The sequence below is a fragment of the Aeromicrobium piscarium genome, assembly GCF_007421815.1.
GTDB classification, from domain to species: domain Bacteria; phylum Actinomycetota; class Actinomycetes; order Propionibacteriales; family Nocardioidaceae; genus Aeromicrobium; species Aeromicrobium piscarium.
The window spans coordinates 288943-344344 of sequence record NZ_VLNT01000001.1; the positions used below are offsets into that span (position 1 = coordinate 288943).

Below are 55402 nucleotides of genomic sequence, written 5' to 3' on the forward strand. Positions count from 1 at the left end.
TTGCCCGGCGCGACGTGTCCGGATCCGACCAGTCGCAACGGGCCCACGCGCTCGGCGTCGGTGCCGCGGACGCCGTCGGAGTAGTCGTTCGCGTAGTTGACACCGATCTGCAGGGCCAGGCTCACGCCCAGCGCCAGGAGCGCCTTCCACCACACGAAGCCGTCGGCGTGGACCGCGACTCCGGTACCGGCGAGGACCGGCGCGACGGCTGCGGGCAGCGTCCGGGGACGCGCGCCTTCGATCCACAACTGGACGGTGCTAGGGGAGGAACTCACCCGCCAGAGTCTGCCACTGTGCGGGCCAGCCGTCGCCAGGTATCCCGTGCCTGGCGGCGGTAGCTCATCAACGGCACCTCGAGCGTGGAGGTAGGCGGTCGACGTCACGTCGGGTTCGTGAGGTTGAGGGACGTACCGCTGGAAGCCGCGAAAGGTTGCTGGGCTACCGCTGCTGGGTGGGTTCTAGGCTGGGTCGGGATGAACGCCTCCCTGCGCCCCGTGTCCGGCCCGGCCCGTGAGCTCTATCCGCTCTTGGCCGAGTGGGTGCGCGATGGCGGCGACTCGATCGTGGTGCGGACCTCCGGGAGCACCGGAACCCCGAAGGACGTGACGCTCTCACATGCGGCGGTCGTCGCTTCGGCCCGTGCCAGTCTGGAGCGCTTGGGCGGCCCGGGTCAGTGGATCAGCGCATTGCCGCCGACCGCCGTGGGCGGACTGCAGGTGCTCGTCCGCTCGATCCTCGCCGGCCAGGAACCGGTGATCGCCGAGGACCACGCGTCGATACCGCTCGCGATCGAGGCCATGACCGCCGGACGACGCTACGCCTCGTTCGTGCCTACCCAGCTGTTCCGTCTGCTCGCCTCCGATGAGGCGGCGGCGCTCGCCGGCCTCGATGCGGTCCTGCTCGGAGGTGCCGCCGCGCCGGCCGATCTGGTACGGCGCGCGGACACCCTCGGCATCCGCATCGTGCGCACCTACGGCATGAGCGAGACGGCCGGTGGGTGCGTCTACGACGGCGTCCCGCTCGAAGGGGTCCGGATGCGGATCTCCGCCGATGGCCGTGTCGAGCTCGCCGGGCCGATGCTCTTCGACGGCTACGGCGACGCGAGGCGCGTCGGTGAGTGGTTCACCACCGCCGACCTCGGTGAGATCACCGACGGCCGCCTGCGGATCATCGGTAGAGCCGATGAGATCGTCGTGTCCGGTGGTGTCAACGTGCCGCTCCCCGCGGTCACCGAGGCAGTGCGAGGCGTTTCCGGTGTCGTGGATGTCGCCGTGACCGGGGTCCCCGATGACGAGTGGGGCACGAAGGTCGTCGCGGTCGTGGTGGGGTCGGCGGGGCTTCAGGAGCTGCGCGATGCCGTCGAGGCGGCCGGGCATCCACGGTCCTGGGCGCCGCGTGAGCGCGTGATCGCCGAAGCCCTGCCGCTGCTGCCCGGGGGCAAGCTCGACCGGCTGGCCGTGAAGGAGATCGCCGCCCGAGGCGCTTGACCGGGAGAGTATCGTAGGAAGGTCGGCCTTGCGCCGGCTTCTTTCGTCTCCCATCCAGTTGAACGGGGTTCCTCGATGTCCGCGCCCGCCTCCCAGGCCGCCCCCAAGCTCGCCCGCGAGCACCTGATCCTCATCGGCGTGCTGCTGGTCGCGAGCTTCGTGGTGATCCTCAATGAGACCGTCATGAGCGTCGCCCTGCCGGTCCTGCAGGAGGATCTCGGGGTTGAGCCGAGCGTCGGGCAGTGGCTGACGACGGCCTTCCTGCTGACGATGGGCGTCATCATCCCGCTCACCGGATTCCTCATCGAGCGGATCGGCACTCGGACGCTGTTCATCACCGCGATGGGACTGTTCACCGTCGGCACCGTGGTCGCCTTCTTCGCGCCGGGATTCGCGGTGCTGCTGATGGCGCGGGTGATCCAGGCCTCCGGCACCGCGATCATGATGCCGTTGCTGATGACGACGATCCTCACGATCGTCCCGGTCGAGCGCCGTGGCGTGATGATGGGCAACATCACCATCGTCATCTCCGTCGCGCCCGCGCTCGGTCCCACGGTGTCGGGCGTGATCCTTGATCACTTCGGCTGGCGCTGGATCTTCGGCCTGGTGGCACCGATCGCCGTGCTCGCGCTCGTGCTCGGTGCCCGCTATGTCGTGGAGGTCGGTGAGCGCTCGGACAAGCGGGTCGACCTGCTCTCGATCCCGCTCGCGATCGTCGGTTTCGGCGGCGTCGTCTACGGGCTCTCGGCACTCGGCAAGTCCTCCGGCGGCGGACCCGTGCCTGTGTGGCTCGCGCTGACCGTCGGCGTCATCGCGGTGATCGCCTTCGTCGTGCGGCAGATCGCGGTCTCTCGCGAGAACCGCGCCCTTCTCGATCTGCGCGTCTTCGGCTCCAGCCAGTTCACCATCGCGATGATCGCGATGACCGTGGGCTTCGCGACCCTCATGGGCGCCATCATCCTGGTGCCGTACTTCGCGCAGCAGTCCCTCGGCCTCAGTGCCGCGCAGACGGGCCTGCTCACGTTGCCCGGCGGCATCCTGATGGGCCTGGCGGGTCCGATCGTCGGACGTCTCTACGACGCCTACGGACCGCGACCGCTCACCCTGCCCGGCACGATCCTGGTCGCCATCGGCATCTGGATGTTGACGACGGTCGGCGTCGACACCCCGATGTGGTGGCTGATGGTCTCCCAGATCGCGATCAACGTCGGTCTGGCCGCCACCTTCACGCCGGTCATGACCAGCGGACTGGGATCTGTGCCGGCTCCGCTCTACTCGCACGGGTCGGCGACGCTGGGCACGTTCCAGCAGGTCGCCGGCGCGGCGGGAGCCGCGATGCTGGTCTCGATCATGTCGGTCGTGGCGACCGGCGGAGGTTCGGGCGGCCTGGAGGATCCCCAGGCGGTCGCCGACGGTGTCGTCGCGGCCTTCCGGGTGGCCGGTGCGCTGTCGCTGGTGCTGATCGTGGTGTGCCTCTTCGTCCGCCGTCCGGCCCCCCAGGACGCCGCGTCCTGAGGGGCCCGGCGGGCGCTCAGCTGGAGAGGGCCGCGGTGACCGCCTCGTGGATCGAGCCCGGCCCGCTCACCAGTTCCCACTGACGACCCGACGTGCGGTTGTCGTCGAGCACGGCGGCGAGCACAGCAGCCACGTCGGCGCGGGGGATCTCACCCCGCTCGACCTGCGGGCCCAGGAGCACGCGCCCGGTCGGCTCGTCATCGGTGAGGGCACCGGGTCGGATGATGGTCCAGCGCAACGAGCTCGCCCGCAGCGCGGCATCGGCGTCGCGCTTGGCCTGGACGTAGGCCTTCCAGACATCGCCGGAGTCCTCCGGCGGGTCCTCGTCGATGCCGATGGCCGAGACCTGGAGGAATCGATCGATGCCGACCTTCTGCGCGGCCTCGATCGACTTCAGCGACCCGCCCAGATCGACACTCTTCTTGCGCTCGATATTGCCGTCGGGGCCGCCGCCGGCGGCGAACACGACCGCCGCGCAGCCCTCGAAGGCCTCCGCGAAGTCATCGCTCTCGGCATTCTCGATGTCGAGCAGGCGCGTGCGCGCGCCCAGCGGGGTCAGGTCATCGGCCTGCTGCGGGTCGCGGATCAGCGCGACCGGCGTGTGCCCGGCATCGACGAGCAAGGGAATCAGGTGGCGGGAGATCTTTCCGTGACCTCCGACGATCGCAATGGCAGCCATGTCTATCACCGTAGCGGGAACTCGCTATGGTCGTCGGGTGCAGTTTCGGACCTTCACGATCACCATGCCGACGACCTTTCGCGGAGTGAACCGCCGCGAGGGGATGGTCGTGCGCGGTGAGGTCGGCTGGGCGGAGTTCAGTCCGTTCCTCGACTACAGCGCCGTGGAATGCGTCCCCTGGTACCAGGCGGCGCTCGACTCGGCCAATCGTCCCTGGCCCGATCGGGTCCGCGACCGGGTGCCCGTCAACATCACCGTGCCGGCCGTCGACCCCGACCACGCGGCCCGCATCGTGCTCGGCAGCACCTGCCGGACCGCTAAGGTCAAGGTCGCCGAAGGGGGCCAGTGCCTGGCCGACGACATCGCCCGGGTGGAGGCGGTGCGCGACGCGCTGCCACTCGGCGGCCACCTGCGCATCGACGCCAACGGCGGCTGGGAGGTGGGCGAAGCAGTCAAGGCGATCCGCAAGCTCGACAAGGCGGCGCGCGGACTCGAGTACGTCGAGCAACCCTGCGCCACCGCCAAGGAGCTCGCCGAGGTGCGCAAGAAGGTCGAGGTCCCGATCGCCGCGGACGAGTCGATCCGCCGATCCGGCGACCCGTTCCGCGTCCGCGACCTGGAGGCCGCGGATATCGCCGTCCTGAAGGTGCAGCCACTCGGCGGCATCCACGCCTGTTATCGGATCGCCGAGCAGATCGACATGCCCGTCGTGGTGTCCAGCGCCGTCGAGACCTCCATTGGACTGGCGGCGGGGATCGCGCTTGCGGCCGCGCTACCGGACCTGCCTTTCGCCTGCGGTCTCGCCACGACCTCGCTGCTGGCCGGTGACGTCGTGACGGAACCGTTGCACCCGGTCGACGGCTGCCTGCCGGTCATCCGACCCGAACTCGACGAGCGAGCCTTTGCCCGCGTCGCCGCGCCCGAGGACATCGACGAACGATGGCAGCTGCGTCTCGAGGCCGTGCGCGAGGAGCTCGAGGAATGACATCGCCGCGAGCGGTCGACATCGCGCGTGATCTCGTGGACGAGTTGCTCGCCCGCGGCACGACGGAGGCCGTTCTGGCTCCCGGCTCACGTTCGGGGCCTCTCGCGCTGGCGCTGCACGCTGCCGATGAGCAGGGCCTCCTTCGGCTGCACGTGCGCGTCGACGAGCGCGAGGCCGGGTTCCTCGCGCTCGGGCTGGCGAAGGCGACTGGACTCCCGGTACCGGTGGTCACGACCTCGGGAACGGCGGTCGCCAATCTGCACCCGGCGTTACTGGAGGCGCTCCACGCGTGTGCGCCCGTCCTCGCGGTGACAGCCGATCGCCCCGGCCGTCTGCGAGGCACTGGAGCCAATCAGACCACCGACCAGCGTCGGATCTTCCCTCATATCCGGTTCGTCGAGGGAGTCGCCGAACTGGCCGCTGGCTGGGGCGAGGACGGACCCTGCCACCTCAACCTCGAGCTCGACCAACCGCTCATCGAGCCGATGCAATGGCGGTTCACCCCCTTCCGCCGAAGTGTCGAGACACCCGTGCCGGCGGTCACGGTGGTGGACCCCGGGCCCCGGACGGTCGTCCTCGCCGGCGACGGGGCCGGCGACGGCGCAGCGCTTCTCGCCGAGAGCGGTGGCTGGCCGCTCCTGGCCGATCCCAGCTCCGGAGCGCGGCGTGGGGAATCGGCCATCGCGACGTATCGACTCCTGCTGGACCACTTCGCTCCGCGCATCGAGCGGGTGGTGTCCTTCGGGCACGCGACGCTCTCGCGATCCGTGACGGCTCTGCTGAGCCGCTCGGATGTGGACATCGTGCATGTCGGCGATCAGTCGACGTTCCCGGTCCCCGCGGGCGAGCGAGTGATCTTCGCCGAGTCCGTCGAGACGATCGGACGACCGGCCGATGACTGGCTGGACGCGTGGCAGGAGGCCGACAGGAGAGTCCGCGCCGGTCTCCCCTCCGCCGAGGTCTTCAAGATCGCCCAGGCGGCGTGGAGCGCGGCCGCCGACGGGCTGCTGTTCATCGGCTCCTCCAACCCGGTACGCGACCTGGACCTGGTCGGCGATCCAGCCCGGCCGCCCCGTCGGGTGCTCGCGAATCGCGGCCTGGCGGGTATCGATGGCGCCCTGTCCACCGCGATCGGCGCGGCGCTCGCGTGGCCGGACCGGAAGGCACTGGGGGTGGTCGGCGACCTCACCTTCCTGCACGGCAGCAACGGGTTATTGATCGGTCCGGCTGAGCCCCGCCCGGACCTGACGATCGTGGTGGTCTCTGACGACGGGGGCAGCATCTTCGCGACCCTCGAACAAGGCTCCGCGGACTACGCCGTCGCCTTCGAGCGTGTCTACGCCACCCCGACCGGCGCCCGTATCGCGGAGCTGTGCGCGGGGTACGGCATCGCCTACGAGCGTGTCAGCGCCGCCGCGCTGCCGGCCGCGCTGACAGAGGAGGCTCGCGGTATCCGTGTCCTGGAGGTGCCGGTGTCCCGGGAGGATCGCCGAGCACTCGCCGAGGCCTGCGTGCGCTCGGCGCGCGAAGCTCTGGACAGGATGACGCCCTGACGCCGAAGTAACGGCGGAGCGGTTAACGTCGGGGCATGGGTTCACCCGATATCGCGGTGGTCGGGGCCGGGATCGTCGGCCTCGCCGCCGCCCACGAGCTACGACGGCGCGGTGCGTCGGTCACGGTCTACGAGTCGGGGCAGCCGGGACACGGCCAGTCGGCCGGTTCCTCGCGCATCTTCCGGCATGCCCACGCCGACCCGCGCATGATCGACTATGCGGTGGAGTCGCGAAAGGCGTGGCGGCGCTGGGAGGACGAGTTCGGGGCGCCGTTGATCGCTGCGGACGGTGCTCTCGCGCTGGGCCCCGTTGCACCCTCGATGCTCGCCGCCTTGGCCGAGCGCGAGGGCATCGAGGCATCGGTCGCGGACGCGAGAATCCTCGAGGAACGGCTTCCCGTGCTCGCGGCCTACGAGGGTCCTGGTCTGGTGGACAGGTCCGGTGGATCCATCGACACCATCCGGGTGATCTCGTCGCTGACGTCCGCGGTGGGTGACGGTTTGGTGGGCGATGTGGTGTTGAGCGTGTGTCCGCTGGCCGGCGGAGGGGCGGAGGTGCGCACCGCGAACGGCTGCCGGAGCCACGATGCCGCCGTCGTGGCAGCAGGGCGGGGCACGCAGGCGCTGGCCCGCGGTGCGGGACTCTCGCTGCCGGTGGAGACCCGCGCTCACGTGCGGGTCTCGTTCGCGCCGCGCGCGCTCATCGGATCGCTCGCGACCCTTCAGGACACGAGCGGTGCCTTCGGGGAGGCGGGCGTCTATGCGGCCGCCTATCCGGATCGCTCGGCCTACGGCGTGGGTCTCGCCGAGGACGTGCCGACGGCCGAGGACGGCGCAATGCTGGCCCCGGACGGTCTCGCGGCGCATGTCGAGCGGGTGATCGCCTATGTGAAGCGGGCCCTTCCCGGCCTCGATCCTGATCCGGTCGGTTACGTGCACTGCTGGGCGACCCGGCTTCCCTGGGGGGACGACGGCGTCGCGGTCTGGACCGCCGGGGACATCGCGTTCCTCGCGGGACACAATCTGTTCAAGCACGCTCCCGCCCTCGGCCGGGAGCTGGCGGCTACCGTGCTGGATGGCGAGGTCCCGGCCCTGCTGCGACCTGAGGCGCGCTTCGGGCAGGCCTGATCGCGTGTCAATCGCCGGTGGTGTCTCTCCAGATGTGCCGGCTGAGGGCGGTGACGTCGCGGTCGAGGTGCTCGAACTTGGTGTCCATGGTGTCGAAGCGGGCGTTCATCTCGCTGTGTAGGCCGTCGATGCGGTGGTGGACACCGTCGATGCGGTGGTGGACACCGTCGATCCGGCCGTGGACACCGTCGAACCGGCCGATCATCTCGCCACGCAGGCCGTTGATGGACGCGGCGATGGTGCGGTTGATCTGGACGGTCATGAGGGTCATGGCACCGAGCATGATCGTGGTGAAGACGCCGATGAGGGTCCATACCTGGGGGTCGTTCACAGCGCTCATCTCCTCATTCTGACCGACACGTCGGCCTCGGCACCAGTACTGAGGCCGACACTAGGCAGGCCCGCCGACGAGGTGGAAGGGCTATGCGGCCGGCTGTGGATGAACTCGGCGACACCTGCCGGCTGTGGACGACCAGGGTCAGGCGAGCTCGATCACCGTATCGGTGACTCGCTGGGGGCACGGGAAACCTATCGTCCGCTTCTGGCTGGCGGCGGTTCCCGCCTCGGTACGCCGGGTGCCGTCGGTATGGATCAGCGCAATCTCGTAGTCCAGCGGCTCGTGCTCCGTGGCCACGATCGATAGCGCGATCGACCCCTCGCGATCGAGGCGGTGCGCCTGACATTTCGTGGGATCACCGCATTCGGCGTCGATGAAGGAGTCGCGTGCGACGCGATGCAGCTCCACCGACGCTGGCTCCTCACACCCCGGTGGGCAGAGGCGGAGACGAAATCTCCGTCACCTCGTCGAAGGTCCCAGCAGGGGCCTCGATGCGGACCTCGCCCGCATAGGCGATCGCCGCGCAGCACCCCGATAACACGCCCACCGTGACGGCGGCGACGATCTCCGCCGCCGCTCGTCGCCGGAGAACGGGAACCCGCATGGCTCCCACCCTGCCCGCGGGGCGAATGCGTTGTCCACAGGTGGCGCAACGGGCGATGGACAGGTCTCCCGGGTCCGCCGAAGCTGGTTGCGTGGGGTTCACGCGTGGGATACTGGCCAGGAGACGAGGAGAGCGCGATGTCGGTGGTGCTGCCCGCAGGTCCGGGGCCGTGGACGGTCGACGATCTACCGGAGTCGACGGTACCGGTGGAGCTGGTCGACGGGAAGTTCGTCGTGAATCCCGCTCCCGCTCCTCGCCATCAACTGGTGTCCGCGCGGCTGGTGGCTTTGCTCGACCGGCTGGGATTCGCCGGGCGGGTGGTCGCGGCGAGCGATGTGATCTTCGATCCGCACAACAGCCGCCAGCCCGATGTGCTGGTCGCCGCACCGGGTGTCGACCTGTGGGACGGGCCGGCCTTGACACCGCAGGAAATCGTCCTGGCCGTCGAGATCGTCTCCCCGAGCTCGGTCACGACCGATCGCGTCCTTAAGCCCGCTCAGTACGCCGCGGCCGGCATCGGGGGCTACTGGAGGATCGACATCGAGCCGCGACTGGTACTCACCGCCTACGTCCTCCAGCGGGGTGACGATGTCTATACGGAGACCGGCACGTGGACGCACGGGGAACGGGTGACCCTCGCCGAACCCCTCGACGTGACCTTCGAGCTGACCGAGCTGCGCCGCTGACCATCCCGACCGTGACACTGCTTGTGTCACGGATCACTCCCGTCTACGGTGAACCTCACCGCTTGACGAGTGAGGAGCCGTGATGGCAGAGGAGACCTTCGACTACATCGTCGTGGGGTCGGGGAGCGCCGGGGGTGTGCTCGCCGCGCGGCTCACCGAGGACCCGACGGTTCGCGTGCTGCTGCTCGAGGCGGGGCCCGAGGATGATGACGACATGATCCGGATCCCCGCCGGATTCTCGTCCCTGTTCAAGACGCGCTGGGACTGGAACTACTGGACGACTCCCCAAGAGCACCTGGCCGGGCGTCGCGCGGACTGGCCACGGATGAAGGCCCTCGGCGGATGCTCGTCGATGAACGCGATGATCTACATCCGCGGCAACCGCGCCGACTACGACGGCTGGCGCGACGACTTCGGTGCCGAGGGCTGGGGTTACGAGGACGTGCTGCCGTACTTCGTGCGCAGCGAGTCCAATGCCCGGCTGTCCGGTCCCTTCCACGGCACTAGCGGGCCGCTGCGGGTCGAGGACCGGCGCTTCACGCACGAGCTCAGCGAGGCCTTCGTCGAGTCGGCCGCGAGGGCGGGTCTCGCGCGCACCGAGGACTTCAACGGCCTGACGCAGGACGGAGCCGGCCAGTACCAGGTCACGCACCATCGGGGCCGCCGCTGGTCGGTCGCCGACGCCTACATCCGTCCCGCCCGGCCACGGCGGAACCTGACGATCCGCACCGAGGCCTTCGTGACGCGCATCCTGATCAACGGCGCGGGTCCGCGAGCCACCGGTGTCGAGTACGAGCGCCTCGGCGTCACCGAGCGGGTACGCGCTGAGGCCGAGGTGCTGCTGTGCGGCGGGGCGATCAACAGCCCCCAGGTGCTCATGCTCTCGGGCATCGGTCCGGGCGACCATCTGCGCGAGCACGATATCGAGGTCATCGTCGACTCACCCGGAGTCGGAGAGGGGCTGCAGGATCATCCGGTGGCGGGGACGCTCATCGAGACCCAGGACACGAGCGACCTCGCCGAGGCGCAGACCCTCGGCAATCTCGCGCGCTGGCAGACCACACGCCGCGGACCGCTGGTCTCCAATGTGGGCGAGGCGGGAGCCTTCTTCGCCAGCCACGAGGGGCTGGAGCACCCCGATATCCAGATCCACCTCGCGCCGACCGGCTTCTATCACAACGGCATCCACGAGCCGGTCCGCCGCATGGTCACCGTCGCGCCGACCCTCGTCGACATCCACAGCCGTGGCCGGCTGCGGCTACGATCGGCAGATCCGCACTGGCATCCGGAGATCGATCCGGGCTACTTCACCGACCGCCGGGATCTCGACGCGATGGTCGGAGGGTTCCGGCGGGTCTTCGATATCGTCTGGCAGGGCCCGTTCGCGCGATACCTGCGGGCACCGGTCGAGCCCTCGACCACCGCCCCGTCCGATGACGATCTCATCGAGGTGATCGCCCGGCTCGGCCAGACGCTCTATCACCCGACGTCCACCTGTGCGATGGGCTCGGGCGGCGACAGTGTGGTCGACCCGCGGCTCCGGGTCAACGGAGTGGAGGGTCTGCGGGTGGTCGATGCCTCCGTCATGCCCCGCGTCGTGCGCGGCAACACCCATGCCCCCACCGTCATGATCGCCGAGAAGGCGGCCGACCTCATCAGGAGTGGCACATGAGCGAGCACACCAGCGAGGTCTTCGATTCGCTGAACCCCGCGACGGGTGACGTCGTCGGCACCTACCCGATCGATTCGGACGAGCAGGTGCGCGAGGCGGTCGCCCTTGCCCAGCACGCCGCGGCGTGGTGGGACGAGATCGGCTTCGCCGGCAGGCGCGAGCTGCTGCTGCAATGGCGCAGCGTGCTCACCCGCCGGATCCAGCAGATCGCCGACCTCGTCCACCGCGAGACCGGCAAGCCCCACGGCGACGCTCTACTCGAGGCAGGCCTCGCCGTCGACCACATCGACTGGGCGGCTAAGCACGCGCCGAAGGTGCTCGGACGCCAGAAGGTCGGCTCGGGACTGCTGATGGCCAATCAGGTCTCGACGGTCGAGTACAAACCGTTGGGGGTCATCGGTGTGATCGGTCCCTGGAACTATCCGGTGTTCACGCCCATGGGCTCGATCGCCTACGCCCTCGCGGCGGGCAATGCCGTGGTGTTCAAGCCCAGCGAGTACACCCCGGGCGTCGGGCGATGGCTCGTCGACACCTTCACAGAGGTGGCCCAGGGAGCACCCGTGCTGCAGCTCGTGACGGGCTTCGGAGAGACCGGCAACGCGCTGTGCCGATCGGGGGTGGACAAGCTCGCGTTCACCGGCTCGGCCGCCACGGGTCGCAAGGTGATGGCCGCATGCGCCGAGACCCTGACGCCGGTGGTGATCGAGGCCGGCGGTAAGGACGCTCTCATCGTCGACGAGGACGCCGACCTGTCCGCGGCGGCCGAGGCGGCCTTGTGGGGTGGCATGTCGAATGCCGGTCAGACCTGCATCGGCACCGAGCGCGTCTATGTCCATGAACGCGTCTTCGACCCCTTCATGGACGAGCTGCTGGATCGCGCACGGGCGGTGCGCCCGGGGTACGACGACGGAGGCCTGTACGGTCCGGCCACGATGCCCTCGCAGCTCGGCATCATCCGCGAGCACATCGAGGACGCGATCGCCCGCGGGGGCTCCGTGGTGCTCGGCGGTGACGATGCCGTCGGTGAGCGTTATGTGCAGCCCACCATCATCACCCACGTCCCCGAGGACTCCCTCGCCGTGACCCAGGAGACCTTCGGGCCGACGCTGGTGGTCAATCCCGTGACGTCGATGGACGAGGCGGTGGACCGCACCAATGCGACGGCCTACGGGCTCGCGGGCGCGGTCTTCGGTCGCAAGAACGCCGAGGGCATCGCGCGCCGCATCCGTTCGGGCATGACCTCGGTTAACTCGGTGATCTCCTTCGCCGCCGTTCCCACGCTCCCGTTCGGAGGTGTGGGGGAGTCGGGCTTCGGCCGTATCCACGGACCCGACGGGCTGCGCGAGTTCACCTACCCGAAGGCGGTCACGGTGCAGCGGATGAAGCCGCCGCTGGCGCTCACGACCTTCGACCGGGACCGCAAGACCGAGGGTCTGTTCGCGAAGCTGCTGACCGTGCTCTACGGCGGATCCTCGACCCTGCCCCGCCGCTGACCTTCTCCACAGGTTCCGCCATCGGCGAGGTTCTCCACAGGCCTTCCCGAGACCCTTGGCGAGGTCGGCCCGCAGCCGTTGACTGTGGGGCATGGGCGACGAGAGGACCTACCATGAGTGTCATGGCAGCCGAGATGATGAGCCTGCCGCGGGGGCGTCCGTTCACCCGCGACGACCTGGACGCGATGCCCGACGACGGGCATCGCTATGAGCTGCTCGACGGGGTGCTCGTCGTGAGTCCGGCGCCGCGATACGTTCACCAGCTCGCCGTGGGGGAGCTGCATCTGCTGCTGCATGCGGCCGTGCCGGAGGACGCGCAGGTGCTTTTCGCGCCCTTCGATGTCGTCCTGGCCGCCGATACGGTCCTGCAGCCCGATCTGCTCGTGGCCCCGCGAGACGCTTTCACCGAGCGGGACCTTCCGACGGCTCCGCTGCTGGCGATCGAGGTGCTGTCGCCGTCCACTCGGCGCTTCGATCTACTGCTGAAGAAGGAGCGCCTGGAGCGCGCGGGCTGCCAGCATTACTGGGTGGTGGACCCCGAGGAGCCCTCGATCACCGCCTGGAAGCTCGAGGACGGTGCTTACCATCAGATCGCGCGGGTGATCGGCGACGACCGCTTCGATGTCGCTGAGCCCTTCGCGATCGGCTTCGCCCCCGCCGACCTCGTGCCGTGAGGGCGCGCAGCTGATGCGGTCGCCCGTCCTATGCTGGAGGGCGTGTCTTTTCATCGTTACGTGGCAGTAGGGGACAGTTTCACCGAGGGGGTCGGGGATGCCGACCCGTCGCGGCCGAACGGCGTCCGCGGCTGGGCTGACCGGGTGGCCGAGGTGCTCGGTGCCCGCACCGAGGACTTCGGCTACGCCAATCTGGCCATCCGCGGCCGTAAGCTCGGCCCGATCGTGGCCGAGCAGGTCGATCTCGCGATCGAGCTCGCCCCGGATCTGGTGTCCATCTACGCGGGGGCCAACGACATCCTGCGCCCCAAGGTCGACATCGACGATCTCATGGGACTCTACGACACGGCCCTGGGCAAGCTGGCCTCAACCGGTGCCCGGCTCGTGCTGTTCACCGCCTTCGATCCGGCCGGATTCCCGATCTTCGGCTCGCTGCGAGGACGTTTCGCCATCTACAACGAGCTCGTCCGCGAACTGGCCGAGCAGCACGGGGCGACCCTGGTGGACTTCTGGCGCCTGCGTGACTACCGAGACGACCGCCTGTGGGATATCGACCGGATGCATATGTCCAGCGCGGGTCACCAGCGCATGGCGATGGCGGTCCTGGACGCGCTCGGCGTGCCGCACGACCTGGAGCCGCTGCCCCTCGTCGAGCATCCGCCGCTGTCACGTGCGGAGCGCCGCTCCGCGAATGTGGAGTGGGTACGCGAGTACGCCGGGCCCTGGGTCAAGCGCCGGGTCACCGGGACGTCGAGCGGCGATGCCCTCGATCCCAAGCACCCGGACTACGCCCGCCTCTGACGGCAGGCGGCGCGGCTCCTCACGCGGCGACCGCGAGTGGTACAGATTCGCCCCTGAAACCTAGGAGCCGGGGCGAATATCCACCACTCGCGGTCGAGATTGCACCACTCGTGAGGCCGGAGACGGACGACGGATCGATAGCCGACCGGTCGCCGATGCCCGATCGGGCTGACTCAGAGCGTGACGCTGTGGTCGGCGAAGGCCGTCATGGGATCGATCGGATCGCCACCACCGGGACGGACCTCGAGGTGGAGGTGCGGGCCGGTCACATTGCCGGTCGATCCGGTGTAGCCGATGACATCACCGGCGCGGACGGTCTGACCTGCCTCGACGGTGATCCGGCTCTGGTGGGCGTACCACATCTCCGTCTCGGTGCCGTCGTCGAGCACGATGACGGTCTTGTTGCCGTAGGCGCCCTCATAGCCCGCCGACTTCACGGTGCCGCTCGCGGCCGCGATGATCGTGGATCCGGAGGGACCGGCCAGATCGAGGCCGGTGTGGCTCCCGCTGGACCAGAGTCCGCTGGACTGGCCGAAACGCGCCGTCAGCCGGTAACCCGCGACCGGGACGACCCACTGGTTGGCGATCTGCTCGGAGTAGGACTCGACCGTGCGCTCTACGGCATCGCGCTGTTCGGCGATCACCGCGAGCTGCTCCTGCTGATCGGAACGCTGCTCTTCATAGCGCTGGCGATCGAAATTGCGGCTGATGTCCGTGCCGTTGGTGCTGCCGAGATCCGCTCCGCCGATATAGGACTGGCTGATCGTCTGGTACTGGCTCGCTGAGAGGGCACCCTGATCGGTGAGACCGCCGGCGGCCACCGTGCCGACGCCCGCGGACGCCACGGCGACGAGGCCGGCGATGGCGGGGGTCACACGAAGATTCAACGACCGCTTCGACTTCGGGGCGACTCGCTTGCCGCCGCGTGGGGTCTGCTGACTCCCAGTGCGGCGAGGCGCTGTCGGCTTCACACAATCTCCGTAACGTCGGCGAGCAAACTCCATCGAGGTTAGCGCATGAATGGTTGCCTCTTTCAACTTCTCAGACGAAGTGATAAATATTCGTCCGGCTCCAGGAGGGTCGACACCGGCATGGCAGGCTGGCGCCATGACCGCGAAACGGCTGCTCGTCGGGGCAGTGGGTGATGACGAGGACGCGATCGCGGCCGCCGCGCGCCGATGGCGGGATACGGGCGCCGAGGTGGTCTATCTCGGGGCGGGCGTTCAGGCGGAGGCCGTCGCCGCGGCCGCGATCGGTGAGGACGTCGCCGCCATCGTGGTGGACGCGATGGGAGCCGAGCCGGTGAGGGCGGCCCTCGCACGCGCCGGCGCCGAGGACATCGAGGTCCGGGTCTCGTCATGAGGTGCCCCGCAGTTCCGGGACGAAAGACGGCCCCGCCGCAGGACTGGGGTGCTCGGCCCGATAAAGTCGGCACGGCTCGAAGGGCGCCTGCCAGCTCCGCGTAGTAGCGCCACTGACTCGACGAAGGACGGTTGTCACCGTGGATTTGATGGAGTACCAGGCGAAGGAGCTCTTCGCCAAGCACGATGTGCCGGTCACGCTCGGCGCCGTGGTCACCACCGCCGACGAGGCCGAGGCCGCGGCGCAGGAGATCGGTGGCGCCGTCGTCGTCAAGGCGCAGGTCAAGGCCGGAGGCCGTGGCAAGGCCGGAGGCGTCAAGCTCGCCAAGACGCCTGCCGAGGCCCGCGAGCACGCGTCCAACATCCTTGGCATGGAGATCAAGGGACTCACGGTCAACCGGGTCCTGATCGTCCCCGCCGCCGAGATCGTCGAGGAGTACTATTTCTCCTTCCTGCTCGACCGCTCCAACCGCAGCTACCTGACGATCGCCAGCGTCGAGGGCGGTGTGGAGATCGAGGAGGTCGCCAAGACCAACCCCGACGCCGTCCGCCAGATCCCCGTCGACGCCAGCACCGGCGTGGACGAGCAGAAGGCCCGCGAGATCGTCGCGGACGCGCGCTTCCCGATCGAGCTCGTCGACCAGGCCGTCGGCACGATCCTCGCGCTCTGGAGGGTCTTCGTCGAAGAGGACGCCACGCTCGTCGAGGTCAACCCGCTCGCGCGGCTGGCCGGTGACAAGCTCGAGGCCCTCGACGGCAAGGTCTCGCTGGACGAGAACGCCGACTTCCGCCACCCCGACCACGCGCAGTTCGAGGACAAGGCCGCGGCCGACCCGCTCGAGGCGAAGGCCAAGGAGAAGGGCCTCAACTACGTCAAGCTCGACGGCGAGGTCGGCATCATCGGCAACGGCGCGGGTCTCGTCATGAGCACCCTCGACGTCGTCGCCTACGCCGGCGAGGCGCACGGCAACGTCAAGCCCGCCAACTTCCTCGACATCGGCGGCGGCGCCTCGGCCGAGGTCATGGCCAACGGCCTGGACGTCATCCTCGGTGACGAGCAGGTCAAGAGCGTGTTCGTCAACGTGTTCGGCGGCATCACCTCGTGCGACGCGGTGGCCAATGGCATCAAGGGCGCCCTCGAGCTGCTCGGGGACAACGCCACCAAGCCGCTCGTGGTGCGTCTGGACGGCAACAAGGTCGACGAAGGCCGCGCCATCCTCAACGAACTGAACCACCCGCTGGTGACCCAGGTCGACACCATGGACGGTGCCGCCGACAAGGCCGCCGAGCTCGCGAACGCGTAAGGATCAAGCAGACATGTCGATCTATCTGAATTCCGACTCCAAGGTCATCGTCCAGGGCATCACCGGCGGCGAGGGCACCAAGCACACCGCGCTGATGCTGAAGGCGGGCACCAATATCGTCGGCGGTGTCAACGCCCGCAAGGCCGGCACCACCGTCTCGCACGTGGACGCCGAGGGCAAGGACGTCGAGCTCCCCGTCTTCGGCTCCGTGGCCGAGGCCATGAAGGAGACCGGTGCCGATGTCTCGGTCGTCTTCGTGCCCCCGCCGTTCGCGAAGGACGCGGCCATGGAGGCCATCGACGCGGGCATCAGCCTGCTCGTGGTCATCACCGAGGGCATCCCGGTGCAGGACACCGCCGAGTTCTTCGCGCACTCGCAGGGCACCAAGACGCGCATCATCGGTCCGAACTGCCCCGGCATCATCACCCCGGGCGAGGCACTCGCAGGCATCACGCCGGCGACCATCGCCGGCAAGGGGCCGATCGGTCTGGTGTCCAAGTCGGGCACGCTGACCTACCAGATGATGTTCGAGCTGCGTGACTTCGGCTTCACCTCGGCCATCGGCATCGGCGGCGACCCGATCATCGGCACCACGCACATCGATGCCCTCGAGGCCTTCGAGGCCGACCCCGACACCAAGGCGATCGTCATGATCGGCGAGATCGGCGGCGACGCCGAGGAGCGGGCTGCCGAGTACATCAAGGCCAATGTCACCAAGCCGGTCGTCGGCTATGTCGCGGGCTTCACCGCCCCCGAGGGCAAGACGATGGGCCACGCTGGCGCGATCGTGTCCGGCTCGTCCGGCACGGCGGCGGCCAAGAAGGAGGCCCTGGAGGCCGCGGGCGTCAAGGTCGGCAAGACGCCGAGCGAGACGGCCGAGCTCATGCGAGAGATCTTGCAGAGCCTCTGACGCCATCTCACGACGAAGCCCCCGGGACCTGGTCCCGGGGGCTTCGTCGTGTCCACGGGACCGCGTCAGGCGGCCTTGCGGACGAGCTCGCGCAGCGTCCTCTCGACCTCGTCGGTCCACTCGACCACGGCGAAGGAGGTCGCCCACATCGCGCCGTCGTCCAGGTGCGCGTCCTCGTTGAAGCCGATCGATGTGTAACGGGTGTCGAACTTCGACGCCGGCTGCACGAAGGTCACCACCTTGCCGTCGCGGGCATAGGACGGGAACCCGTACCAGGTCTTGGGATCGAGCTGAGGGGCCTCCTCGGTCACGACGACGTGGAAGCGCTCGGCCACGAGCCGGTCGAGCCCCTCCAGAGCCGCGATGGCCTCCATGCAGGCATCGAACTCCTTCGCCTTCTTGGCCGCGCCCTTCACGCCCTTAGCGGCGCGCACCTCCTCGGCGCGTTGTTTCATGGCGGCGCGCTCGGTGGCGCTGAAACTGTCCTCGGACATGGATCTCCTCGTGGTGCTCGAGCGAACCGTGATGTTCGCTGATTCACCTTAGGACTGCGAGGAGGGGCGGTGCTTCTCGATTCGTGATCACTCGTCGGCGTAGGCGAGGCGCTGACCGGCCCGCTCCATGATCGCCCCGAAGTCCTCCGCGGTGAAGGTGTTGTCGCCCGACGGCGGGGCGAGCACCTGGGTGATCTCCGAGCCGCGGCGGACGACCCCCATGCGGTAATAGACGCGCTCGTCCTCACCGGTCTCGAAGCTCAGCCTCCAGCTGACCCCGACGAAGCCGCCGGTATCGATGTCCTCGCGTTCGTCGATCTGTGCCGAGAGCTCGCTGTCGCCGCATCCATCGACCGCGGCGGCGATGCCCTCCAGGGTCTGTTGTGCGGCGTCATCGGACTCCAGCCGCGCGCTGGTCTGCGCGACGGCGAACTCCGGCGGCAGATCGTCGGCATCGGGGATCGCGATGAGCCTGCTCGCGACCTCGGAGAACTGCTCGCCGCCGAAGTCGGTCTTGTCGCAGAGGGAGGCGGCCGGATTGAAGCCCTCCGGCTCCTGGGCCGGGCCGGCCGCCCACACGCGGTCGATCGAGCCCAGCGGCGGCATGTCCACCACGCTGAGGAAGGAGGGGTACTGGTCGGTGACGGGAGGCAGAGCCGGCTCGACGGTGATGTCATTGGTGCACTCGCCACCGGAATCGGCGCACACCCTGGCGATCGAGTCGTTCAGCGTACGGGCGAACTCGTCGACATCGGTCGGCTCGGTGCCGTTGACCTCGTGGATGAGCGTGCTGGTGACGGTGCCCGACTGCGCGAGGCCCACGCTGATGAACCGTGCGGGATCGCGATAGGACTGCAGGCGGAGGATCTTGAAGTCGCCGAAGGGGCGTTTGACGGTGTATGCGTCGATCAGCCGGGTCCGCGGATGGGCGCAGTTCGCGTACCAGTCGCGCAGTGTCGTATACGCCTCCTGCGAAGCCTCCTGGCTCCGGGACACTTCGATCGACTGCGCGACCCGCTCTCCGGCGGGACTCGTGCTGTACGCCCGCACGAACACCTTCAGGGGGTCGCTGTCGGCGAAACGGGTCGGCGGACAGGTCGAGTAGGGGGTCGTGTTCTCGGTGTTGGTCTCGGTGGCGTCGACCTTCCACTCCTGCTCGGGATTGAGACGCTCGACCTGATCGAGGGAGAGGAGATCGTCCTTGTCGATATTGTGCGCATCGAGGATGACATCGGGGCGCTCCGCGCCCATCTTCTCCCGATAGGGCAGGCCCTCCACCGTGGCCAGAGCATCCCCATTGGTGGCCACGAAACCACCGGCGAGCACCGCCAGGACCGAGGCGGCGACCAGGATCGCGGCACCGCGGCGCCCACCCTGCCGAGCCGCGCGGCGCAGCGCGTCCGGCTCGGGGAGCTCGAGCGTGTCGACGCTGTCACGGAGCGTCATGAGGCGGGACTCGAGCTGTTCCAGGGGCTGGGTGAGTGCGGCCTCCAGCCGGGTCAGCGCATTGCTCGCCAGCTCCATGCCGATGGCATCGTCGATCTGCATCTCGCGCGTGGCGTCGTCGAGATCGACGCCGGCGACCGTGAGCAGTGTCACGATGCGGCGTTCGTCGTAGTCGAGGTCGTGCAGCGCTCCGAGCAGCGCGGTGTCACCGCCGTCGTCGTGGCGCTTGCGCAGGGGGTGAACTCCGCGGGAGAAGGACGTCAGCTTGGCGGCCTGATCGCGGACATAGGCGACCGGATCGCGGCTGTCGCGCAGCCGTCCCCACGCACGCCAGGCTCGCTGGTAGGCGTCGACGCTCGCATCACGCGCCACCTGCCGGTCCCCGCACAGCGCATAGGTCGTCGCGACGACCCGCCGACGGGTGGCGCGGTAGAAGTTGTCGAACTCGTCGACACGCGTCATCGGTTCTCGACCTCCTGTGAGCATCCGTGACGGGTCCCGTGCGCGGGCTGGCCCCGTGCTCCGGCGACGCGCCGGGCGACGCGCCGTGCGCGGCCGGCCGTTCTCGAACCGCGGGGGAGCGGCTCGGCGTGGCAGGCTGCGACATCGCAACTTTACAGGTTGGATGGGCGGGTGCCTGACCGGATGCGTGCTGCCGACTCCTGGCGCCCCGCCCTCCTGACGGCGGCCGCCGCCGTCGCGATACCGGTGATCGCAGCGATCCTCGTGGTGGCGGCGGTGACCCAGGACGCCGGTTGGGCAACCCTCCGCGCGGGGGTGCGCGTCTGGCTCGTCGCGATCGGCGCGGGCCTGCATATCGGCGAGACGTCCATCAGCCTGGTGCCCCTCGGAGGGGTGCTGGCCGCCGGCGCGATCGCGGCCGCCGTGGCCGCGCGGCAGGCGCATCGAGACACACCCGATGCCGTCGTCTTCGGTGCCGTGGCCGGCGCCGGTGCCGGGGTCCTCGCCGCCACGCTCTCCGCCGCGACCTCGGTCGGGTCGATCGGCACCTCCTTCGTGCGAGCCGCCTTCGGTGCCTTCGTGGTGGTCGGAGTCTCGGCCGCGATCGCCGTGGCGATCCGGGTGCCCGGGTCGTTCCGCCTTCCCGCATGGTCGGCACCGATGCTCCCTGCGGTGCGAGCCGGAATCCGCGCCGGCGCACTGATCCTGGGCTACGCGGCCACGCTCGTCGCCGTGCTCGCTGCCTTCCAGGTCCGCCGTGCGGGGGATCTGTGGGCGGCGCTGGACCCAGGGATCGGAGGCGGAGTGGCCCTGGCCCTGGTGTCGTTGATGTCGCTGCCGACGATCGTGGCCTGGGCTTCCGCCGCGCTCATCGGACCGGGATTCGCGCTCGGCACCGACACGAGCGTCTCGATGACCGGTGTGGACGTCGCCGCGCTGCCGGCCTTCCCTCCGCTCGCGGTGATTCCCTCGCCCGGACCCTTCCCCGATCTCGTCGTCGTGCTCATGGTCGTCCCCGTCCTGCTGGCCGGATGCGCCGGATGGCGATGGGTGGCGGTACCCGCCGACACGTCACTGTGGACACGCGTGGCGCTCGGAGCGGGGGCCGGTGCCGTCGCCGGGGTGATCGTCGGCCTGGTGGCAGCGACCGGCCGCGGGGCGGTCGGCCCGGGCCTCCTGGCCGATGTGGGCCCTCCGATTCTCAGCACCGCGGGCATCGCCATCGTCTCGTGGGCGCTGGCCGGGGCGATCGGCGGTGCACTGGGCCACTATCGTGGTCTCCGTGCCGACCAGGAGTGACCGTCCCGCGCGCGTCGTCGTGCTCGTCTCAGGCAGCGGCACCAATCTCCAAGCGCTGCTCGACGCCGCCGCGGATCCCTCGTTCGGGGCCGAGATCGTCGCCGTGGGCGCCGACCGCGACGGCATCGAAGGTCTGCGCCGGGCCGAGCGTGCCTCGGTGCCGACCTTCATCGTGCGTCTCGCCGACCACCCGGACCGCCCGGCGTGGGATATCGCTCTCGCCGACGCCGTCGCCCAGCACGACCCCGATCTGGTGGTCCTGGCCGGGTTCATGAAGCTCACCGGCCCGGCCTTCCTCGGGCTCTATGCCGGTCGCACGCTCAACACCCATCCGGCGCTGTCACCGGCCTTCCCGGGCATGCACGGACCCCGCGACGCCCTCGAGTACGGCGTCAAGATCACCGGCGCGACGCTCTTCGTGGTCGACGAAGGTGTCGACACCGGCCCGATCGTCGCCCAGGTCGCCGTACCCGTCCTCGACGAGGACGACGAGGACGCGCTGCACGAGCGCATCAAGACCAGTGAACGGCGCATGCTCGTCGAGTGGGTCGGGCGCCTCGCGCGCGACGGCTACATCGTCGACGGACGCCGGATCGTCTCGCCTCCACCAACGTCAGTCCAGAACCAGGAGTAAGACCCTCATGACCGACTCGTCCCGTTCTCCCTTCCGCCGGGCCCTCGTCTCGGTGTACGACAAGACCGGTCTGACCGATCTCGCGCGTGATCTCGCCGCCGCTGGTGTGCAGATCGTCTCGACCGGCTCGACCGCGAAGACGATCGAGACCGCGGGTGTCGAGGTGACTCCGGTCGAGGAGCTCACCGGCTTCCCCGAATGCCTCGACGGCCGTGTCAAGACGCTGCATCCCCGGGTGCACGCGGGCATCCTCGCCGACCGCCGGCTCGAGCAGCATCGGGCTCAGCTCGAGGAGCTCGGCGTGGAGCCCTTCGACCTGGTCATCGTGAACCTCTATCCCTTCCGCGAGACCGTCGCCTCCGGCGCGAGCTTTGACGAGGTCGTCGAGCAGATCGACATCGGCGGACCCTCGATGGTCCGTGCGGCTGCCAAGAACCACCCGAGCGTCGCCGTCGTCGTGTCCCCGGATGCCTACGACGAGGTGCGCGAGGCGCTCGGCGCGGGCGGTTTCACCTTCGAGCAGCGCCGGCGCCTCGCGGCCCAGGCTTTCGCGCACACCGCCTCCTACGACGCCGCGGTGGCGTCCTGGTTCGCCTCCGTCTATGACGGCTCGGAGGACGGCTGGCCAGAGTTCGTCGCCGAGGCCTGGGACAAGCAGGCGGTGCTGCGCTACGGCGAGAACCCGCATCAGGAGGCCGCGCTCTACACCGACGGCAGTGGCGGCCTCGCTGGCGCCGAGCAGCTGCACGGCAAGGAGATGAGCTACAACAACTATGTCGACACCGATGCCGCGATCCGGGCTGCCTTCGATCACGGGCGTCCCGCGGTGGCGATCATCAAGCACGCCAACCCGTGCGGTATCGCGGTCGGTGAGGACATCGCCCAGGCCCACGCCCGCGCGCACGCCTGCGACCCGGTGTCGGCCTTCGGCGGCGTGATCGCTGCGAACCGCCCGGTATCGGTCGCGATGGCCGAGCAGGTCGCCGATGTGTTCACCGAAGTGATCGTCGCACCCGGCTACGAGGACGGCGCCGTCGAGATCCTGCAGCGCAAGAAGAACATCCGCATCCTGCGCGCCGACGATCTGGGCACGTATCCGCCGGCGGAGTTCCGCCAGGTCTCGGGCGGACTGCTGGTCCAGCGACGCGACCAGGTCGACGCGCCGGGAGACGACCCGACCGGATGGACGCTCGTCGCCGGAGACCCCGCCGACGAGGCCACCCTCGCCGACCTCGCCTTCGCCTGGACGGCCGTGCGGGCGGTCAAGTCCAATGCGATCCTGCTGGCCAAGGACGGCGGATCGGTCGGCGTGGGCATGGGCCAGGTCAACCGCGTCGACTCGTGCCGGCTCGCGGTCGAACGCGCCGGCACCGAGCGCGCGCGAGGGGCCGTGGCGGCGTCGGACGCGTTCTTCCCGTTCGCCGACGGACCTCAGATCCTCTTGGACGCGGGCGTGCGCGCCATCGTGCAGCCCGGCGGCTCGGTGCGCGACGAGGAGACCATCGAGGCCGCTCAGGCCGCCGGCATCGCCATGTACGTCACGGGGACTCGGCACTTCTTCCACTGATCCAGCGGCACGCCTCGTCCACGGACTCCGGTCCGGCGAGGTGGGCGGCGAGCAGGTAACGCAGCGAGGTGGCCAGGTTGTGTGCCTCGACGGCGTCGTCATCGTGGCTCTGCAAGCGGATGGCAGTGCCGACCATCTGGGAGATCAACGCCGCGGCCAGCTCGTCCGGCTGCTCGAGTCCGTGCTCGGTCAGCAACCCGGTGAGCCTCTGGTTGATGAGGCGTACAGCCTCGGAGATCTCCGGGCGGAGCTCCTGGTCACGGCTCGCCTGAAGGAACAACGCGAGGTCGAGACCCCACATCGTGCGGTCATGCTCGGCGAAGGTGGGGATGATCGCCCTCGTCGTGTCGTCGACATCGGCGAGGAATGACAGATCGAGGTCGTGCAGGTCGACATTCTCCAGCGATGCCGTCCACCCGGTGATGTGTCGTCGGAAGGCCTCGCGGACCAACTCGGTGATCGACGCGAAGTAGTAGGTGGTCGCGGCCGTCGGCAGTTGCGCCTCGCTGGCGACGGCCCGGTGGGTGACTGCGCGGATGCCACCGAAGGCGTAGACGCGGACGGCGGCGTCGAGCAGTTGTTCTCGGCGCTGGCGGCTGCGTTCTTGGGAGAGGCGGGCTCGGGCCACAGTGGTCGTTCCTCTCGGGAGGCTGGATGTGCATGTTGGGGGTAGAACATGATCCTACGGGCCAAGCTCTGACGAGCGCCGTGCAAAACTATCCCAGTGACTGCGCAGATTCTCGACGGCAAGGCCGTTGCCGCCACGATCAAGTCCGAACTGGCCCACCGCGTGGCCGCCTTGCGCGAGCGGGGGATCGTCCCGGGGCTCGGCACGATCCTGGTGGGCGACGACCCGGGGAGCACCTGGTACGTCGCGGCCAAGCACCGCGATTGTGCGGAGATCGGGATCGAGTCGATCCGCATCGATCTGCCCGCCACGGCGACACAGGAAGAGGTCGAGGAGGCCGTCGACCGGCTCAACGCCGATCCCGCCTGCACGCTCTACATCGTGCAGCTTCCGCTGCCGGCTGGGCTCGACGAGAATGCGGTGATCGGTCGTATCGATCCCGCCAAGGATGCCGACGGGCTCCATCCCACGAACCTGGGCTGGCTCGTGCTGGGCAAGGAAGCCCCCCTGCCGTGCACACCCCGCGGCATCATCGAGCTGCTGCGTCGTCACGAGATCGACATCGCCGGTCGGCACGCGGTGGTGATCGGCCGCGGCATCACGGTGGGGCGGCCGATGGGCCTGCTGCTGACGCGGCGCAGTGAGAACGCCACGGTGACCCTCTGCCATACCGGCACGCGCGATCTGGCAGCAGAGGTGCGCCGCGCCGATATCGTCATTGCCGCGGCGGGCGTGCCGGGCATCGTCACCGGCGACATGGTCAAGCCCGGTGCGGCGCTGTTCGATGTGGGAGTCAGCCGCGACGAGAACAACAAGATCGTCGGTGACCTTGCCCCGGATGTCTGGGACGTGGCCGGTTGGGTGACCCCGAACCCCGGGGGCGTGGGTCCGATGACGCGGGCGATGCTGCTGAGCAACGTGGTCGACTTCTCCGAGGCCCAGGCGGCGCAGTGAGACCACCGCGCAGTCGCGGATCGAGGATCTATCTGATCCAGCTGGCCGCCGTGCTCGTCGGCCTGGTGCTGGTGATCGCGGGCGCCTGGCGGGTAGGCGTGGCTACGGTGGGCGCGTCCTTCCTCATCGCGGCAGCGCTGCGCGCCGTGGTGACGCCCGACCAGTACGGCATGCTGCGAGTGCGGGGCAAGGCCTTCGACATGGCGTGGATGCTGGTGCTCGGCGGATCGCTGGTCTTCCTCGCGGTCAACATCCCCTCGCAACCACCGCTATGACCCGCTGACGCGATGTGGCCGGTTGTGGCCCGTTTCCTCGATGAAGAACGGGCCACAACCGGCCACATGTCATGCCGAGACGGCGCTGGGGCTCAGATCAGGCCGAGGGACCGGACCGCGTCACGCTCTTCGATGAGCTCGGCGGCGGTGGAGTCCATCCGCGAGCGACTGAAGTCGTTGATGTCCAGGCCTTGCACGATGGACCACTCGCCGCCGGAGCATGTGACCGGGAACGAGTACACGATGCCCTCGGGGATGCCGTAGGAGCCGTCGGAGGTGACCGCCATCGAGACCCAGTCGCCGTCCGGAGTGCCGTGCACCCAGTCGCGGGCGGCGTCGATCGTGGCCGAGGCCGCCGAGGCCGCTGACGAGGCTCCACGAGCGTCGATGATGGCGGCACCGCGCTTGGCGACGGTGGGGATGAAGTCGTTCTCGATCCAGGCTTGGTCGTCGACGACCTCGGCCGCGTTCTGTCCACCGATCTCGGCGTGGAAGATGTCGGGATACTGCGTGGCCGAGTGGTTGCCCCAGATCGTCATCTTCCGGATGTCCGCGACACCGGCGCCCGTCTTCGCGGCCAGCTGGCTGAGTGCCCGGTTGTGGTCGAGGCGGGTGAGGGCGCTGAACCGCGAGGACGGGATGTCCGGTGCGTTGCTCATCGCGATGAGGGCGTTGGTGTTGGCAGGGTTGCCGGTGACGCCGATCTTCACGTCATCGGCCGCGGCCTCGTTGAGTGCCTTGCCCTGTGCTGTGAAGATCGCGCCATTGGCCTCGAGGAGATCGCCACGCTCCATGCCCTTGGTGCGGGGACGGGCTCCCACCAACAGCGCCAGGTTGACGCCATCGAAGATGTGGCGGGGGTCGTCGCCGATCTCGACCGAATCGAGGGTGGGGAAGGCGCAGTCGTCGAGTTCCATGACGACACCCTCGAGGGCCCCGAGGGCGGGGGTGATCTCCAGCAGTCGCAGCTGCACGGGGGTGTCGGGCCCGAAGACGGCACCACTGGCGATTCGGAAGAGAAGGCTGTAACCGATCTGACCGGCGGCACCGGTGACGGCGACCTTGACAGGGGACTGGCTCACGGCGTTGTGCTCCTCGTCTGTTGGGTACGTCACGAAACTAGCGCATGACCGGGCTCACGTCTCGGGCCGTGTGACGGTATAGGTCAGGTGGGCGAACTGTCCGCGCCGCTCGACATCGACCAGATGCAGGCGATCGGGACCCAGGCGCCGGGGCAACAGCGGCGCGCCGGCTCCGAGCGTTGCTGGCGCGACCGTGGCCTGGATCTCGTGGAGCGCGCCGGCATCGTCGAACTGTCCGACGAGGTCTCCACCTCCCATCAGCCAGACATCGCGGCCTTGGGCACGGTCGGTGATGGTCTCGAGATATCCGGCGGGATCGCCGGAGAGGATCGTGACGTCCGCCCCGGCCGGAAGGGGGAGATCACGGCTGGTGAAGAGGAAGGCGGGCTTGCCGGCGACAGTGTCCGGCCACGTCTCGGGGTGGTCGAGCACGCCGGTCTCGTCGAGGAGCCAACGATAGGTGGACGACCCCATGACCACCGCTCCGACGGAGTCGGTGAAGGAGCTGAACGCGTCGGCGTGCTCGGGGTCGGCCGTGTCGCTTCCCTCGACGGCGAACAACCAGCTGAGCGAGTGGTCGGTATCGGCGAGATAGCCGTCGAGTGTGGTGGCGGTCAGGTAGACGAAACGGCTCATGTCGCGACTCTAGGTGACGACACTGACAACCGGTACCGACGACGAAGGGCCGCCCATCGGATGATGGACGGCCCTCGTGCAGCCGGGGTCAGCCGGCGTGGGTGTTCGGCTCCGTGATCGGTGCGGAGGCGTTGGCCTTGGCCGCATCGTCCTCGCTGCCGGGATTGGGCTCGCCCTGTCCGGCGCGGACGAGCTCCTCGATCTTCTTGCCGGTCTGCTCGTCGACATTCTTCCAGTAGAGGAATGCGCGCTCGAGCACGTCTCCCTTCACTCCGCCGAGCAGGTGGCCGGCGACGGTCTGGACGAAGGCCTCGCGCTGCTCGTCGTTCCAGACTTCGCGGACCAAGTGTCCCGGCTGTGACCAGTCGTCGTCCTCGGCGCGCAGCGTGTAGGCCTGGCGGACCATCTCGCCGTCGGTCTCCCAGCCGTCGGATACCGTCCCGGTCTCGTCGGCGTAGCCGCGGCCGAAGGAGTTCGGCGCGTACACCGGGGCGTCGCCGGAGTGCTGGTAGGCCATCGACCCGTCGAAGGTGTACGTGTTCTGGTGCTGGGTGTTCTTCGCCTGATTGACCGGCAGCTGGTGGTAGTTGGTGCCGATGCGGTAACGGTGCGTGTCCGAGTACGCGAACGTGCGGCCGAGCAGCATCTTGTCCGGGCTGAAGCCGATGCCGGGCACGACGGCCGAGGGCTCGAACGCGGCCTGCTCGATCTCGGCGAAGAAGTTCTCCGGGTTCCGGTTCAGGGTCATGGTGCCGACCTTCACCAGCGGGTAGTCGCTGTGCGGCCAGATCTTGGTGAGGTCGAAGGGGTTGATCCGGTAGGTCTTGGCGTCCTCATAGGGCATGAGCTGCACTGAGAGGGTCCAGGACGGGAACTCGCCGTTCTCGATCGACTCGTAGAGGTCGCGACGATGGAAATCGGCGTCATGACCGGCGATGCGGTCGGCCTCGTCGCCCGTCAGTCCCTCGACGCCCTGGTTGCTGTGGAAGTGGTACTTGACCCAGTGCTTCTCACCGGCCTCGTTGATCCACAGGTAGGTGTGCGAGCCGTAGCCGTTCATGTGGCGGTAGGTCTTGGGGATACCGCGGTCGCCCATCAGGTAGGTGACCTGGTGCGCGGACTCGGGGTTGAGCGTCCAGAAGTCCCACTGCATGTTGTTGTCGCGCAGGCCGTTGCCGCCGCGTCGCTTCTGCGAGCGGATGAAGTGCGGGAACTTCATGGTGTCGCGCACGAAGAAGACCGGTGTGTTGTTGCCGACGAGGTCGTAGTTGCCTTCGGTGGTGTAGAACTTCAGCGCGAAGCCGCGGGGGTCGCGCCAGGTGTCGGGTGAGCCCTGCTCGCCGGCGACGGTCGAGAAGCGCGCCAGCATCTCGGTCTGCACGCCCTTCTGGAAGAGCGCGGCCTTGGTGTAGGCGCTGACATCCTCGGTGGTCTCGAAGACGCCGAAGGCGCCCGAGCCCTTGGCGTGCACGTTGCGCTCGGGCACGCGCTCGCGGTTGAAGTGCGCCATCTGCTCGATGAAGTGGGTGTCGTGCAGGAGGATCGGGCCGTCGGCGCCGACGGTGAGGCTGTTGCGGTCAGAGGTCGCGGGGGCACCGGTCTGGGTCGTCGACCCGAGGTCGGCTTCCGGAGTGGGCTTGGCGGCGAATGAGGTGCCGTCGGTCGGCTGAGGAATCTGTGCCATGGTGACTCTCCTTAGTGGGTGGATGTGGCGGCCGAGCACGTAGGGCACAGGCCCCAGAACGTGACCTCGGCTTCGTCGATGGCGAATCCGTGGGACTGCGCGGGGGTGAGACAGGGGGCCTCGCCGACGGCGCAGTCGACGTCTTCGACCGCTCCGCAGGAACGGCAGACGAGGTGGTGGTGGTTGTCGCCGACGCGCCGCTCGTAGAGGGCGGGAGAGCCGGCGGGTTCGATGCGGCGCAGGAGGCCGGCCCGGGTGAGATCGCCGAGCACGTTGTAGACGGCCTGCACCGAGGTGCCGGGGAGGGTCTCACGGACGCTGCGGAAGACCGTGTCGGCGGGGACGTGCGGCTGGCGGGCGACGACGCCGAGGACGGTCAGCCGGCCGGTCGTGACGCGCAGACCGGCGGTCTGCAGTTGCTCGCGCGGGGTCGGATACTCGCCGGGAGGCGAGGTGATCGGAGCCGTTGCGGTCATGCTCCCAGTTTAGTCTTTGTTTTGAGTTCTTCAAAGAAAGGGCACCCTCAGTTCGTTCACCGGGTCAGGCGCGGAGTTCCTTCTCGAGGGTGGTCCATCGCCGTGCGCGCGCCTTGATCACGGTTCCGTCGAGTAGGCGCTCGATTCGGTGCGCTCGGTCGTCGATCGCGGCTTGGCTCTCGGTGCCGATGTCCTCGAGTAGCCGGAGGGCCACGGTGGCGTCATCGCGGATCGTCCAGCCACCGACGATCCGTCCGTCGGCCCAGATGGTGGGGCCGGCATTTCCGACATTGTCGAAGAGCTGCGCGGCGTGGTCGCCGAGGTACCACGAGCGCTGTTTCCAGCCCATGGTGGTGGAGTCGAGGGCGGGCAGGAGGGCGACCCACGACGGGGGCTCGGGGGTGGCGGCGAGGTCGTCGGATAACGCGATCGCGGGGCCGGATTCGGTGCGAACCTCGGTCGTGTCGATGGCGGCCAGTGCGGCGCGGGCTGTGGTCTTGGTCCACCCGGTCCACCAGCAGAGGTCCTCCAGTGGGGCCGGTCCGTAGGCGGCGAGCCAGCGCCTGGCGATCTCGCGAGCGGCGTCCTCGGGGGTCGGCCGTTCGGTGAGCGCCGGTGTCCAGGTCTCGGCAGCGCACCAGGTGAACTGGGTCGAGGCCCAGGTGCCGGCCGGCTTGGCGCGGACGACGTGCCCCTCGGCGGACATCAAGGTCAGAAGGCGGCTGGCCATCGACTGGGTGGTGGCATAGCGGGTGCCCGCGCCGATCTCGACGCGGGTGGTGAGGATCGGATCGGCGGCCGCGAGATCGGCGCTTCGGAAGACGCCGAGGGCGGGGAGTGCGCCTCGCGCGGCGGCGTGGGCGTGGTCGAGGAAACGTTCTGGATCTTCGATGGCGGAGTCACGCAGCATGGTGAGCAGCTTGCGACGTTCGGGTGCCGCGACGCTGCGTGAGGTGGCGGCGAGGCAGGAGCCGGCGAGGTCGGCCGGGACGGCGAAGACGGTGCGTCGCATGGCCAGTACGCGGACGAGGGTGCGATCGGAGTACAGCGCTCGTTCCAGGTCGGCGATCGAGGGCTCGATGAGTCGTTCGCAGACGCCGATGGTCATCGAGGCGGGATCGGTGCTGTGCAGTGCGACGACACGCTGGGCGACTTCTTCGGAGCTGTCGGCGGGGGTAGCGAGCGCATGTCGCACTCCGAGGCGCCGCCGTCTTTCAGCGTCGTCGATCGTCACGGTCATGGAAGGGATCCTAGGGTCGCCATCGGTGGTTGCTCGGCGGACCCGGCGCTCTCCGCACTCGGTGTCGCCGCTCGTGAGCTGCTGCCTGCCCCGCGGCCACGGAGGATGTGCTTCCGTCGCTGCTGGGGTAACCACAGAAGCACATCCTCCGTCCTGCGAGAACGAAGGATGTGTCTTTATGGCGGTCAGGGCAACCGCGGAAGCACATCCTTCGTCCTGCAGGGCCGATTCCCCCGAGCGTCGTCTCACGAGTCTTTCCTGCGCGCCACGAGTGCCGCTGCGGATGGCGGTGAGCCATTCCGCAGTTCGTCGGCGAGAGTGCGGGATAGCTCACCACTCAGCGGCGTGAGCCCGCGCGCACCACCGCCGGAGCTCAGCCCGCACTATCCCAGCGCGCTACATGGAGTTCGTGACGGATGACGTCGACTCGGTTGGTGGTGATGGCGTCGACGCCCATCACGGCGAGGCGTCGCGCGACGCCGGGGGAGTCGACGGTCCACGCGGTGACGGTCTTGCCCCGTAGATGGATCTCGTCGATGACACGCCTTGTGAGAAGCGTCCCGTCGAGGTGGAACTCGTCGTAGCTGTCCAGATCGGCGGTGCTGGGCCGGCGAACGGCGGCCAGCGCGGTCTTCGCTCCCGGGATCGCGCGACGCACCGCGTCGATCAGTGGCCGTTGAAAGCTCAGGAAGGTCACGTTCGGCCGACGACCCACCGTAGCAGCGAGGGCGGCGGCGAGGCGGACGGGATCGATCTGGGTGGCTTTCAACTCGATGCAGAGGGTCTGAGGCCGTCCGCGGAAGGCCTTGAGGATATCGGCGATGAACGGAAGAGGGGTGCCGGCCCACAGGGGCCCCTTCCACGCGCCGGCATCCAGCCGGGCGATCTCCGCTGCCGTGAAGTTCCAGACCGGTTCCTCTGACCGACCGGGGAAGACGCGTTCGACGTCGGTGGTGCGCCGTAAGGTCTGGTCGTGCAGGGCGACGATGTGGCCGTCGGCCGTCAGGTGCACGTCGAACTCGATGCCATCGGCCCCCAGAGTGGCGGCATCGAGCATGGCAGGGAGGGTGTTCTCCGGCGCCGTGAAGCTCTGGCCCCGGTGGCCGTTGATCCGTACCCGGCGGGTTCCGTCGACGATCCCGGTGATGGTGCCTTCGGTCGGTTCAGTCGTCATGTTTCCCACGGTGCGCTCCCCGGGTGACACCTTCGACGCGAGAAGGTGAACAGCGGGCGACGAAACCGCCTCGGGCTGGTCTCAGAGGGAGGAGAGGAGGTTGAGAACCTCCGGCACTCGGTTGAGAGCGTCGCGTGCAATGAGGAATCCGACGATGCCCACGATCCAGGCCGTCGTCTCGCCGCCGTTCTTCTCCATCCATCGAGCCACGCGTTGCAGCAACGGCTCGACGAGCCTGCGCGCCACCAGTCGCAGCAGCATCAGCACCAGCGCCGGCAGGATCATGACGAAGCAGTAGGCGGTGAGGAGAGCGAGCCGTTCTGCCCAGCTGAGGTCGGCTGTGCTGATGAGACCGGTGGCGGCGAGATACGGCAGCATCGTCGCGACTTCGATGAGCGCTGCCGCGAGCGCGACGCCGACCAGGGGCAGGAGCCCTCCCTCGTCGCCCATGATCCGCGAACGCCAGCGCATGATCCGACCCGGCTCCTCCTGACGATCGATGCCTTTCTTCTTGCCGATGAAGAAGCTCCACACCAGCAGGGCGACGCCGACAACCAGTTGAACGCGTGCTGCCGCGGGGTGGTCGAGGAGGGCGTCGAGATCGCCGATGAACGTGTCGAGGCCCGCGACGAGCAGAACGCCCACCGCGAGGTAGAAGCCGGCGACTGTCGTGAGGAAGACCACGATCCGCCCGGCGCGTAGACGGCCGGGGGTGAGCAGGAACCAGATCGGGATCAACAGCGTCCCGAAGCTCGTCGAGTCGATGAGGGCGAGCACCCCGAGCGGCGCGAGGAGTTCTGGCGTCATGACGCCAGTCTCTGGTGCATCGAGTCCGCTGACGTCGGGCAAGAGACTGATGGCCGGCGGTCTGGTCTACATCCTTCGATCGACTTCGCCGTGTGGCGGATGTGCTGGGATGTAGGCGTGGAGAGAATCGGCGCGGTATGGCGCGATCGGGTGCGGGCGACGGAGCGCAGCCGTGACATCAGCGATGCCGTCTTCACCTTCGCGGCCGGTGGTGCCTTCGTGGCGGTCGGTCTCGTCAATACCGGCGGTCGGTCCCCGGGGCTCACGGCGGACTCCCGCTGGCTGTACCTGCTGCCGTTGACGGCGATCTGTCTGGTGATGGTGGCCAAGAGGCGCCACCCGCTCGCAGCGTTGGCCGCCGGCGCGGTCATCTTCGGTGTCGACGTCGTGATGGGCGGCAGCATCGGGACGCTTCTCGGTTTCTTCGATCTGATCTACGCTGCCGCCCTCCGCGGCCCGGCGACGTGGGTTCGCCGGCTCGAAGTGGGCGTGGGGGTGCTGGTGCCGGTCGCGGCGGCCACAACCTTCGTCGTCTCGGGGGACCCGCAGGTGAGTCTTCTCGTGGGCTTGGCGGTGTTCGCTGTGCTCGGCACGCCGTTGTGGTGGGGGCGGTCGGTGCGTCATCAGACGGAGCTCGCCGAATTGGCGGCGGAGCGCGCCCGCGACCTGGAGCGACTGGCCGAACTGCGCAGCGAGGAGGTGGTGCGCGAAGAGCGCACGCAGATGGCGCGCGACCTCCACGATGCGCTCGCCGGTCAGCTGTCGACGATCGCGATCCAGTCCGAGAGCATCCTCGCGACGCCGACGGCGAGCCCGGAACGCCATGAGCAGGGACTTCGCGCGATACGCTCCGCGAGCGTGCTGGCGTTGCGGGAGATGCGGGCGATGATCGGACTCTTGCGCACCGGGGCGGAGCCCTCGACCTCGCCGGCCCGCCTCGCCGAGCTCGATGAGCTCGTGGCGAGTTTCGCCGGTCAGGGCTTGCGGGTCGAGCTGGTCGTGCCACCGGAGCTGCCGTCGCTGCCCGCGGCGGTCGACCAGGCCGCGTATCGGATCGTTCAGGAGTCGTTGACCAATGAGCTGAAGCACGGCGGGGGCGGCGGTGTGAGAGCGGCGGTCACCATGCGGCACGGATGTCTGGGTATCGAGGTCACGGGAAGACCGCGCGTGGGAGCGCCGCCTGTCGCCTCCGAGCAGGGCGGTATCGGCCTGTTGACGATGCGCGAGCGTGCTGAGGCATTGGGCGGCACCTTCGAGGCCGGCTGTCGCGAGGATGGCGACGGCAGCAGATGGCGGATCCGCGCCACGATTCCGCTGGAGGAGATCTCATGACGACTCGGGTGCTCATCGCGGACGATCACGCCGCCATTCGCTCGGGTCTTCGCCTGATCTTGGACGATGCGGACGACATCGTGGTTGTGGGAGAGGCTGGAGATGGGGCGGCCGCGCTCGCCAATGCGCGGGCCCTGCTCCCGGATGTCGTTCTCATGGACATTCGCATGCCGGGGACCGACGGGATCGAGGCCACCGCGTCCATCGTCGGCGAGTCGTTGGCGGATGTCCTCGTCCTCACCACGTTCGACGTCGACGAGTACGTGTTCGGCGCGTTGCGCGCGGGCGCTGCCGGGTTCCTGCTCAAGACAGCGGATGCCGCGACGCTCGTCGACGCGGTTCGTCGGGTCGCGGCGGGTGAGGGGGTGTTGGCACCCGAGGTGACGCGCAGGACTCTCCGCGCGTTCGCCGAGCAAGCTCCGGCCCGACCGGCGGTGCCTTCTGTTCACATCGGTGAACTCACCGGCCGAGAGCGCGAGGTGCTCGCGGCGCTCGGACAGGGTCTGTCCAATGCTGACCTCGCCGCCGCGCTCCTGATCACGGAGGCGACGGCCAAGACGCACGTCTCACGCGTTCTCGCCAAGCTCGGCTGCTCCTCGCGTGTCCAGGCGGCGATCGTCGCCCGGGAGGCGGGCCTGGTCTGAGGGGGAAGTGGCGGCGAGCATGGAAGCCCGCCGCCACTCCTCATCGATGGGTCAGCAGGAGTAGGTGCCTCGCAGGTGCACCGGCAACGGGTTGTTGCTCGTCACCTGGAAGTCCCACTTAGCGACCTCGCCGGGGGCGACCGTGCGGCACGGCGGGTCGGGCTGGAAGGCGATATCCGGCCTGACGCTCACCGAGGAGTCGCCGCAGTTGTGGTAGCGCGCGACGCGGTGATCGATCGTGTAGGTGCTGTAGCCGGCGGGGACGGTCTGGATCCACAGGCTGGCGTCCGATGAGCCGCACGGTACCGAATCGGCGCTGGCCGATGAGGTCCCGAGGGCGACGAAGCCGGCCGGGAGCAACACAGCTGCTGCGAGCGTCTTGGCGAATGTGCGGAGTTTCATGATTCTCAGCTCCTTCGGCAGTGACTCTCTGGCGTTTTACGGTAAACACATGCTGTGACCTGCTGCACAGAGAGAACCTGATGATCTCGTCCTCTGCGCTGGGATACGAACGAAAGACTGTCTACCGACGGATCGCCGCATGGCCTGGAGATGCGCGAAGGCGCTCCCCATGTAGGCGGGGATGATCCTTCCGTACGATGGGGGACTGTGACTGACGTGCCGCAGACCCCCGAGACCGAGGACGACCTTCCCGAGCAGATGCGGGTGCGTCGCGAGAAGCGTCAGCGCCTCCTCGACGAGGGCGTCGACCCGTACCCGGTGACGGTCGAGCGCACCCACGACATCCGCGAGATCGTCGAGACCTACGACCCTGAGCAGCTGGGTGCCGACCACCAGACCGGTGTGACGGTCTCCATCGCCGGCCGTGTCATCTTCCTGCGCAACACCGGCAAGCTGTGCTTCGTCCGTCTGCGCGAGGGTGACGGCACCGAGATCCAGGCGATGTTATCGCTGGCCGAGGTGGGGGAGGAGCGACTCGCCGCCTTCAAGCAGATCGTCGACATCGGCGATCATCTTCAGGTCACCGGTGAGGTCATCACGAGCCGCCGCGGTGAGCTGTCGGTCATGGCGACCTCGTGGCAGCTCGCCGCCAAGACGATGCGACCGCTGCCGGTGGAGCACAAGCCGCTGTCGGAGGAGTCGCGGGCGCGACTGCGCTATGTCGATCTCATCGTGCGCCCCGAGGCGCGTGAGAACGTGCGGGTGAAGGCGAAGGTGCTCGGCTCGATCCGGCGGACGCTCGACGATCTGGGCTACATCGAGATCGAGACCCCGGTCTTGCAGCACACCAACGGCGGTGCCGCCGCCCGACCCTTCCACACTCATGTGAACGCCTACGACGAGGACGCGCTGCTGCGGATCGCGCTGGAGCTGCACCTCAAGCGTGCCCTCGTCGGCGGGATCGACAAGGTGTACGAGGTCGGCAAGACCTTCCGCAACGAGGGTGTCGACAACACCCACAACCCCGAGTTCATGATGCTCGAGGTCTACGAGGCGTACGGGTCCTACGACACGATGGCCGAGCTGATCCGTTCCCTCGTCGTCAACGCCGCGCGGGCGGTCGGCAAGACGGTCGTCCCGGCCCGCGATGGCAGCACCATCGACCTCGAAGCCCCGTGGCGTCGGGCAACGATCCATGAGCTGGTCGCGGAGGCGACCGGCGCGGAGGTCACCGCCGAGACCTCCTTCGATGAGCTCGTGGCGCTCGCGGACCGCCACGAGGTGGCCTTGCAGGATCACTGGGGTGCCGGCGAGGTGTTGCTGGAACTCTTCGAGAAGCTCGTCGAGCACACGCTGATCCAGCCGACCTTCGTGTGCGACTATCCCGAGGCCGTCCGGCCGTTGGCGAAGAAGCACCGCACGACTCCCGGCCTGGTCGAGGCGTGGGATCTCATCATCAACGGTGTCGAGCTCGCGCCCGCGTACTCCGAGCTCAACGATCCGGTGATCCAGCGTGAGCGTCTCGAGGATCAGGCGCGCCTCGCTGCCGTCGGCGATCCCGAGGCGATGGATGTCGATGAGGACTTCCTGCGCGCTCTCGAGTTCGGCATGCCGCCGGCGGGTGGCATGGGTGTCGGCATCGACCGCCTGGTCATGCTGCTGCAGGGCATCGGTATTCGCGAGGCGATCCTCTTCCCCATCTCCCGCCGGGAGTGACGCGGGAGCCGAGGCGCGCCTCGGCTGAAAGTGATGCTAAAACGGGTTACGGCGTGGTGTTTCTGCAGGTCAACAAGTGTGCTCCCCGCGCGAGCGGGGATGATCCGAGCGAAGCCTTCCGCGAGTTCCGCAAGTCCCAGTGCTCCCCGCGTGAGCGGAGATGGTCGGTTCGGGACGACGCGCAGTTCCGAGGAAGATGTGCTTCTGAGGTTGCTATAACAACCAGAAAAGCGAATCCCGCATCAAGGGCTGACGGAGGATGTGCTTTCGGGGTCGCCGGGGCAGCCGCGAAAGCACATCGTGCGTGCGTGGGTGGGTTCGTGATGGGCGCGCCGGGTCAGAAGCCGAAGGCGTGAGTGGGCAGGTCGTCGAGGGGGAGGGGTGCGATCGCGCCAGCGGCGCAGAGGTGAATGACCTCGCACCCGGCACCCGCGCCCACGGTCGCGCTTCGCACCGTGGCGGCCCATTCCAGGTCGTCCGTCCGTACCGGACCGACGGCGGGACGGCAGAGCAGGAAACCGATCCGCCACCACGCGGGCTCGTGATCGAGCAGGTCGAGCAGCCAGTCGGCGAACCGCATCGACCGTTCCGGTGACAGCGGGCCCGTGACATCAGTGAGTGTGAGCAGAGTGCGCACAGTCCTGCCGTCGCGAGCAATGAAGAGGCACTTCAGACACACTGCCGGCTCACGTCGGCCTCGGAGCAGCCGTCGCCAGAGGCGCAGGAGATCCACCTGCGAATGGACGGTCGACGGCAGTGGGCGAAGGAGCGACATGCGCACAGCCTGGACGAGGAGCGACGAGGCCGCGAACGGTTATCCACAACCTGCGGCGGTGGCTGTCCTCTTTGTCGGTGTGGGCTCATAGCGTGTGCACCATTCGACAAGGAGGATGTATGGACGATCAAACACAGCTGATCGCGTGGCTCGATCAGGAGGACCGGCGCACCACCGAGGCGATCCGGAGGTGTGGGGTCTATATCCAGTACGTCATGGGCGACCAGTCCCGGAACGAGACATCGTTCAGCTACACCACCGGCCTCTTCGGCATGGGACACCCGGAACTGTTGGCATTCGGGCTCTCCCCGGTCAACGCTCGGGGTCTGTTCAACGAGCTGGCGAGCCGAATCCGTGACGGCGAGGATCTGATCCCCGGGGACATCGTAACCTTCGACGACTGGCATCACCGCGTCATCGTCGAGGTCGTGCCCAACCCCGGACAGATCCTGCTGGCGGCCAATCGCTTCTACCAGCGTCCGCCCGAGCAGTCCGTGCCCGCTCTGCAACTGACCACGGACGACAGGAACGGACGATTTCCCTGGGATGACGGATACAGCTTCCCGACATGGCTCCAACCGCGGCCAGGAGAGTTCTCGGCCTGGGGATGATCGTCACCCAGCGACGAGGGCGGTCAGCTCGTCGATCAGCCAGGAGCGATAGCGCCCGTCGTCCCAGCCCGCCGCACGCAGATGTAGATAGGTGTCGGCAGAGACCAGCAGCCCCACCATCGTCTCGACGTGCTCCACCTCCTCTACCGGCACCATGCCGGTAGAGGCGAGCAGTGCCACACCCTCGTGGATGCTGCGGACGCGGCGCTCATCGATACGGAGATAGAGCTCTCGCACCTCCGCGTCCGCATCGGCCGCCGAGCGGATCCGCAGGGTGAGCTCGGCCATCCGTTCGAGGGCCGCGGCCATGAAGCCCGCATAGGCCTCGATGAGACTGGCTCGATCCCGAGTGGCGAGGATTGTGCCCATCGCCGCGGTGTCGTTGAGAGAGATGAAGTCTTCGACACCGGCGAGCGCCATCTCGTACGCCGCGAGCAGGAGCGCCGGTTTGGGGCCGTTGATCCGCACCGTGGGCACGGAGACCCCTGCCTCGACGGCGATGTCGCGCACGGTGGTGAGGCCGTATCCATCGCGAACGAAGAGCCGATGGGCAGCCTCGACGATACGGCGCCTCGTCGCCGCGGCCTCCGCCTCGCGGCGGGGCGACGAGTAGGTCCGCCGCGGCCGCACATCGCTCACTGTCTCCCCCGAAGGCTCTTGACGAAGTATTCGTTATTGCCCGACTATAACGAATAGGTCGGCGCCGCCTGACCCCGAGTGAATCGAGAGTCACCATGACGCGCGAACCGATGAACAGTGCCCCGGCCGGCGGAGGCGAGCCACGAGGATGTGATGTCGCCGACCTGGCGGTGTTCCATGGCTTTCTCCTCACCCTCTTCGACGATGCGCAACGGTGGGTCACCGAATCGGCCGAGGCGCCTCCTCGCCACGTCGCCCGCATGACCCGGCACCTCGACCACGTGGTCGCCATCCTTCATGACCACCATCACGGCGAAGACCTGGTGCTGTGGGACCGCCTGTCCGGCCGCGCACCCGGGTGCGTGCTGCATGTCGACGCCATGCGTCGTCAACACGAGAGCATCGCCGCCCGCGCCGAGGCACTCAGTGCTGATGTCGAGCGCTGGCGGGAGACTGCGAGCGAGCCCGAACGCCAGCGAGTCGTGGCCTCACTGGAAGCGCTGGTCTCCGAACTGCGTGAGCACCTCGGCCAGGAGGAGAACGTCATCGCTCCGGTCGCTGCGGTCGAACTCACGCAGAGCGAATGGGACGAGCTGGCCGAACACGGTCGTCGTGCCGTACCGCGCGAGCGACTTCTGTTGCAGCTCGGGCTCATGCTCGATGCCCTCAGCCCCGATGACGCCGCCCATCTGCTCGCCTCCCTGCCCGTCCCGGTGCGGATGATGTGGGCGGCGTTCGGTGTGCGCGTCTACCGGCGCCAGCGCGCCCGCCTGGAGCGCCGGTCCCCGAGCGAGGCGGCTTGATGCGGCCGCTGACAGCGTGGATGCGCGCGGTGGGTGTGCTGTACCTGGTGCTCGGAGCGACTTGGTTCCCCGGTATCGCAGAACGGATGCTGGACAGCCGGATTCCCGGTTTCGATGCGCCCGCGGACGGCGTGGCTGCTCGCGGTTACACGGATTGGATGTTCGGATTCGGGATCGATCTGTTCGTCATCGGCGTCTTTCTCATCGCCGCGTCACGACGACCCGAGCGCGCCAGCGTCCTGGTCTGGCTGGTGATCGCGCTCAGCGCTACCCGCGGCATCGGCTTGGATCTCTACCACATCTCGATGGGCTACCCCGTGGTGTCGATGGTGGCCTTCATCGCGCTGCACACGGCGATCATCGCGAGCGGCGTCTGGGCGCTGAGGGCGCAGGAGCGGGCGCCGGCGACGGCGGGGGAGACGGCGTGATCGCCGGCTGTCAGAAGTCCTGAGCGCGGGACTCGCGCGTGCGGCGCCAGAAGGCCCACACCACGCCGAGGACGAGCAAGGTGTAGAGACCGATCGTGATCGGGCTGCTCACCAGGGTGAGGGGATCGTTATTCGAGTTCGCCATCGCATCGCGCAGCGAGTACTCGGCCAACGGCCCGAGGATGACCGCGATCAGGATCGGCGCGAGCGGCACGTCGTTGCGCCGCATGACGAAGCCGAGCAGTCCCAGCGCACACATGATCGCCAGATCGACTGTGCTCGCACTCGTCGCATATACGCCCAGGCTCGCGAACACCGTGATACCCGCATAGAGATAGGCCTGCGGGATCTTCAGCAGTTTGGCCCACAGCGGCGCGAACGGCAGGTTGAGGATCAGCAGCGCGATCATCGCGATGAACAGGCTCGCCAGCAGCGCCCACACGATCTCGCCGTTGCGCTCGAACAGCAACGGACCGGGCTGCATGCCGTACTGCTGGAAGGTCGCGAGCAGCAGTGCCGCGGTCGCCGAGGTGGGCAGGCCCAGGGCCAGGAGTGCTCCCATCGCGCTGCCGGCGGTCGCATTGCCGGCCGCCTCGGGTGCCGCCACGCCACGGATCGACCCGGTGCCGAAGGTCGGCTTGGCGCGCCGCCGATCCAGCCGCCGCTCGGTACCGTACGCGAGGAAGGTGGGGACCTCGGCGCCGCCGGCCGGGATGATGCCGAACGGGATGCCGAAGGCGCTGCCGCGTAACCACGCCGGCAACGCCTCGAAGAACTCGGGGCGTGTGAGCCACGGACGTCCCTGGGACGGCACCAGCTCGGCGGCATTCGACCGGCCCAGGCGGCTCGCGACGTGCAGCACCTCGCCGATCGCCAACATCGCCACCGTGATGACGACGATGCTGATGCCGTCGAACAGCGCCGGCACCTCGAAGGTGTAGCGCGCCGAACCGGTCGACTGGTCGATGCCGACCAATGCGAGCGCGAGGCCGAAGCCGAGCGCCGCGAGCCCGCGGGCCGCCGACTCCGACACGATCGTCGAGATCGCCACGAAGGCGAACAGGGCGAGCGCGAAATACTCCCCGGGGCCGAACTTGGTCGCCAGCTCCGCGAGCGTCGGCGCGAAGAACACCACGAGCACCGTGGCCAGCATGCCTCCGGTGAACGCGCCGATCGCCGACGTGGCCAGCGCCTGCGGCGCTCGCCCGGCCAAGGCCATGCGATGCCCCTCGAAGGTCGTCGCGATCGCCGTGGAGTTGCCGGGCGTGTTCATCAGGATGCCCGCGGTGGAGTCGCCGAACAGGCCACCGAAGTAGATGCCGCTGAACATGATGAGCGAGGCCAGCGGATCGAGGGTGAAGGTCATCGGCAGCAGCAGGGCGACAGCCATCGCCGACCCGAGGCCGGGCATCACGCCGACCGCAGTGCCGAGGAAGGCACCGACCACCACCCAGATCATGTTCTGCCAGGTGAAGACGTCGCCGAAGCCTCCGGCGAGGTTGATCAACTGATCCACGCCGTCACCACCGATCCAACAGCCCGGCCGGCAGCGCCAGACCGAGAACGCCGCCGAAGACGATCTGGATCACCCCCGCGAGGATGAACCCGACGAGCAGGTTCCACGCGACGCGGCGGTTGCCGAGCGCGGTCGCGACCATCCCGAAGAGGAGCGTGGCGGCGATGAGCCAGCCGAGGAACTCCAGGAGTGCGGTGAAGGCGAGCAGTCCGGCGAAGGCGGAGAGCATCGCGCCCCAGTTGGTGTCCTTGGCCTCGGCTGCCGCGACACGGCGCTCGTCCTCGGGCTTGCGGAACGCGCCGACGGTGAGCGTGGCCGCGACCGCGACGCAGATCGCGGCCACCAGCCATCCGAATCCCTGTGGTCCCAGCAGGCCGCCCTCACCGACCACGTTCATCGTCAGGTTGCCGTAGACGAGGGCGAGAGCCAGGACGATCAGCAGCGCCGCGACGACCAGTTCGCCACGCCCCGCCCACCAGCCGCGCGGAGTCTCCTCGGCATCGGTCGTCTGCTCACCCGCGGGTCGATCGCTCATGCCGCCACCTGCCAAGAAGAACGATGGTAGGCAGGTCCCGGCATGAGGTGCCTCTTTGTTCGCTCGCTTCGCTCGCTCATGACAGCCCCAATTCCTCGAGGATCGCGTCGATACGTTCCTGCTCGCCGACCAGGAAGTCACGGAAGTCATCGGGACCCTGCCAGCTCTCCTCCCAGCGATTGCGCTCGATCGCCTCGTCCCAGGAGGTGGTCTGCGTCATCTCCTCGACGATGTCGAGCAGTTCATCGCGTTCCTCGTCGGTGATGCCCGGCGCTGCCACGATGCCGCGCCAGTTGACCATGTCGACCTCCGAGTAGCCGAGGTCGATCATGGTGGGGGCATCCACGCCTTCGAGGGGTTCGGGCGCGACGACCGCGACGGCGCGCAGCCGACCACCGTCGATCAGGTCGCGGAAGTCGTTGTAGCCGCTGATGCCGACGTCGACGGTGCCGCTCGCGTCCGACAACAGCGAGAGCGTCAGCTCGCCGCCGCCCGCGTGGGGCGTGTAGTGGAGCTCGCCGGCCCCCACGCCGGTCGCCTCGGCCAGCTGGGCGGCGATCATGTGGTCGATGCCGCCGGCTGAACCGCCGCCGATCGGCATCGTGGGATCCTCCTGCCACGCTTCGACGACATCCTCGAAGGTCTCCAGCTCGGAGTCCGACGGGACCGCGATGACCTCGAAGTCCTCCGCGAGCCGTGAGACCGGGGTGACAACGGTCAGCGTGGTGGAGGAGTCGCTCATCCCGATGCCACCGACCATCACGGTCCCCGTGACCATGATCGTGGTCGGATCGCCGGTCATCCGGGCCAATTGGGAGAGGCCGATCGTTCCCGCCGCTCCTGGGACGTTGACCACCTGCACGTTGCCGACGATGCCGTCGGTGCGCAGGGCCTGCTGCATCTCGCGTGCGACGAGATCCCATCCGCCGCCGGCGGCGGCCGGGGCGATGATGGTGAGTGAGGACCGAGCCTGGGCGCCGTCGCCCGTGCCGCGTGCCTCGTCGACGGCGAACCAGCCGACGAGCCCTGCGAGCACGAGCCCGATGGCCCAACGCACTGCTGACACGAGACCCCCTGGAGTGTGGCGTGGGACACTATCCTGACACGACTCGGCCTACTGACTCGTACGCTGGGGGCACGCACTTCGCCCGGGAGGAAACTCATGACCGTCGCCGTCGCTCATCACGACTCACCCGAAGGTCACGCGGCACTGCGTGCCGGCATCGATCTCGCCCGTCGTCTCGGTGGTGATCTGGCGGTACTGCACGTTCTCGACGATGACCTGACGGGCGATGTGGAGGCGGCGCGCCGCGATGCGGGAGAGCGCGTCGGGCGGGCTCTCGAGGGCATCGGCGACGAGGTCCGGCACACGGTCCACATCGTGGCCGCCGGAGGCGATATCGCGCAGGCGCTGATCGATCTGACGACCGAGGCGGACGCCGAGATGCTCATCATCGGCGCTCGCCGGCGCTCTCCGGTCGGCAAGCTCCTGATGGGCAGCGTCGTCCAGAGGGTCGTCCTCGACAGTCCGGTGCCGGTCCTCGTCGTCAAGCCGTGAGGCGCGTCCCCACCGTCATCTGGTGCGGCGTCGCGATCGTCGCGCTGCTCGCCGGTTGGGGGCCGGTCGCCACGACCTCGGCGAATGCGGAGCGAGCCCGCGGCGGGCTCGAGCTGTACGAGCGTTGGGCCGCCGAGACGGTGGTCGTGAGCGGGAAGCTCGTCGAGGTGGGCCGCAGTCAGGAGGTGCTCCCGGATGTCTGGGACACCCCCGTGACCTACCAGGCCGATCTGCGAGGCGAGCCGGTGCTGGTCGCGACATCGTTGCAGCGGAAGGTCGCTCCAGGCGACGTTCCCGAGCGGCTCGAGCTGCGGGTCTCCCCTGAGCGGGTGCACGCCGGCGAGGTGGCCGCGGTGCAGGGCGGCCGTGAGCTGGCGAGCGCGGAGGATCTGGTGCAACGCCAGGTGCAGCGCGTCGAGGACAGCCGCACGACCGCGACGCTCGCCGCGGGTGTCTGGTGGGTGGCCGCGGCTGTGGCGGTCGTCGCCCTGCTGGTGGTCGGGCGCCTGAGAGGAGCCGCGGGTTTCGCGGGCGAGCGCGACATGTCGGTGCGACAGGGACGCTACGACGCGGTGGATCGGGCCGCGCGGTCGGCGGAGCTTCCGCTCGTGCTGGGGAGTTGGGCGCTCCTGACCTGCCTGGCGGCCTGGGGCTTCACGGTGCGTCCCGTGGTGATCGCCTGGGCGGCTCTGACCCTCTGCGTCGTGGCCGGGACGACGCTGCGGGAGACGCGAGCGCTCCGGGCGCTGATCGCCGCGCCACCGGGTATCGTGCGGAGACGGCGGAGAGGCCGCGCGATCGGGCTGCGCGCGCTTGGTATCGTGCCGCTGATCCTGTCCGGGCTGTTGCTCGTGACCGTGGCCGTGATGGCGAGCACGATCGGCCCGGAGGTGCGCCGCGAGCTGGCCCTCGGTGTCATGCTGGCGGTCGTCGGGACCGCCCTGTGCGCCGCGGGGGTGGCCCAGAGTCGCGTTCCGCAGGCGCCGGTGATTCCGCCCAGGGCGAACAGCGGAACACCGGACGCTCGATGACAGTTGAGTTAAGCATCTGGACACGCCGGCCGGGTTCATCGCCTGGCCACTAGACTGAATGAACAGTCCAGCAGAGGGGACGACATGTTCGAGAGATTCACCGACCGGGCCCGTCGGGTTGTGGTGCTCGCGCAAGAAGAGGCGCGCATGCTCAGCCACAACTACATCGGGACCGAGCACATCCTTCTCGGCCTCATTCACGAGGGCGAGGGCGTAGCCGCCAAGGCCCTCGAGAGCCTGGACATCTCCCTCGACGCCGTCCGCGGCCAGGTCGAGGACATGATCGGCCAGGGTCAGCAGGCGCCGAGCGGGCACATCCCGTTCACACCGCGGGCCAAGAAGGTGCTCGAGCTCAGCCTGCGCGAGGCGCTGCAGCTCGGTCACACCTACATCGGGACCGAGCACATCCTGCTCGGCCTCATCCGTGAGGGCGAGGGCGTGGCCGCCCAGGTGCTCGTCAAGCTCGGAGCCGACCTCAACCGCGTCCGCCAGCAGGTCATCCAGCTGGTCAGCGGCTTCCAGGGCAAGGAGTCCGAGACCGCGGGCACCGCTCCGGAACCGGCGGCCGCATCATCGGCCGTGCTGGACCAGTTCGGCCGCAATCTGACGCAGGCCGCGCGCGAGGGCAAGCTCGATCCGGTCATCGGCCGCGACGACGAGGCCGAGCGCGTCATGCAGACGCTCAGCCGTCGCACCAAGAACAACCCGGTGCTCGTGGGTGAGCCCGGCGTCGGCAAGACCGCCGTCGTCGAGTCGCTGGCCCAGGACATCGTCCGTGGCGATGTGCCCGAGACGCTCAAGGACAAGCAGATCTACACGCTCGACCTGGGTGCCCTCGTGGCCGGCTCGCGCTACCGCGGTGACTTCGAGGAACGCCTCAAGAAGGTCCTCAAGGAGATCCGCACGCGCGGTGACATCATCCTGTTCATCGACGAGATCCACACCCTGGTCGGTGCTGGTGCCGCCGAGGGCGCGATCGATGCCGCCAGCATCCTCAAGCCGATGCTGGCCCGTGGCGAGCTGCAGACCATCGGTGCCACCACGCTCGACGAGTACCGCAAGCACTTCGAGAAGGATGCGGCCCTCAACCGCCGCTTCCAGCCGGTGATCGTCAACGAGCCGACCGTCGCCGACAGCGTCGAGATCCTCAAGGGTCTGCGCGACCGGTACGAGGCGCACCACCGCGTCTCGATCACCGACGACGCCCTCTCGGCCGCCGCGACGATGGCCGATCGCTACATCTCCGACCGGTTCCTGCCGGACAAGGCGATCGACCTCATCGACGAGGCCGGTGCGCGCCTGCGCATCCGTCGCTCGGCCACCCCGCCGGAGTTCAAGGAGTTCGACGAGAACATCGCCGACGTCCGCCGCCGCAAGGAGGGCGCGATCGACGCTCAGGACTTCGAGCTCGCCGCCAGCCTGCGCGATGAGGAGAAGAAGCTCATCACGGCCAAGAACGAGCGTGAGCGCGCGTGGAAGGCCGGCGATCTCGACTCGGTCGCGATCGTCGACGAGCACCTCATCGCGGAGGTCCTCGCCAAGGCCACCGGCATCCCCGTCGGTCAGCTCAGCGAGGAGGAGTCCACGCGACTGCTCCACATGGAGGAGGAGCTGCACAAGCGCGTCATCGGTCAGGACGAGGCGATCAAGGCTCTCTCGCGGGCGATCCGTCGCACCCGTGCGGGCCTGAAGGATCCCAAGCGTCCCGGTGGCTCGTTCATCTTCGCCGGTCCGTCCGGTGTCGGTAAGACGTGGCTCTCCAAGGCGCTGGCCAACTTCCTGTTCGGCGACGACGACGCGCTGATCCAGCTCGACATGAGCGAGTTCAGCGAGAAGCACACCGTCTCGCGGCTGTTCGGCTCGCCTCCCGGCTACGTCGGCTACGACGAAGGCGGTCAGCTCACCGAGAAGGTGCGCCGCAAGCCGTTCAGCGTCGTGCTCTTCGACGAGATCGAGAAGGCCCACCCGGATATCTTCAACTCGCTGTTGCAGATCCTGGAGGAGGGGCATCTCACCGACGGTCAGGGTCGCGTCGTCAACTTCAAGAACGCCGTGATCATCATGACCACCAACCTCGGTGCTCGTGAGATCGCCAAGGGTGTCAACCTGGGCTTCGCTCAGGCCGGTGACGCCGTCGGCAGCTACGAGCGGATGAAGGAGCGGGTGGCGACGGAGCTCAAGCAGCACTTCCGCCCTGAGTTCCTCAACCGTGTCGACGAGGTCGTGGTGTTCCCGCCGCTGACGCAGGAGGAGATCCTGCAGATGGTGGACATGATGATCGGTCTGCTGGAGGCCCGTCTCGCCGAGAAGGACATGAGCGTCGAGCTCACCACCGCAGCCAAGGAGAAGCTCGCCGAGCGCGGCTTCGACCCGGTGCTCGGTGCCCGTCCGCTGCGTCGCACGGTGCAGCGCGAGATCGAGGATGCTCTGGCCGAGAAGCTGCTCTACGGTGAGCTGCACGCGGGACAGATCGTCTTGGTCGATGTCGAGGGTGAGGGGCCGGACGCGTACTTCACCTTCACCGGCACCGACAAGGCCGATCTCGAGCTCGAGGGCGTCCGTCCGGCTGTCGAGGCCGGTACGGGCGGCACCGAGGAGTAACGCTCAGCAGTGCTGAATGAGGCGGGTCCGGGTCTCCCGGGCCCGCCTCGTCGTCTGTTAGACGCGGGCGCAACTGTTCGCCGGGTTGGGGGCTCTTTCTCGCTGGAGTAACGGCCACAGCCCGGCGAGAGTTGCGCCCGGGGTGGCGATTAGTGGCCGGGGAGGGCGAAGAGATCGTCCTCGACGAGGACGGCGAGCCCATCGTCGAGCAGTGAGGCCAGACAGCGATCGCGCTGCCCGGCCTCGTCCCAGACGAGATCGAGGGTCGTCTTGTGGACCGGTCCGGGAGCATCGCGCAACACCGCCATCAGCCGGCCGCGCACCTGTCGATCGGTGCCGGCCCAGGCCTGTCCGGTCGGGCGCTGCTCTCCCTCGGGATAGCCCGCCGCGCGCCAGGCGCACAGATCGGTGACCGGGCATGCCTCACAGTGCGGCGCCCGGGCCGTGCAGACGAGGGCCCCCAGCTCCATCGTCGCTGCCGCCCACAGGTCGGCATCGTCATCGGGGAGGAGGTCGGCGGCCAGTGTGCGTTCCGCCGCGGTCACCGCTTTCGCCGGATACTGCTCGCCCGCGATGACGCGAGTGAACACGCGACGCACATTGGTGTCGAGGACGACGTGGTGACGCCCGTACGCGAAGGACGCGATGGCGGCGGCCGTGTAGTCGCCCACGCCGGGGAGCTCTCGCAGCGTCGCGTAGTCGTCCGGCACCTGACCACCGTGCTCGGAGGCGATGGCGCCGGCGGCGGCATGCAGTCGCTGCGCCCGCCGGGGGTAGCCGAGTCGTCCCCACGCGCGGATCGCGTCGCCGGAGCTGGCGGCGGCGAGGTCGGCGGGGGTCGGCCAGCGCTCCATCCAGGTCTCGAAGACGGGGAGGACGCGGCTGACCGGGGTCTGCTGCAGCATGAACTCCGAGACCATCACGGCCCACGGGTCGGGGCGTTCGCCGTCTCGCCCGCGCCAGGGCAGATCGCGTCGGTGGGCGGCGAACCAGGTGAGGACCCGGTCGTGAAGCATCGGGAGAGAGGTCGTCATGGCGCGTCGATCCTTTCATGGCAGGTCGAATCGGTAGCGTTGGACCGTGCCACGAGGACCCCTGCCCGCCGCGATCTACTGGCGCCGCCGTCTGCTGTTCGTCACGGTCCTCATCGCGGTGGTCTGGGCCTCGATCCAGGTCTGGTCCTGGTCGCAGGATCGGCGCGACGATTCCCCTGCCACGACTCCGACTCCCTCGGCCACTCCGAGCGAGGCCGATCCCAGTCCCGAACCGGAACCGGAGCCGACCGATCTCGTGCCGGTCTCCATGCAGGCGCCGCAGGACGCTTGCACGCCCGAGAACGTCCGTATCGTTCCCTCGGTCGCCGATGGCCAGCCCGGGGGCGCGGACGTGGAGATGAAGCTGCTGGTGTCGACCGTGGACGGCGAAGGGTGTGTTCTCAGTCCCACGGATGCCGAACTCCTGGTCATCATCGCCGCCGACGGGTCGCCGGTCTTCGACTCGACCGTCTGCCGCGAGCCGCTGCTAAGCGAGTCCATCGCGGTGCCGGCTGGCTGGGCCGTGCAGGCCTCCATGCAGTGGAACGGTCGTAACTCCGGAGGGGCCTGTGGCGACGGTGAGCCCCCGGTGAGACAAGGCGATTACACGGTGCAGATCGGCACCCTCGGTGGCGAGCCGGGAGAGACATCGTTCCGTCTCGCGGAGCCCGAGCCCGAGCCCGAGCCGGAGCCCGAACCGAGCGAGGACGCGGAGGAGGAGACTCCTGAGGGCGAGGCCACCGAGGAGACGCCCGCGGAGGAGCCTCCGGCCGAGGAAGCTCCTCCGGAGCAGTGAGGTCGCCTGGCGGGGCGTCAGACGTAGCGTTCGAGGATGCTGGACTCGGCGAGCCGTGACAGACCTTCGCGCACCCCGCGGGCCCGCAGGTCGCCGACACCCTCGACCGCCTGCAAGTCGTCGAGACTCGCGGCGAGCAGACGTTGCAGCGAGCCGAAGTGCACGATGAGCCGTTCCACCACGGTGCCGGGTAGACGCGGGACGCGAGCGAGCAGCCGGTAGCCGCGCGGTGAGAGCGCGGCATCGAGGTTGTCTCCGTGACCGATGCGCAGGGCCTCGGCCACGCTGCCGAGATCGACCAGGTCGCTCGCGGAGAGACCACGCAGATCCGTGAGTACGTCGGGGACGGCGACTTTGCGACGTCCCTGCGGCAGATAGTCGCGCACCACGAGTTCGCGCTCGGCCTCGACACCGCCGACGAGCTCGTCGAGCTGCAGGGCGAGAAGCCGGCCGTCGCTGCCGAGTTCGAGGACGAATCCGTCGATCTCCTCGGCGATGCGGGACACCATCTCCATGCGTTGTGCGACGGCTGCGACATCGCGGACCGTCACCAGGTCCTCGATCTCGAGGGCGGACAACGCGTCGGCGACCTCGTCGAGCCGGGTGCGGTAGCGCTCGAGCGTCTGCAGCGCCTGGTTGGCCCGCCCGATCACCGCGGCGGTGTCCTCCAGGACGTAGCGGGTGTCACCGAGATAGAGGGCGATGATGTGCATCGAGGCTGACACCGAGATGACGGGCAGGCCGGTCTGGCGCGCGACGCGATCGGCGGTGCGGTGCCGGGTGCCGGTCTCCTCGGTGACGATGGTGGCATCGGGCATGAGGTGCACTCCCGCGCGCAGGATGCGGGTGGCGGTGCCGTCCAGGATGATCGCGCCGTCCATCTTGGCGAGTTCGCGTAGAGCAGTGGCCGTGAAGGGGACATCGAGGACGAATCCGCCAGTGGAGATCGACTCGACCTGCCGGTCCATGCCGGCGACGATGAGGGCACCGGTGCGTCCGCGCAGGATGCGCTCGAGTCCTTCTCTCAGCTCGGTGCCCGGGGCAACAGAGCCGAGGGCGCTACGGAGTTCGTTCGACAGGGCCACAGCGACAGCCTAGGCTGCGTCGTCGATTCGGCACGACCGGCACACTCGGCGCGGGGCGGTGAGCTATCAACCATCGGGTGGCATCGAGCGCTCCGGGGTGCATCGTTGCGTGGTTGGTGGCTCACCGTGATGTGGTGGCGCGCAGTGGCGGTGAGTGATCAACTACTGGTCCGTCGGTGGCTCACCCGGTGAGTCTCAACGGTTGTTGATGACTCACCTCCCGTCAGGGTGAGCGGCGGGCTCAGTTGCCGGTGCGGGCGGCGGCGATGGCCGCCGAGATGTGGGGGACCCGGGCGATGGCGAGCTGGCCGGCGACCGCATCGAGGCCATCGGTGTTCTCCGGGACGATCGCATGCGTGAAACCGATCCGGGCGGCCTCGCGCAGTCGCGCGATGGTGTTGTTGACGGCGCGCACCTCGCCCGCCAGCCCGACCTCGCCGATCGCGACGAGCTGCGGCGGCAGGGGAGTGTCGGCGACCGCCGAGTAGGTGGCGAGCGCGGTGGCGAGGTCGACCGCCGGCTCGTGCAGGCGGGCGCCTCCGACCGAGGCGGTGTAGACGTCGACCTCCCCGAGCTTCAGGTTCGCGTGCTTGGTGAGCACGGCCAGCACCATCGCGATCCGCGACGAGTCCAGGCCGCTGGAGGTGCGACGTGGCGAAGGGGTGGTGGCCGCGACAGTGAGCGCCTGGACCTCGGCGAGGAGGGGTCGGCGGCCCTCCATCGTGACGGTGACACAGGTGCCGGGTACGGGTCGCTCGTGCCGGGACACGAACAGGCCGGTGGGGTCGGGCACCTCGACGATGCCGTGGTCGACCAGATCGAAGCAGCCGATCTCGTCGACCGGCCCGAAGCGGTTCTTGACGGCGCGCAGCAGCCGCAGGCGTGAGGTGCGGTCGCCCTCGAACTGCAGGACGACATCGACCAGATGCTCCAGCACTCGCGGGCCGGCGACGGACCCGTCCTTGGTCACGTGGCCGACGAGCAGGGTGGCGATGCTCTCGGACTTGGCCCGTCCGATGACGGTGGAGGCGACCTCGCGGACCTGGGTGACGCCACCGGGTACACCCTCGATATCGGACGAGCCGATGGTCTGCACCGAGTCGACGATGAGCAGGCTGGGCTTGACCTGGTCGATATGGGTGAGCAACGCGCCGAGGTCGGTCTCGGCGGCGAGGTAGAGCTCGTCGTGGACCGCTCCGGTGCGTTCGGCGCGCAGGCGGACTTGGGCGGCCGACTCCTCCCCCGAGACGTAGAGCGTGCGCCGGCCGGCTCGCGCCCATCGCGCGGCGACCTCCAGCAACAGCGTGGACTTGCCGACACCGGGCTCGCCGGCCAGCAGCATGACGGCTCCGGGGACCACGCCTCCGCCGAGTACGCGGTCGAGCTCGGGGATGCCGGAGCCGGTCGCCGACGCGCTCTCGACTCCCACCTCGGAGATGGGCACCGCCGGCGATGAGACCGGGGCCGCGCTGGTGCGGGCGCTGCGAGCCGAAGCGCCTGCGACGTCGACCGTGCCCCAGGCCTGGCACTCCCCGCAACGGCCGACCCACTTGCCGGTGGTCCACCCGCACTCGGCGCACACGTACGCGGTCTTGGTCTTGGCCATGGCTCTCAGCGTAGATGCCTCCGCCGACACCGTGCCGCATCGCCGCCGAGCGGTACCCCATCAACCTCATCCGAGCTCGATGGGGTTGATGAGGTACCGGCGAACGGTGGGTGAGGTTGCTGCCCTACCGCCACACCTACGACCGGCCGAGAACGAAGTCCGCGACGGGTGGGCCGACGATCTCCGGCCCGGCATCGTGTCCGTGGCCTTCCAGATGCAGGAAGGTGCCGTCGGTGAACAGCGGCGTGAGCGTGCGGGCGACGTCGACCATGAAGGGGAAGTCGGCGCCTCCGGCGAGCACGAGGACAGGGGCGGTGACGCGCTCGGCGAGCGGCACCGGCAGGAGAGCGCCGTGCTCATCACCCATGGCCGCCGAGTCGTAGGGGAGGCTGAGCCCGACAGCATCCCACTGTGGGCCGCGCATCTGTGCCTCCGCCATCTCCGGGGGCATGCCGAGCACGGTGGCGAAGGCGATCACGGCGTCACCCCCTCGTCCGTCGGCCACGAGGTCACGGACCTGGGTGGACCACCGGCGAGGTGTCTCAGCATCCTCGAGGGCGTACGGGGGCTCGTTGAGGATGAGCCGATCGACCGTGTCGAGCGCCGCGGCGGCACGCAGCGCGACGGCCGCTCCGGACGAATGACCGTAGAGGCTCGCGCGGCCGCCGGCCGCTTCGACCAGCGCCGCGATGTCCTCGACCTCGCGGTCCGGGTCCCACGGCGGCGGTGACGCGGCATCGTCGGAGTCTCCCCGCCCTCGGCGGTCGGGATTGAGTACATGCAGGCCGCGCTCGGCGAGGTCCTCGGCCAGGCCGCGAGTGGCGGCCCGGGTGTTCAGCGCACCGCCGATGACGATGAGCGCTGGACCCTCGCCGAGGTCGTCATAGACGATGCGGGTGCCGTCGGGGGACGTGATCTGCGCCATATCCCCACGGTACGCCCGTCGTCGGGTCTCAGATGCGGATCGTGCCGCCGGGGGTCGCGAACTCCGCGACCGTGATGCCCGGCAGGGCGTTCGGCGCGACCCAGCGGACCTCGATCTGCTCGAGCGCGCTGATCGCGCCCTCGTCAAGCCAGTCGGAGACACGCTGCGGGCTGCCGGCGATCTCGAGGGCTACCAGCTCGATATCCGTCGGCGCCATCTGCGAGGGATGCTCGGCGGGGTCGATCAGCCACTGCATGACCTGCGGCAGCTGCGGATCGGCGGCCATCGAGCTGGTGCCGATCTGTCGCCACTCCAGATTGAACCCATCGGGACGGTGTCTGTTGCCGGGCACCGAGTGCCGGCCGATCATCCGCTCGACCGGAGTGATGTCGTCGACCGCGATACTCCAGCACAGCCAGCCGCCACCCAGCTCGGAGCGTGCGCGCACGGCCTTGCCGAAGGCCGCCTTCTCAGCGGCCGGGTGCTCCAGCACCTCGACGATCTCCATGTACTGGTGGTTGGCCAGCGGCAGGATCATGTTGCGGGTCCCGAAACGGGGATGGATCCCGCCGTCGAGGAAGGGGGTACCGAGACGCTCGCTCAGCTCGGCGGTGGTCTCGGCGAGGCCCTGTGGCCCGGCGGCGAAGGTCACGTGGTCGAGATGCATACGGCATTGTTACGGGCGCCTGCGGCGCGGACCGTACTTAGGGTCGGCTCAGTCTCGAACGGTCCTGCGACTCCGCTGCGAGGCTCGGCCAGGTGTCGGTAGACGGTCAACCCTTCCGGTGCTCGAGAGATACTCCAGCAACGTCACCGGTCGCGGATGGGGTTGAGGAGATACCGCTGCTGGGAGGGACGAGCGGGTCTCAGCCCGGGTCGGCCGGGTGTGGCTCGGGTCGCCCGTCGGCCAGGAAACGCTCGCATCGGGCCGCGAGCTGGTCGTAGCCCTCCTGACCCATCAGGGCGATGAGCTCGGGCCGGTAGGAGACGTAGACGGGATCGGCACCGACGTGGGCGTCGGTGTTCGAGGAGCAGTACCAGTCGAAGTCCTGGCCCCCGGGTCCCCACCCGGCGCGGACGTATTCGCCGATGGTCACCTCGGTGTAGGTGTCTCCGTCGCCGGGGTCGACCTCCCGGAACTCGCGTCGCAGCGGCAGCTGCCAGCACACATCGGGCTTGGTCTCCAGCGGCTCGAGGCCCTCGGCGAGCGCGTGCGCGTGCAGGGCGCACCCGTAGCCGCCGGGGAAGTCTCGCGAGTTGTGGAAGATGCACGCACCGTCGACGACGCGTGTCTTCAGCTCGCCGTCCTCGAGCTCGGTCCAACCGCGCGCATGGCCTTCGTCGTGGAGCTCCCACTCGGTGGGGTCGAGCACCTCGACGAAGTCGGAGACGCGGGCGACGTCGTCATCGTCGCTGAAGTGGGCGCCGTGGGCGCAGCAGCCGACATCGGGGAGCGAGGCGTAGACGCCGGGGCAGCCCTGACCGAAGATGCAGGTCCAGCGGGAGGTGAGCCAGGTGAGGTCGGCTCGGAAGCGTTCGGTCGAGTCGTCGGGGTTCGCGAACTCCACGAACGCGCGGGGGAAGCCCAGGTCGATCTCCGGCATCACTCCACTGTAGGAGGTCCGGCGGTGCGGCGCGGTGGAACGGCCGACCGCATGACGACTGGTGGGAGTGCCGGCTGTCACACTGGAGATCATGCGCATGGGTGTGCTCGACATCGGGTCCAATACCGGCCATCTGCTCATCGTGGACGCCTATCGGGGCGGTCCGCCGGTTCCTGCGCATTCGTTCAAAGAGCCCTTGCGGCTGGCTGAGCACCTCGACGCTGAGCAGCGGGTGACCGATGAGGGTGTCGCGCGGCTGGTGAAGTACGCGGTCGAGGCGACCCATGAGGCCGCCGAGAAGGGCTGCGACACGGTGCTGGCGTTCGCCACGTCCGCTGTGCGCGATGCGGTGAACGCCGACGAGGTGATCCAGGCGGTCAATGAGGCGACGGGACTGGACTTGTCGGTGCTGCCGGGGGAGGACGAGGCGCGGCTGACGTTCCTCGCGGTCCGTCGTTGGTTCGGCTGGTCCTCCGGGCGTCTGGGGGTGTTCGACATCGGTGGAGGCTCCCTGGAGTTGGCGGTCGGCGCCGACGAGGAACCGGATGTCGTCTCCTCCCTTCCGCTCGGTGCGGGCCGGCTCACCCGCGAGCGACTCGAGCGAGGGGCCTCGCTGCCCGAGCTGCGGCTCCAGGTGCGCAAGGAGATCGGCCAGCTGGCGGGACCGTTGCTGCGCGGGGGAGGGTTCGACCGGGCGGTCGCGACCAGCAAGACCTTCCGTTCCCTCGCCCGGATGTGCGGGGCGGCGCCCTCGGCGGAGGGACCGTACGTCCGCCGGGTCCTGTCCGCGCAGCGCTTGGGCAAGCTGGTCGATCAGCTGGCCACGATGACTCCCGATGAGGTCGCCGCCTTGCCCGGTGCGACGGTGGATCGCGCTCACCAGATGCGGGCCGGTGCCGTCGTGGCCGAGGCGGCGATGGACCTCTTCGGTGTGGAGGAGCTCGAGATCTGCCCGTGGGCGTTGCGCGAGGGTGTGCTCATCGAGCACCTCGACCACCTCTGATCCGGGCGGACGAGATTTTCTGACTTTTTGGTCCATTTTCCTGCGGCGGACTATCCCGGTGTGATCCGATGGAGCTATTGGCGTTGTTCAGCCCAGTAGCAGCGTCGTCCGGCGCCGGGGCTCTCACGACGTGTGAGGCATCCGGTAGGGGAATCGGAAGGTGCCGCTGTGCGCGCACGTCTGCTCGGTGTTGTTGTCGGATCGACCGTGGCGATCGGTGGAATGCTGGTCTTTGTGCCGGCAGTCGCCGAGCCGGGAGGCGGTGAACGTCCCGGCTCGGTGTGGGAAGCGCCGGCGGAGGTGAACCGCGAGCCGGTGGGCGAGATCCCTGAGGGGGACTGGTCGGCGGATCTCGCCGCTGAGGAGATCGCGGACGATGAGGCCGAGCTTCGGACCCTCATGTCGGCCGGCGATGACGAGGTAGCCGCTCCGGGCCTGGGAGTCCAGGAGCACTACGGTTTCGAGGAGTTCGGCCTCGACGACATCCACACCGCCGCGGTGAATCTGGGGAACGGGAATCTTGTCGTCCGGGCGGAGGATCTCGCCATCAACGGCCCTGGCATCGGGCTATCGCTGGACCGGTTCTACAACGGCCTGTCTCAACGGTTCGGTGGGTATGGGCCGAAGTGGTCAATCTCGGCGGCGCACGACATCGGACTGGAGGTCGGTCCGACGATGGTGGTCTTCCGAGCTCCGTCGGGCTTCCGCGCTC

58 protein-coding genes (2 of these 58 running past the window's edge) are annotated in these 55402 nt (G+C 68.7%); 30 read left to right on the forward strand and 28 right to left on the reverse strand.

From position 1 onward, the window contains the following. Positions 1-275, reverse strand: the beginning of a protein-coding gene (locus FNM00_RS01465) for a 1,4-dihydroxy-2-naphthoate polyprenyltransferase (RefSeq protein WP_143911236.1). It extends 616 nt beyond the left edge of the window; 275 of the gene's 891 nt are visible here — the first part of the coding sequence; it begins with the start codon at positions 273-275; the stop codon falls past the left edge of the window. A 198-nt stretch (positions 276-473) separates the two neighbouring features. Here FNM00_RS01465 and FNM00_RS01470 point away from each other — a divergent pair, with 198 nt between their 5' ends. Together FNM00_RS01470 and FNM00_RS01475 are read left to right on the forward strand one after the other, a co-directional pair. Next, entirely contained in the window at positions 474-1487 is a 1014-nt protein-coding gene (locus FNM00_RS01470; RefSeq protein ID WP_143911237.1) for an AMP-binding protein, read from the forward strand. A 75-nt stretch (positions 1488-1562) separates the two neighbouring features. After that, positions 1563-3002 (forward strand): MDR family MFS transporter, encoded by a 1440-nt coding sequence (locus tag FNM00_RS01475; RefSeq protein ID WP_143911238.1) that lies wholly within the window; start codon positions 1563-1565, stop codon positions 3000-3002. 16 nt (positions 3003-3018) lie between these two features. Here FNM00_RS01475 and FNM00_RS01480 read toward each other — a convergent pair whose 3' ends face one another. Next, positions 3019-3681: an SDR family oxidoreductase gene (locus FNM00_RS01480; protein WP_143911239.1), complete on the reverse strand. Its 663-nt coding sequence runs from the start codon at positions 3679-3681 to the stop codon at positions 3019-3021. 37 nt (positions 3682-3718) lie between these two features. Between FNM00_RS01480 and FNM00_RS01485 the strand changes: the two genes are divergently transcribed. Genes FNM00_RS01485 through FNM00_RS01495 form a run of 3 tightly spaced genes read left to right on the forward strand, consistent with a single transcriptional unit; the run spans position 3719 to position 7346 of the window. Then, positions 3719-4666 (forward strand): o-succinylbenzoate synthase, encoded by a 948-nt coding sequence (locus FNM00_RS01485; protein WP_143911240.1) that lies wholly within the window; start codon positions 3719-3721, stop codon positions 4664-4666. Beyond that, positions 4663-6219, forward strand: coding sequence for a 2-succinyl-5-enolpyruvyl-6-hydroxy-3-cyclohexene-1-carboxylate synthase (menD, locus tag FNM00_RS01490; protein ID WP_143911241.1), 1557 nt, complete (start codon positions 4663-4665; stop codon positions 6217-6219). The genes FNM00_RS01485 and menD overlap by 4 nt, the downstream gene beginning before the upstream one ends. Before the next feature lie 35 nt (positions 6220-6254). Continuing rightward, positions 6255-7346, forward strand: coding sequence for an NAD(P)/FAD-dependent oxidoreductase (locus FNM00_RS01495; protein ID WP_143911242.1), 1092 nt, complete (start codon positions 6255-6257; stop codon positions 7344-7346). Between the two features lie 7 nt (positions 7347-7353). Here the strand turns inward: FNM00_RS01495 and FNM00_RS01500 are convergent, their stop codons facing one another. From FNM00_RS01500 to FNM00_RS01510, 3 genes are all read right to left on the reverse strand, one after another. Beyond that, positions 7354-7686: a hypothetical protein gene (locus FNM00_RS01500; protein WP_143911243.1), complete on the reverse strand. Its 333-nt coding sequence runs from the start codon at positions 7684-7686 to the stop codon at positions 7354-7356. A gap of 138 nt (positions 7687-7824) precedes the next feature. Then, on the reverse strand, positions 7825-8091 hold the full coding sequence (locus FNM00_RS01505; protein ID WP_143911244.1) for a hypothetical protein: 267 nt from the start codon (positions 8089-8091) through the stop codon (positions 7825-7827). A gap of 13 nt (positions 8092-8104) precedes the next feature. Then, entirely contained in the window at positions 8105-8287 is a 183-nt protein-coding gene (locus FNM00_RS01510; protein ID WP_143911245.1) for a hypothetical protein, read from the reverse strand. A 104-nt stretch (positions 8288-8391) separates the two neighbouring features. On the opposite strand from FNM00_RS01510, the gene FNM00_RS01515 reads away from it, so the two are divergent. The 5 genes from FNM00_RS01515 (at position 8392) to FNM00_RS01535 (ending at position 13613) form a co-directional block, all read left to right on the forward strand. Then, on the forward strand, positions 8392-8973 hold the full coding sequence (locus tag FNM00_RS01515; RefSeq protein ID WP_143911246.1) for a Uma2 family endonuclease: 582 nt from the start codon (positions 8392-8394) through the stop codon (positions 8971-8973). 82 nt (positions 8974-9055) lie between these two features. Continuing rightward, on the forward strand, positions 9056-10645 hold the full coding sequence (locus FNM00_RS01520) for a GMC family oxidoreductase (protein ID WP_221933539.1): 1590 nt from the start codon (positions 9056-9058) through the stop codon (positions 10643-10645). After that, on the forward strand, positions 10642-12138 hold the full coding sequence (locus tag FNM00_RS01525; protein WP_143911248.1) for an aldehyde dehydrogenase family protein: 1497 nt from the start codon (positions 10642-10644) through the stop codon (positions 12136-12138). The genes FNM00_RS01520 and FNM00_RS01525 overlap by 4 nt, the downstream gene beginning before the upstream one ends. 122 nt (positions 12139-12260) lie before the next feature. Then, entirely contained in the window at positions 12261-12812 is a 552-nt protein-coding gene (locus tag FNM00_RS01530) for a Uma2 family endonuclease (RefSeq protein WP_342778530.1), read from the forward strand. 42 nt (positions 12813-12854) lie between these two features. Then, positions 12855-13613 (forward strand): SGNH/GDSL hydrolase family protein, encoded by a 759-nt coding sequence (locus FNM00_RS01535; RefSeq protein WP_221933540.1) that lies wholly within the window; start codon positions 12855-12857, stop codon positions 13611-13613. 173 nt (positions 13614-13786) lie between these two features. Here FNM00_RS01535 and FNM00_RS01540 read toward each other — a convergent pair whose 3' ends face one another. Next, the gene (locus FNM00_RS01540; protein ID WP_205196693.1) at positions 13787-14488 is read right to left on the reverse strand and encodes a M23 family metallopeptidase; all 702 of its coding nucleotides are present in this window, start codon (positions 14486-14488) and stop codon (positions 13787-13789) included. Positions 14489-14720: 232 nt separating this feature from the next. Between FNM00_RS01540 and FNM00_RS01545 the strand changes: the two genes are divergently transcribed. From FNM00_RS01545 to sucD, 3 genes are all read left to right on the forward strand, one after another. After that, positions 14721-14975 (forward strand): hypothetical protein, encoded by a 255-nt coding sequence (locus tag FNM00_RS01545; RefSeq protein ID WP_143911252.1) that lies wholly within the window; start codon positions 14721-14723, stop codon positions 14973-14975. A gap of 139 nt (positions 14976-15114) precedes the next feature. Further along, positions 15115-16278 (forward strand): ADP-forming succinate--CoA ligase subunit beta, encoded by a 1164-nt coding sequence (sucC, locus tag FNM00_RS01550; protein WP_143911253.1) that lies wholly within the window; start codon positions 15115-15117, stop codon positions 16276-16278. Between the two features lie 13 nt (positions 16279-16291). After that, entirely contained in the window at positions 16292-17188 is an 897-nt protein-coding gene (sucD, locus tag FNM00_RS01555; RefSeq protein ID WP_143911254.1) for a succinate--CoA ligase subunit alpha, read from the forward strand. A 65-nt stretch (positions 17189-17253) separates the two neighbouring features. Here sucD and FNM00_RS01560 read toward each other — a convergent pair whose 3' ends face one another. After that, positions 17254-17682, reverse strand: coding sequence for a hypothetical protein (locus tag FNM00_RS01560; protein WP_143911255.1), 429 nt, complete (start codon positions 17680-17682; stop codon positions 17254-17256). A gap of 87 nt (positions 17683-17769) precedes the next feature. Further along, complete coding sequence (locus FNM00_RS01565) at positions 17770-19590, reverse strand: hypothetical protein (protein WP_143911256.1); 1821 nt, start codon at positions 19588-19590, stop codon at positions 17770-17772. A gap of 171 nt (positions 19591-19761) precedes the next feature. Between FNM00_RS01565 and FNM00_RS01570 the strand changes: the two genes are divergently transcribed. From FNM00_RS01570 to purH, 3 genes are read left to right on the forward strand one after another with little or no spacing between them, the layout of a single operon-like run. Further along, positions 19762-20889 (forward strand): cell division protein PerM, encoded by a 1128-nt coding sequence (locus tag FNM00_RS01570; protein ID WP_143911257.1) that lies wholly within the window; start codon positions 19762-19764, stop codon positions 20887-20889. Continuing rightward, entirely contained in the window at positions 20873-21523 is a 651-nt protein-coding gene (gene purN, locus FNM00_RS01575; RefSeq protein ID WP_246065024.1) for a phosphoribosylglycinamide formyltransferase, read from the forward strand. Before FNM00_RS01570 ends, purN begins: the two co-directional genes overlap by 17 nt. Before the next feature lie 7 nt (positions 21524-21530). Beyond that, positions 21531-23090 (forward strand): bifunctional phosphoribosylaminoimidazolecarboxamide formyltransferase/IMP cyclohydrolase, encoded by a 1560-nt coding sequence (gene purH, locus FNM00_RS01580; RefSeq protein WP_143911259.1) that lies wholly within the window; start codon positions 21531-21533, stop codon positions 23088-23090. On the opposite strand, the gene FNM00_RS01585 is transcribed toward purH, so the two are convergent. Further along, on the reverse strand, positions 23062-23718 hold the full coding sequence (locus tag FNM00_RS01585; RefSeq protein WP_143911260.1) for a TetR/AcrR family transcriptional regulator: 657 nt from the start codon (positions 23716-23718) through the stop codon (positions 23062-23064). The genes purH and FNM00_RS01585 overlap by 29 nt on opposite strands. 96 nt (positions 23719-23814) lie before the next feature. Here FNM00_RS01585 and FNM00_RS01590 point away from each other — a divergent pair, with 96 nt between their 5' ends. Continuing rightward, entirely contained in the window at positions 23815-24672 is an 858-nt protein-coding gene (locus tag FNM00_RS01590; RefSeq protein WP_143911261.1) for a bifunctional methylenetetrahydrofolate dehydrogenase/methenyltetrahydrofolate cyclohydrolase, read from the forward strand. Then, entirely contained in the window at positions 24669-24947 is a 279-nt protein-coding gene (locus tag FNM00_RS01595) for a DUF3017 domain-containing protein (RefSeq protein WP_185972914.1), read from the forward strand. The genes FNM00_RS01590 and FNM00_RS01595 overlap by 4 nt, the downstream gene beginning before the upstream one ends. 92 nt (positions 24948-25039) lie before the next feature. On the opposite strand, the gene FNM00_RS01600 is transcribed toward FNM00_RS01595, so the two are convergent. The 7 genes from FNM00_RS01600 to FNM00_RS01630 form a co-directional block, all read right to left on the reverse strand. Beyond that, positions 25040-26029: a malate dehydrogenase gene (locus FNM00_RS01600; protein WP_143911263.1), complete on the reverse strand. Its 990-nt coding sequence runs from the start codon at positions 26027-26029 to the stop codon at positions 25040-25042. Positions 26030-26083: 54 nt separating this feature from the next. Beyond that, the gene (locus FNM00_RS01605) at positions 26084-26665 is read right to left on the reverse strand and encodes a dihydrofolate reductase family protein (protein WP_143911264.1); all 582 of its coding nucleotides are present in this window, start codon (positions 26663-26665) and stop codon (positions 26084-26086) included. 88 nt (positions 26666-26753) lie between these two features. Next, on the reverse strand, positions 26754-28349 hold the full coding sequence (locus tag FNM00_RS01610) for a catalase (protein WP_143911265.1): 1596 nt from the start codon (positions 28347-28349) through the stop codon (positions 26754-26756). An 11-nt stretch (positions 28350-28360) separates the two neighbouring features. Further along, on the reverse strand, positions 28361-28825 hold the full coding sequence (locus FNM00_RS01615) for a Fur family transcriptional regulator (RefSeq protein WP_143911266.1): 465 nt from the start codon (positions 28823-28825) through the stop codon (positions 28361-28363). A 64-nt stretch (positions 28826-28889) separates the two neighbouring features. Beyond that, positions 28890-30065: a winged helix DNA-binding domain-containing protein gene (locus FNM00_RS01620; RefSeq protein WP_143911267.1), complete on the reverse strand. Its 1176-nt coding sequence runs from the start codon at positions 30063-30065 to the stop codon at positions 28890-28892. A gap of 373 nt (positions 30066-30438) precedes the next feature. Continuing rightward, the gene (locus FNM00_RS01625; protein WP_143911268.1) at positions 30439-31239 is read right to left on the reverse strand and encodes a glycerophosphodiester phosphodiesterase; all 801 of its coding nucleotides are present in this window, start codon (positions 31237-31239) and stop codon (positions 30439-30441) included. Between the two features lie 81 nt (positions 31240-31320). Beyond that, positions 31321-32046, reverse strand: a complete 726-nt coding sequence (locus FNM00_RS01630; RefSeq protein ID WP_143911269.1) for a GAP family protein — start codon at positions 32044-32046, stop codon at positions 31321-31323. 117 nt (positions 32047-32163) lie between these two features. On the opposite strand from FNM00_RS01630, the gene FNM00_RS01635 reads away from it, so the two are divergent. Then, positions 32164-33378 carry a sensor histidine kinase gene (locus tag FNM00_RS01635; protein WP_143911270.1) on the forward strand — a complete coding sequence of 405 codons (1215 nt, stop codon included), beginning with the start codon at positions 32164-32166 and terminating at the stop codon, positions 33376-33378. Then, positions 33375-34022: a response regulator gene (locus FNM00_RS01640; protein ID WP_143911271.1), complete on the forward strand. Its 648-nt coding sequence runs from the start codon at positions 33375-33377 to the stop codon at positions 34020-34022. Before FNM00_RS01635 ends, FNM00_RS01640 begins: the two co-directional genes overlap by 4 nt. Positions 34023-34073: 51 nt before the next feature. Here FNM00_RS01640 and FNM00_RS01645 read toward each other — a convergent pair whose 3' ends face one another. Beyond that, positions 34074-34424 (reverse strand): hypothetical protein, encoded by a 351-nt coding sequence (locus tag FNM00_RS01645; protein ID WP_143911272.1) that lies wholly within the window; start codon positions 34422-34424, stop codon positions 34074-34076. A 258-nt stretch (positions 34425-34682) separates the two neighbouring features. On the opposite strand from FNM00_RS01645, the gene lysS reads away from it, so the two are divergent. Then, positions 34683-36140 carry a lysine--tRNA ligase gene (gene lysS / locus FNM00_RS01650; RefSeq protein ID WP_143911489.1) on the forward strand — a complete coding sequence of 486 codons (1458 nt, stop codon included), beginning with the start codon at positions 34683-34685 and terminating at the stop codon, positions 36138-36140. Between the two features lie 337 nt (positions 36141-36477). Here the strand turns inward: lysS and FNM00_RS01655 are convergent, their stop codons facing one another. Next, positions 36478-36777: a hypothetical protein gene (locus FNM00_RS01655; RefSeq protein WP_185972915.1), complete on the reverse strand. Its 300-nt coding sequence runs from the start codon at positions 36775-36777 to the stop codon at positions 36478-36480. Between the two features lie 257 nt (positions 36778-37034). Here FNM00_RS01655 and FNM00_RS01660 point away from each other — a divergent pair, with 257 nt between their 5' ends. Beyond that, positions 37035-37526 (forward strand): DUF4262 domain-containing protein, encoded by a 492-nt coding sequence (locus tag FNM00_RS01660; protein WP_143911274.1) that lies wholly within the window; start codon positions 37035-37037, stop codon positions 37524-37526. A gap of 3 nt (positions 37527-37529) precedes the next feature. Here FNM00_RS01660 and FNM00_RS01665 read toward each other — a convergent pair whose 3' ends face one another. Further along, a complete protein-coding gene (locus tag FNM00_RS01665) occupies positions 37530-38165 on the reverse strand; it encodes a TetR/AcrR family transcriptional regulator (protein WP_185972916.1) in 636 nt (211 codons plus the stop codon). 110 nt (positions 38166-38275) lie between these two features. Here FNM00_RS01665 and FNM00_RS01670 point away from each other — a divergent pair, with 110 nt between their 5' ends. Next, positions 38276-38968: a hemerythrin domain-containing protein gene (locus FNM00_RS01670; RefSeq protein WP_185972917.1), complete on the forward strand. Its 693-nt coding sequence runs from the start codon at positions 38276-38278 to the stop codon at positions 38966-38968. Continuing rightward, positions 38968-39396, forward strand: a complete 429-nt coding sequence (locus FNM00_RS01675; protein ID WP_143911277.1) for a BphX family protein — start codon at positions 38968-38970, stop codon at positions 39394-39396. Before FNM00_RS01670 ends, FNM00_RS01675 begins: the two co-directional genes overlap by 1 nt. Before the next feature lie 10 nt (positions 39397-39406). Here the strand turns inward: FNM00_RS01675 and FNM00_RS01680 are convergent, their stop codons facing one another. The 3 genes from FNM00_RS01680 to FNM00_RS01690 all read right to left on the reverse strand — a co-directional run bounded on the left by FNM00_RS01680 (position 39407) and on the right by FNM00_RS01690 (position 42513). After that, positions 39407-40912: a tripartite tricarboxylate transporter permease gene (locus FNM00_RS01680; protein WP_143911278.1), complete on the reverse strand. Its 1506-nt coding sequence runs from the start codon at positions 40910-40912 to the stop codon at positions 39407-39409. A 4-nt stretch (positions 40913-40916) separates the two neighbouring features. Further along, a complete protein-coding gene (locus FNM00_RS01685; RefSeq protein ID WP_185972918.1) occupies positions 40917-41447 on the reverse strand; it encodes a tripartite tricarboxylate transporter TctB family protein in 531 nt (176 codons plus the stop codon). Positions 41448-41523: 76 nt separating this feature from the next. Next, on the reverse strand, positions 41524-42513 hold the full coding sequence (locus FNM00_RS01690) for a Bug family tripartite tricarboxylate transporter substrate binding protein (RefSeq protein WP_143911280.1): 990 nt from the start codon (positions 42511-42513) through the stop codon (positions 41524-41526). A gap of 96 nt (positions 42514-42609) precedes the next feature. Between FNM00_RS01690 and FNM00_RS01695 the strand changes: the two genes are divergently transcribed. The 3 genes from FNM00_RS01695 to FNM00_RS01705 all read left to right on the forward strand — a co-directional run bounded on the left by FNM00_RS01695 (position 42610) and on the right by FNM00_RS01705 (position 46637). Further along, entirely contained in the window at positions 42610-43005 is a 396-nt protein-coding gene (locus tag FNM00_RS01695) for a universal stress protein (protein ID WP_143911281.1), read from the forward strand. Further along, positions 43002-44036, forward strand: a complete 1035-nt coding sequence (locus FNM00_RS01700; RefSeq protein ID WP_143911282.1) for a hypothetical protein — start codon at positions 43002-43004, stop codon at positions 44034-44036. Before FNM00_RS01695 ends, FNM00_RS01700 begins: the two co-directional genes overlap by 4 nt. An 84-nt stretch (positions 44037-44120) precedes the next feature. Then, the gene (locus tag FNM00_RS01705) at positions 44121-46637 is read left to right on the forward strand and encodes an ATP-dependent Clp protease ATP-binding subunit (protein WP_143911283.1); all 2517 of its coding nucleotides are present in this window, start codon (positions 44121-44123) and stop codon (positions 46635-46637) included. Between the two features lie 149 nt (positions 46638-46786). On the opposite strand, the gene FNM00_RS01710 is transcribed toward FNM00_RS01705, so the two are convergent. Continuing rightward, entirely contained in the window at positions 46787-47671 is an 885-nt protein-coding gene (locus tag FNM00_RS01710) for an HhH-GPD family protein (RefSeq protein WP_143911284.1), read from the reverse strand. 46 nt (positions 47672-47717) lie between these two features. On the opposite strand from FNM00_RS01710, the gene FNM00_RS01715 reads away from it, so the two are divergent. Further along, on the forward strand, positions 47718-48467 hold the full coding sequence (locus tag FNM00_RS01715; RefSeq protein WP_143911285.1) for a hypothetical protein: 750 nt from the start codon (positions 47718-47720) through the stop codon (positions 48465-48467). 17 nt (positions 48468-48484) lie between these two features. Here FNM00_RS01715 and disA read toward each other — a convergent pair whose 3' ends face one another. The 5 genes from disA to FNM00_RS01740 all read right to left on the reverse strand — a co-directional run bounded on the left by disA (position 48485) and on the right by FNM00_RS01740 (position 53687). Next, positions 48485-49552 carry a DNA integrity scanning diadenylate cyclase DisA gene (gene disA, locus FNM00_RS01720; protein ID WP_143911286.1) on the reverse strand — a complete coding sequence of 356 codons (1068 nt, stop codon included), beginning with the start codon at positions 49550-49552 and terminating at the stop codon, positions 48485-48487. A 241-nt stretch (positions 49553-49793) separates the two neighbouring features. Continuing rightward, positions 49794-51158: a DNA repair protein RadA gene (gene radA, locus FNM00_RS01725; protein WP_143911287.1), complete on the reverse strand. Its 1365-nt coding sequence runs from the start codon at positions 51156-51158 to the stop codon at positions 49794-49796. A 136-nt stretch (positions 51159-51294) separates the two neighbouring features. After that, complete coding sequence (locus FNM00_RS01730) at positions 51295-52083, reverse strand: alpha/beta fold hydrolase (protein ID WP_143911288.1); 789 nt, start codon at positions 52081-52083, stop codon at positions 51295-51297. Positions 52084-52111: 28 nt separating this feature from the next. Continuing rightward, positions 52112-52750 carry a VOC family protein gene (locus tag FNM00_RS01735; RefSeq protein WP_143911289.1) on the reverse strand — a complete coding sequence of 213 codons (639 nt, stop codon included), beginning with the start codon at positions 52748-52750 and terminating at the stop codon, positions 52112-52114. Positions 52751-52949: 199 nt separating this feature from the next. Further along, positions 52950-53687, reverse strand: a complete 738-nt coding sequence (locus FNM00_RS01740) for a DUF3109 family protein (RefSeq protein ID WP_143911290.1) — start codon at positions 53685-53687, stop codon at positions 52950-52952. Between the two features lie 67 nt (positions 53688-53754). Here FNM00_RS01740 and FNM00_RS01745 point away from each other — a divergent pair, with 67 nt between their 5' ends. Beyond that, the gene (locus tag FNM00_RS01745; protein ID WP_307837156.1) at positions 53755-54690 is read left to right on the forward strand and encodes a Ppx/GppA phosphatase family protein; all 936 of its coding nucleotides are present in this window, start codon (positions 53755-53757) and stop codon (positions 54688-54690) included. Positions 54691-54858: 168 nt separating this feature from the next. After that, on the forward strand, positions 54859-55402 hold the beginning of the coding sequence (locus tag FNM00_RS01750; RefSeq protein ID WP_143911291.1) for an RHS repeat-associated core domain-containing protein. Its footprint extends 2762 nt past the window's final position; the window shows 544 of its 3306 coding nt (coding positions 1-544); its start codon is at positions 54859-54861; the stop codon falls past the right edge of the window.

Excerpts from the sequence above, each read along its gene's own strand:
- FNM00_RS01730 (WP_143911288.1), bottom strand. The coding sequence starts at position 52,083 with ATGGCGCAGATCACGTCCCCCGACGGCACCCGCATCGTCTATGACGAC.
- radA (WP_143911287.1), bottom strand. The coding sequence starts at position 51,158 with ATGGCCAAGACCAAGACCGCGTACGTGTGCGCCGAGTGCGGGTGGACC.
- FNM00_RS01475 (WP_143911238.1), top strand. The coding sequence starts at position 1,563 with ATGTCCGCGCCCGCCTCCCAGGCCGCCCCCAAGCTCGCCCGCGAGCAC.
- FNM00_RS01670 (WP_185972917.1), top strand. The coding sequence starts at position 38,276 with ATGAACAGTGCCCCGGCCGGCGGAGGCGAGCCACGAGGATGTGATGTC.
- FNM00_RS01620 (WP_143911267.1), bottom strand. The coding sequence starts at position 30,065 with ATGACCGTGACGATCGACGACGCTGAAAGACGGCGGCGCCTCGGAGTG.
- FNM00_RS01630 (WP_143911269.1), bottom strand. The coding sequence starts at position 32,046 with ATGACGCCAGAACTCCTCGCGCCGCTCGGGGTGCTCGCCCTCATCGAC.
- FNM00_RS01525 (WP_143911248.1), top strand. The coding sequence starts at position 10,642 with ATGAGCGAGCACACCAGCGAGGTCTTCGATTCGCTGAACCCCGCGACG.
- FNM00_RS01645 (WP_143911272.1), bottom strand. The coding sequence starts at position 34,424 with ATGAAACTCCGCACATTCGCCAAGACGCTCGCAGCAGCTGTGTTGCTC.
- FNM00_RS01520 (WP_221933539.1), top strand. The coding sequence starts at position 9,056 with ATGGCAGAGGAGACCTTCGACTACATCGTCGTGGGGTCGGGGAGCGCC.
- FNM00_RS01615 (WP_143911266.1), bottom strand. The coding sequence starts at position 28,825 with ATGACCGCAACGGCTCCGATCACCTCGCCTCCCGGCGAGTATCCGACC.
- sucD (WP_143911254.1), top strand. The coding sequence starts at position 16,292 with ATGTCGATCTATCTGAATTCCGACTCCAAGGTCATCGTCCAGGGCATC.
- FNM00_RS01480 (WP_143911239.1), bottom strand. The coding sequence starts at position 3,681 with ATGGCTGCCATTGCGATCGTCGGAGGTCACGGAAAGATCTCCCGCCAC.
- FNM00_RS01565 (WP_143911256.1), bottom strand. The coding sequence starts at position 19,590 with ATGACGCGTGTCGACGAGTTCGACAACTTCTACCGCGCCACCCGTCGG.
- FNM00_RS01705 (WP_143911283.1), top strand. The coding sequence starts at position 44,121 with ATGTTCGAGAGATTCACCGACCGGGCCCGTCGGGTTGTGGTGCTCGCG.
- FNM00_RS01685 (WP_185972918.1), bottom strand. The coding sequence starts at position 41,447 with ATGAGCGATCGACCCGCGGGTGAGCAGACGACCGATGCCGAGGAGACT.
- FNM00_RS01605 (WP_143911264.1), bottom strand. The coding sequence starts at position 26,665 with ATGAGCCGTTTCGTCTACCTGACCGCCACCACACTCGACGGCTATCTC.
- FNM00_RS01740 (WP_143911290.1), bottom strand. The coding sequence starts at position 53,687 with ATGCCGGAGATCGACCTGGGCTTCCCCCGCGCGTTCGTGGAGTTCGCG.
- FNM00_RS01660 (WP_143911274.1), top strand. The coding sequence starts at position 37,035 with ATGGACGATCAAACACAGCTGATCGCGTGGCTCGATCAGGAGGACCGG.
- FNM00_RS01610 (WP_143911265.1), bottom strand. The coding sequence starts at position 28,349 with ATGGCACAGATTCCTCAGCCGACCGACGGCACCTCATTCGCCGCCAAG.
- FNM00_RS01470 (WP_143911237.1), top strand. The coding sequence starts at position 474 with ATGAACGCCTCCCTGCGCCCCGTGTCCGGCCCGGCCCGTGAGCTCTAT.
- purH (WP_143911259.1), top strand. The coding sequence starts at position 21,531 with ATGACCGACTCGTCCCGTTCTCCCTTCCGCCGGGCCCTCGTCTCGGTG.
- FNM00_RS01735 (WP_143911289.1), bottom strand. The coding sequence starts at position 52,750 with ATGCATCTCGACCACGTGACCTTCGCCGCCGGGCCACAGGGCCTCGCC.
- FNM00_RS01560 (WP_143911255.1), bottom strand. The coding sequence starts at position 17,682 with ATGTCCGAGGACAGTTTCAGCGCCACCGAGCGCGCCGCCATGAAACAA.
- FNM00_RS01495 (WP_143911242.1), top strand. The coding sequence starts at position 6,255 with ATGGGTTCACCCGATATCGCGGTGGTCGGGGCCGGGATCGTCGGCCTC.
- FNM00_RS01675 (WP_143911277.1), top strand. The coding sequence starts at position 38,968 with ATGCGGCCGCTGACAGCGTGGATGCGCGCGGTGGGTGTGCTGTACCTG.
- FNM00_RS01500 (WP_143911243.1), bottom strand. The coding sequence starts at position 7,686 with ATGAGCGCTGTGAACGACCCCCAGGTATGGACCCTCATCGGCGTCTTC.
- FNM00_RS01710 (WP_143911284.1), bottom strand. The coding sequence starts at position 47,671 with ATGACGACCTCTCTCCCGATGCTTCACGACCGGGTCCTCACCTGGTTC.
- FNM00_RS01545 (WP_143911252.1), top strand. The coding sequence starts at position 14,721 with ATGACCGCGAAACGGCTGCTCGTCGGGGCAGTGGGTGATGACGAGGAC.
- menD (WP_143911241.1), top strand. The coding sequence starts at position 4,663 with ATGACATCGCCGCGAGCGGTCGACATCGCGCGTGATCTCGTGGACGAG.
- FNM00_RS01530 (WP_342778530.1), top strand. The coding sequence starts at position 12,261 with ATGGCAGCCGAGATGATGAGCCTGCCGCGGGGGCGTCCGTTCACCCGC.
- FNM00_RS01640 (WP_143911271.1), top strand. The coding sequence starts at position 33,375 with ATGACGACTCGGGTGCTCATCGCGGACGATCACGCCGCCATTCGCTCG.
- FNM00_RS01695 (WP_143911281.1), top strand. The coding sequence starts at position 42,610 with ATGACCGTCGCCGTCGCTCATCACGACTCACCCGAAGGTCACGCGGCA.
- FNM00_RS01510 (WP_143911245.1), bottom strand. The coding sequence starts at position 8,287 with ATGCGGGTTCCCGTTCTCCGGCGACGAGCGGCGGCGGAGATCGTCGCC.
- lysS (WP_143911489.1), top strand. The coding sequence starts at position 34,683 with ATGCGGGTGCGTCGCGAGAAGCGTCAGCGCCTCCTCGACGAGGGCGTC.
- FNM00_RS01625 (WP_143911268.1), bottom strand. The coding sequence starts at position 31,239 with ATGACGACTGAACCGACCGAAGGCACCATCACCGGGATCGTCGACGGA.